We start from the raw sequence: 57,671 nt of genomic DNA, 5'->3' as shown, positions 1-57,671 counted from the left end.
CGTCGGCGGCGACGCAGGCCAGCAGGCCGGTCACGACGGCGCCGATGCAGGCTTCCTCGTTGCGCGCCGGCACGATGGCGCTGACGCGGCAGGGCGGGGCGGGACGGGCGGCGTGGGTCTTCATGGGCTCGACTGGCGGAGATCGCGGGGCCGGCCTTCGGCCGGGACGCGCTGGCCGACGGGTTTTGGAGCGATCGTTCAGCGCGGCGCCAGTAGAGCGGCTTCGTCGGGCCGAATCCTCACGAAAGATTCACGGCGCGGCGGCGCGAGGCCCGGGGCGAAATTTCTTTTGCCGGCGCTGTAAGAACCGTGCCGGCCGGCGCGACCAAGCCTCATGCGACCCGCCCAATCCCTGTCCCGGCCGATTTGCCGGCCCGCCTGCGCCAGTGCCAGCGCCTGCGCGCCCGGGCCGGCCCGCGTCCCTGCCGCCACCGCCGATCCCGGCGAGCCGGCGCTTTCCATCGTGGTGCCGGTGCTCGACGAAGCCACGGCGCTGCCCGGCCTGCTGGCGCAGTTGCGCGACTTCGCCGCGCGCGGCTGCGAGCTGGTGGTGGTGGACGGCGGCAGCCGCGACGGCTCGGTGGCGATCGCGCGCGCGGCCGGCGTGACCGTCGTCGAGGCGGCTTCGGGCCGGGCTGCGCAGATGAATGCCGGCGTCCGGGTCGCCCGTGGCCGGACGCTGCTGTTCCTGCATGCCGACACCCGGCTGCCGGCCGATGCCGATGCGCTGGTACTGGCGGCGCTGGCCGACGGGCGCCATGAGTGGGGACGCTTCGATGTGCGCATCGAGGGCCGGCCGGCGCTGCTGCCCGTGGTGGCGGCGCTGATGAACCGGCGCTCGCGGCTGACCGGCATCGCGACCGGCGATCAGGCCATGTTCATGCGGCGCTCGGTCTTCATGGCGCTCGGCGGTTTTCCGGACCAGCCGCTGATGGAGGACGTGGAGCTGTCGCGCCGGTTGCGGCGCCGGTCGGCGCCGGCCTGCCTGCGCGCGCGCGTGATCACGTCGGGCCGGCGCTGGGAGGCGCGCGGTCCGTGGCGCACCGTTTTCCTCATGTGGCGGCTGCGCCTGGCCTACTGGCTTGGCGTGTCGCCCGAACGACTGGCAAGGGCCTACCGATGACACTGCCGCATTCCGGAGGCCGGCCATGAAGCCGGCCCGCATCCTGCTGTTCGCCAAGGCGCCGCTGCCCGGCCTGGCCAAGACCCGACTGATTCCGGCGCTCGGCGCCGACGGTGCCGCCATGCTGGCGCGGCGCCTGCTGGACCATGCCCTGCGCGAGGCGGTCGAGGCCGACATCGGGCCGGTCGAACTGTGCGCCACGCCGCCCGACGACGCGGTCTGGGCCGGCATCGCGCTGCCGCCGGGCGTGACGCGCAGCGACCAGGGCGCGGGCGATCTGGGCCAGCGTCTCGCGCGCGCCGCCGCGCGTTCCGTCGCCGCCGGCGAGACGCCCATCCTCATCGGCGCCGACTGTCCGGCGCTCGACGCGCGCCGGCTCATGCTGGTGGCCGCCAGCTGCCTGGACGCCGACGCGACGATGGTGCCGGCGCGCGACGGCGGCTATGTGGCGCTCGGTCTGGCGCGCTTCCACCCCAGTCTGTTCGACGGCATCGCCTGGAGCACCGACGGCGTGGCCGCGGCCACCCGCGCGCGCGTGGCCGCGCTCGGCTGGCGGCTGCGCTGCCTGCCCGCGCTGACCGACATCGACGAGCCGGCCGACCTGGCGGCGCTGCCGCCGCACTGGCCCGAGGCGCAGCGCGCGGAGCTGGCGCCATGACCGCCGCCCGCCGCATCCTCGTGGTCGAGGACGACGCCCACATCGCCGAACTGCTGCGCCTGCATCTGGGCGATGCCGGCTATGCCGTGACCCATGCCGCCGACGGCGACAGCGGCGCCCGCCTGCTCGCCGAGGCGAGCTGGGACGCGCTCATCCTCGACCTGATGCTGCCCGGCATCGACGGGCTGGAGCTGTGCCGGCGGGCCCGCGCCCAGCCGCGCTACACGCCGATCGTCATCACCAGCGCCAGGTCGAGCGAGGTGCACCGCATCCTCGGCCTGGAGCTGGGCGCCGACGACTATCTGGCCAAGCCGTTCTCGGTGCTGGAGCTGGTGGCGCGGCTGCGCGCGCTGCTGCGCCGGGGCGATGCGCTGGCCCAGCCGGCGCGCGCCGCCGACGGCCCGATCCGGCTTGGCGGCCTGAGCGTGGACGCGGTCGCGCGCGAAGCCAGCGCCGACGGCCGCGCGCTCGAACTCACGCCGCGCGAATTCGACCTGCTGCTGTTCTTCGCGCGCCATCCGGGCGAGGTGTTCTCGCGCAACGACCTGCTCGACGAGGTCTGGGGCAACCGCTACGACGGCTACGAGCACACGGTCAACACCCACATCAACCGGCTGCGCAGCAAGATCGAGCCCGACCCGGCCATGCCGCGCCGCATCCTCACTGTGTGGGGGCGCGGCTACAAGCTGGCGCCGGCCGCCGGCGCCGACGCATGAGGCCGCGCGCCTGGCTCGGCCGGCTCACGCTCGGGCAGCGGCTGTGCGCGGTGTTCACGCTGCTGCTGCTGGCCGGCGTCGGCGGCACGCTGGCGGTGCAGCTGCGGCTCGGCGAGCAGCGCGAGCAGGAGCTGGTGCAAAGGCTGTCGGCCGGGCTGGCGGCGCACATCGCCGGCAACGGCGCGCTGATGGCGCACGGCGATCTCGATCCGCGCGCGGTGCAGGCGCTGTTCGGCAAGCTCATGGACGTGAACCCGAGCGTCGAGGTCTATCTGCTGGCGCCCGACGGCCGCATCGTCGGCGATGCCGCGCCGCCCGGCCATCTGCGCCGCGCGCGCGTGGACCTGGCGCCGGTGCGGGCCTTTCTGGCCGGCCGGCCGCTGCCCATCGTCGGCGACGATCCGCGCAGCGCCGAGGCGCGCAAGGTGTTCAGCGCCGCGCCGCTGCGCATCGACGGTCACGACGCCGGCTATGTGTATGTGGTGCTGATCGGCGAGGACCACGATGCGCTCGCGGCGCGCGGCCGGCCCGACCATCTGCTGGCGCTGACGCTGCTGGCGGTCGGCCTGGTGCTGGCGCTGGTGCTGACGGTCGGGCTGGTGGCGGTGCGCAGCGTCACCCGGCCGCTCGACCGGCTGACGGCGGCGGTGCGCGGCTTTGCCGCCGACGGCCGGGCCGACGCGGCCAGTTTCGACGGTGCCTTGCCGGCCGGCAGCGGCGACGAGATCGCGCTGCTGCGCCAGGCCTTCGCCCAGATGGCCGGCCGCATCGGCGAGCAATGGCGCGCCCTCGCGGCCCAGGACGAGCAGCGGCGCGAACTCGTGGCCAACATCTCGCACGACCTGCGCACGCCGCTGACCTCGCTGCACGGCTTTCTGGAAACCCTGCTCATCAAGTCCGACTCGCTCGGCGAGGCCGAGCGCCGGCGCTATCTGGAGGTGGCGCTGGCGCAGAGCCGCAAGGTCGGCCGGCTGGCGCAGGAGCTGTTCGAGCTGGCGCGGCTGGAGTACGGCGTGGTCAAGCCCGAGACCGAGGACTTCTCGCTCGCCGAGCTGGTGCATGACGTGCTGCAGAAGTTCGAGCTGGCGGCGCAGGCGCGGCGCCAGCGGCTGCGCGCCGACATCGCGCCCGGCCTGCCGGTGGTCACGGCCGATCTCGGGCTGATCGAGCGGGTGCTGACCAATCTGCTCGACAACGCGATTCGCCACACGCCCGAGGGCGGCGACATCGAGGTGCAGCTGTGGCTGGCCGGCGGTCAGGTGATGGTGCAGATCAGCGACAGCGGGCCGGGCATTCCGGCGGCGCTGCGGCCGGGCCTGTTCACGCGCGCGGCGTTTGCCGGCCAGCCGCGCCCGGCATCGAGCAATGCGAGCGGCGGGCTCGGGCTCATCATCGTGCGGCGCATCCTGGAGCTGCACGGCAGCGAGATCCGGCTGGTGAGCGGCGGCGGTGGCGGCGCGGTGTTCCGGTTTCCGCTTGCGGCGCGCGGCTGCTAGCGGCCGGGTTCAGGCGCGGTAGCCCAGCTCGGCCCGCAGCGCCGGCACCAGAAAATCGACCAGCCCGCGCGTCTTGGCGGTGGCCAGCCGGGTGCGCGTGAACACCACATGCACCGGCAGCGGCGCCGGCTCCCAGTCGGTCAGCACGCGTTGCAGCCGGCCATCGGCCAGCATGGCCTCGGCCTGATACGACAGCACGCAGGTCAGCCCCTTGCCCTCCAGCGCCGAGGCCAGTGCCGCATCGGCGCTGTTGACCGTCAGCCGCGGCTGCACCCGCACCTGCCGCAGCCGCTCGGCGCGCCCGTCGGCGCTGCCAGGGCCAAAGCTCCACACCTCGCTCGGCGTGATCTGCGTGAACGCGATGCAGGCCAGCGCCGCCAGATCGGCCGGCTCGCGCGGCGGCCGCACCCGCGCCAGATACGCCGGGCTGGCGCAGACGATGCGGCTCACCTCGCCGACCTTGAGCGCGACCAGACTCGAATCGGGCAGATGGCCGATGCGCACCGCCAGATCGATGCCTTCGTCGATCACATTCACCACGCGGTCGAGCAGCAGCAGCCGCACCTGCACCGCCGCATGCCGGTCGAGAAAGGCATCGACCTGCGGCCGCACCTTGAGCCGGCCGAACATGCGCGGCGCGGTCACGGTAAGCAGGCCGCGCGGCGCGGCGCGGTCGCCGGCGGCGCCAAGCTCGGCCTCCTCGATCTGCTCCAGCACCGCGCGACAGGTGCCCAGATAGGCCTCGCCACGCTCGGTGAGCCGGAGCGAGCGCGTGGTGCGCACCAGCAGCGGCGCGCCCAGCCGCGCCTCCAGAAAACCGAGCGCCCGGCTCACCGCCGCCGGCGACTTGCCGAGCCGGCGCCCGCCGCGCGCCAGGCTGCCTTCATCGACCACCGCCACGAACAGCGCCATTGCATCGAGTCGGTCCATGATTCATTACATCCATTTTGCGCAAGAACAGCTTGCAGGATGAATGGATTCTCTCGATTGGCGCAAGGCTTCAAGGTTCGCTCCACCCGCAGAACGCCGGGTTTCAACCAAGGAGCAAGACCATGAGCCGCATCGTCCCCCTCGATCCCGCCACCGCCACCGGTACCACCGCCGACCTGCTCGACGCCGTCAACAACGCCTTCGGCACCGTGCCCAACCTGTTCCGCGTCGCGGCCCAGGCGCCGGGCGCGCTGCAAGGGTTGCTGCAATTCAACGCCGCGCTCGGCCACGGTGCGCTCAAGCTGCGCGAGCGCGAAGCCATCGCGCTGGCGGTGGCCGAAGCCAACGGCTGCGACTACTGCCTGTCGGCGCACAGCTACCTCGGCAACAAGGCCGGGCTGGTCGATGCCGAGATCGCGCTGGCGCGCGAAGGCAAGTCGGCCGACGGCCGGCTCGATGCGCTGCTGCGCCTGGCCACCACGCTGGTCCATGCGCGCGGCCATGCGAGCGACGAGCAGATCGCCGCCGCGCGCGCCGCCGGCCTTGGCGATGCCGAGCTGGTGGAAGTGGTCGGCGCGGTCGCGCTGAACCTGTTCACCAACTACCTGAACCTGCTCGCGCAGACGCCGATCGACTTCCCGTTGGTGCGCGCCGGCGCGGCCCGGGGCTGATGACAAGCGGTCGTCCGGCCGGCGCAAAAAAATCTTTTGCACGCTGTGTAAGAAGCGCGCCGGCCGGACGACCAAGCCACATGTGCAACACGTTCGGAGCCTGTCGATGAATGCCGTTTCCCTTCTGCACCGCAGTGCCGCGCTGGCCATTGCCGGCCTTGCGACGATTGCCGCGCCCTTTGCCGCCAACGCTGCCTGCGTGGCAAACAGCGGCGCGACCACGACCGCGCTGGTCGAGCTGTACACGTCGGAAGGCTGCTCAAGCTGCCCGCCGGCCGACCGCGCGCTCGGCAAGCTCGACGCGGCACTCGCGCCCGGCGCCGCCGCCATCCCGATCGCGCTGCATGTGGACTACTGGGATTCGATCGGCTGGAAGGACCCGTTCGCGCAGGCCGCCTTTGGCGCGCGGCAAAGCTGGCGCGTCGGCGTGCTGCATCAGCGCACGGTCTGGACGCCGCATTTCTTTGTCAGTGGCGGCGAGCTGCGCGACTGGCGCGAGAAGCTGCGCGATCAGGTGCGGCAGATCAACGCCACGCCGGCGCGCGCCAGCGTCAGGCTCGATGCGCGGCTTGCGGCCGACGGCGCGCTGAACGTCGATGCAAGCGCTGCCACGACGGCGGGCACGCATCCGGCGCTGTACGTTGCCGTGACCGAAAGCGGCCTCACTTCCAAGGTGGCGCGCGGCGAGAACGGCGGCGCGACGCTGCATCACGACCATGTGGTGCGCAGCCTGATCGGCCCGATCGACTTTGCCGACGGCAAGGCCGCGCTCAGCCAGCGCATCAAGCTGCCGGCGGAGTGGAACCGCGACGGTCTGGCACTGGTGGGTTTCGTCGAGGACGCCGCCAACGGCCAGGTGCTCCAGGCCGCCACCACTGGCCAGTGCCTGCGCTCGTGAAGGACGCTGCCATGAACGCCAGCGCCACCGAGGCCATTCGGCCCGCGCGCCGCACGCTGCAACCGGCCTGGGTGCGCGCGACCCACTGGCTCAATGTCGTCGCGGTCGTGCCGCTCGCCATGAGCGGCTGGCGCATCTACGACGCCTCGCCCTTCTTCGACTTCGAGATTCCGCGCGCCATCACGCTCGGCGGCTGGCTCGGCGGCGCGATCCAGTGGCACTTCGCCGCGATGTGGCTGCTGGTGCTCAACGGCCTGCTGTGGATCGCGGGCAATGCGGTCACCGGGCGCTGGCGCGAACGCTTCTGGCCGCTGTCGCCGCGCGCGGTGCTCGGCGATCTGTTCGCCTTCGTGCGCGGCAAGCTGAGTCATGACGACCTCGCGCACTACAACGGCGTGCAGCGCGCGGCCTATGTGGCGGTGGCGCTCGACCTGCTGCTGCTGGTGCTCTCGGGCCTGGTGCTGTGGAAGTCGGTGCAGTTCCCGCTGCTGCGCGAACTGCTCGGCGGCTACGAGCTGGCGCGGCGCATCCACTTTCTTGCAATGGCCGGGCTGGTGGGTTTCGTCGCCATCCACCTGGTGATGGTCGCCCTCGTGCCGCGCAGCCTGCGCGCCATGACGCTCGGCCGCTGATCCCTGACTTCATCGAGCCCCGACCATGTCCAGCCGCCCCGAACCCCGAATGCCGCGCAGCCTGCGCGCCGCCCTCACAGACGTGCTCGCCGATGGCCTGCGCAGCCTGCGCCGCAATGAATCGGCACTGCCCGACAACGCCCGCCGCAATCTGCTGCGCGGCAGCCTTTCGCTCGGCGGCCTGTCGCTGCTCAGCGGCTGCCAGCTGGTCGACGAGGCCAGCGTCGAATCGGCGCTGATGAAAGTGTCGCGCTTCAACGACCGCGCCCAGGCCGCGCTGTTCGGCCCCGACCGGCTCGCGCCGACCTATCCCGACTCGATGATCGTGCGGCCGTTTCCGTTCAACGCCTTCTACGGCGAGGAAGCCGCGCCCGATGTGGCCGCCGACGACTGGCGGCTGGAAGTGGGCGGCAAGGTCGGCGACCGGGGCCGCTGGAACCTGGCCGCGCTGCGCCAGCTGCCGCAGACCGCCCACACCACGCGCCACATCTGCGTGGAAGGCTGGAGCGCGATCGGCAACTGGGGCGGCGTGCCGCTCGGCACTTTCCTGCGCCGCGTGGGCGCCGACCTGGGCGCGAAGTATGTCGATTTCCGCTGCGCCGACGGCTATCACACCAGCCTCGACATGCCGACGGCGCTGCATCCGCAGACGCTGCTGGTGCTCGACCAGGACGGCGCGCCGCTGCCGCGCCGCAATGGCGCGCCGCTCAAGCTGCGCGTGCCGACCAAGCTTGGCTACAAGAATCCGAAGCACATCGTGGCCCTGACCGTGACCGACGCCTATCCCGGCGGTTACTGGGAAGACCAGGGCTACAACTGGTTTGGCGGGAGCTGAGCGGGCAGCGCCCGCCAGTACCGCCATCACACCGGCCGATCCCGGCCAGCCGATTCCGGCAATTTCACTGCATCTTCAAGGAGCTTTACATGAACCGCATCGCCATCGCCCTGATCGCCGCCGCCTGCTCGTTCTCGTTCGGTGTTGCCCATGCCGACGACATGAAGAAGGACGCCATGAGCCACGACGCCATGAGCAAGGACGGCATGAAGAAGGATGAAATGAAGAAGGACGAGATGAAGAAGGACGGCATGGCCAAGGACGGCATGTCGAAGGACGCGATGGGCAAGGACGGCATGGCCAAGGACGGCATGAAGAAGGACGCCATGGGCAAGGACGGCATGGCCAAGGACGAAATGAAGAAGTGATCGCGGCGGCTCCGTCGGCTCCGGCGGCAGCGGGCCTGTGCGTGGCCCGGGCTGCCGCCGGCTCAGCCGACGAAGCGGTAGCCGACGCCGGCTTCCGTCAGCAGATGACGCGGCTGCGAGGCGTCGTCCTCCACCTTCTTGCGCAGATTGGCCATGTGGACGCGCACGTAATGCGTGTCCTCGGCATGGCCCGGCCCCCAGACGGCGCGCAGCAGTTGCCGGTGCGTGATGACGCGATCCGGCTGCGTGGCGAGCTGGGTGAGCAGGCGATATTCGATCGGCGTGAGATGCAATGGCACGCCGTCACGCTCGACGCTGCGGCGCGCAAGGTCGATGCGCACGCTGCCGAAGGCGATGCTCGCGGCGCCGTCCTCGGGCCGGCGCGCGTGGCGCCGCAACTGGGCCCGCACGCGGGCCATCAGTTCGCCGGCGCCAAAGGGCTTGACCAGGTAATCGTCGGCGCCCGCGTCGAGTGCGCCGATCTTGTCGGCCTCGGCGCTGCGGGCCGACAGCACCACCACCGGCGCCTGCGACCAGCCGCGCAGGTCGCGGATGAAATCGCCGCCGTCGCCATCGGGCAGGCCGAGGTCGAGCACGATGAGATCGGGCCGGCGCGTGCCGGCGTCGATCAGGCCGCGCGCGAGCGTGTCGGCCTCGAAGACTTCATGGCCCTCGGCTTCGAGCGCCAGCCGCACGAAGCGGCGGATGGCGGCGTCGTCCTCGACGACGAGAATTCGGTTGCGGTCGTTCATGCCGGATCGGTGAGTGGGCTGGCGCTGCCGTCGTCGCATGGCGGTTCGCCGCGCGGCAGCTCGACGGTGAAGCGCGCGCCGCCAGTGGCGCGGGTCTCGCCCCGGATGCTGCCACCGTGCGCCTGCACGATGGCGCGGCAGATGGCCAGGCCCAGACCCACGCCGGGCAGGGCGCTTTCGCGCTGGCCGCGCTCGAACTTGTCGAACACGGCGGCTTCGCGGCCGGGCGGCAGGCCGGGGCCGTGGTCGTCGACGGTGACGACGACGGTCGCCGCGTCGGCGCGCGCGGAAATCTCGATGGGCGTGCCGGCCGGCGTGTACTTGGCGGCGTTTTCCAGCAGGTTCACCAGCACGCGTTCGAACAGCACGGCGTCGAGATGCAGCAGCGGCAGGTCGTCGGGCAGACGCGTGGTCACGCGGCGCGCGCCGAGCGTGCCGGCGCAGGCGGCGAGTGCGCTGCCGACCACTTCTTCGAGCGGCTGCCATTCGCGCTTGAGCCGCACCGCGCCCGATTCGAGCCGCGCCATGTCGAGCAGGTTGCCGACCAGCGCATTCATGCGCAGCGCCGACTGGCGGATGGCGACGGCGGTATCGCGGCGCTGCTCGGCGTCGTCGACCCAGGCCAGCGTGTCGGCCAGGCCGATGAGGCCGGCGAGCGGCGTGCGCAGGTCGTGCGAGATGGCCGACAGCAGCGAGTTGCGCAGCCGTTCCGATTCCATCTGCACCGTGCTCTGCTGCGCCACCTCGATGTAGTGGATGCGCTCCAGCGAGATCGCGAGCAGCGCGGCGCAGGTATCGAGCAGGCGGCGCTGCTCGGGGTCGAGCGCGGCGCTGTCGGCGACCTCGACCGCGAGCACGCCGCGCACGCGCATCGGCGCCTTGAGCGGCAGCACCAGGCAGGCGCTGGCGGGCAGCGTGTCGGTGCCGCGCCCGGCCGGTGCGGCATGGTCGAAGGCCCATTGCGCGACGCCCGCATCGAGCGGCGCGTTGCCGCCGGCGAGCGTCGCAAGCCGGTTGTCGGCATCGGCCGCGAGCAGGCTGCTGCGCGCATCGAACTCGGCCGCGAGGAAGCGCGCGCCGATGTCGGCGACCTGCTCGGGCAGCAGCGCCGTGCCCAGTTCGCGCGCCATGTCGTAGAGCCGGCGCATGCGGCGCTCGCCCTCGCGCGCGGCCTCGGCCTGGGCCTTGAGGCCGGCGGTGAGCTGGCCGATCACCAGCGCTACCAGCAGCATCACGCCGAAGGTGACCAGGTACTGCGCATCGCTGACCGCGAAGGTGAAGCGCGGCGGCACGAAGAAGAAATCGAACAGCGCCACGCCGATGAAGGCCGCGAGCACCGCCGGCCCGCGCCCCTGCGTGAGCGCGACGCCGACCACCGCGAGCAGGAACAGCATGACGATGTTGGTCAGCTCCAGTCGGCCGCTGAGCGGCGTGGCGAGCAGCGCGACCGCGATGCCGGCGGCCAGCGCGACCGCATAGCCGCGCGCGCTGCGCGGCGGTGCGGCGGGCTCGCTGGCGGTTGCCGGCGGCGCGGTGGCGAGGGCCGCGACTTGCAGCACGTCGAGGTCGGCGGCGCGCGCCGCGAGTGCGCTGGCGGTCGATGGCCGCAGCAGCCGCAGCCACCACGGCCGCCGCGCCGGTCGGCCGACCACCAGCCGCGCGAGGTTGTGCTCGCGCGCATGGGCGACGAGCGCGCCGGCCACGTCGGTCGCGCCGATCAGCGCGGTGCTCGCGCCCAGTTCCTCGGCCAGCCGCAGCGCATCGAGGGCGGCGGCGCGGCCGCGCGCATTGGCGCCGGCGGCCACATGCACCGCGCGCCACGGCAGGCCGAGCTGGCCGGCGAGGCGCGCCGAGGCACGCACCACTTTCTCGGCGGCCGCATCGGCACCCACGCAGGCAAGCAGCGCCTCGCGGTTGGGCCACACGGGCGCCGCCGCGCCACGCCGGCGCCAGGCCTGCATCTCGCCATCCACGCGGTCGGCGGTGCGGCGCAGCGCCAGTTCGCGCAGCGCCAGCAGATTGCCCTTGCGAAAGAACCCGACTGCCGCGCGCCCGGCCTGTTCGCCGAGATAGACCTTGCCGGCCGCGAGCCGCGCGAGCAGTTCGTCGGGCGGCAGATCGACCACCACCACTTCGTCGGCGCTGTCGAACACGCGGTCGGGCAGGGTCTCGCGCACGCGCACGCCGGTGATGCCGCCGACGATGTCGTTGAGGCTGTCGAGATGCTGGACGTTGAGCGTGGTCCACACGTCGATGCCGGCGGCGAGCAGTTCCTCGGCGTCCTGCCAGCGCTTGGGATGGCGCGCGCCGGGCGCATTGCTGTGCGCGAATTCGTCGAGCAGCACCAGCGCGCCGGGGTGGGCGGCGCCAAAGGCGAGCGCGGCGTCGAGGTCGAATTCATCGAGCGCATGGCCGCGATGCTCGACCGCGCGCCGGGGCAGCAGCGGCAGGTCGCGCGCGAGTGCGGCGGTCTCGGCGCGGCCGTGGGTCTCGACGATGCCGACGACGAGCGGCCGGCCGGCGTCGAGCGCCGCGCGGCCGGCGCCGAGCATCGCGAAGGTCTTGCCCACGCCGGCCGACGCGCCGAAGAAGATGCGCAGCCGGCCGCGCGCGGCGCGCGCCGTTTCGGCATGCAGGTCGGCGAGCAGGCGGTCGGGATCGGGGCGGGCGTCGGTCATGCGTCAGGGCTTGAGCGCGTCGAGCGCGAGGTTGAGTTCGAGCACGTTCACACGTTCCTCGCCGAGCCAGCCGGCGAGCCGATGTTCGGTGTGCGCTTCCACCAGCGCGCGCACTTGCGCCTCGGGCAGGCCGCGTGCGCGGGCGACGCGCGCCGCCTGCCAGTCGGCCGCCGCGCGGCTGATGTGCGGATCGAGCCCGCTCGCCGACGCCGTGACCAGATCGACCGAGATCGGCGCGGTGTTGCCCGGATCGGCGGCACGCAGCGCGTCGGCGCGCGCCTTCACCGCCTCGCCGAGCGCCGGATTGCTCGGCCCCAGATTGGAGCCGCCCGAGGCCGATGCGTTGTAGGCATCGGGCGCCGTGGCCGACGGCCGGCTGAAAAAATGCCCGGCATCGGCAAAGCCCTGGCCGATGAGCCGCGAGCCGACGACCCGCCCGTCGCGCTCGACGAGGCTGCCGTTGGCCTCGGCCGGAAACGCCACTTGCGCGATGCCGGTGACGAGCAGCGGATAGGCCAACCCGGTCACCAGCGTGAGCACTAGGAACAGCAGGAGCGCCGGCCGCAGCAGCGCGAGCGCTTCGGAAACGCCGGCGTGCGGCGCGGCGCTTGCAAGGGATTGCGTGTTCATGGATGCATGCCTCAAGTGGGTTCAGGCCAGGCCGAGCGCGGCCACCGCGATGTCGATGAGCTTGATGCCCGCGAACGGCACGATCACGCCGCCGAGGCCGTAGACGAGCAGGTTGCGCCGCAGCAGCCGCGCCGCGCCGACCGCGCGATAGGCCACGCCCTTCAGCGCCAGCGGAATCAGGAACACGATGACCAGCGCATTGAAGATCACCGCGCTCAGCACCGCCGACGCGGGGCTCGCCAGCTGCATCAGGTTGAGCGCGCCAAGCTGGGGAGTGCTGCTCACGAAGGCCGCCGGCACGATGGCGAAGTATTTCGCCACGTCGTTGGCGATGCTGAAGGTGGTGAGCGCGCCGCGTGTCATGAGCATCTGCTTGCCGGTCTCGACGATCTCGATGAGCTTGGTCGGGTTGCTGTCCAGATCGACCATGTTGCCGGCCTCCTTGGCGGCTTGCGTGCCGGTGTTCATCGCGACCGCCACGTCGGCCTGGGCGAGGGCCGGCGCGTCGTTGCTGCCGTCGCCGGTCATCGCCACGAGCTGGCCGGCGGCCTGGTGCTGGCGGATGAGCGCGAGCTTGGCTTCGGGCGTGGCTTCGGCCAGGAAGTCGTCCACGCCGGCCTCGGCGGCGATGGCGGCGGCCGTCAGGCGGTTGTCGCCGGTGACCATCACCGTCTTGATGCCCATGCGGCGCAGCTCGGCAAAGCGCTCGCGGATGCCGCCCTTGACCACGTCCTTCAGCTCGACCGCGCCGAGCACGCGCGCGCCGTCGGCCACGGCCAGCGGCGTGCTGCCGCGCCGCGAAATGTCGTCGATGGCGGTCTGCACTGCTGCCGGCCAGTCGCCGCCGAGCGCCTGCACATGACGCCTGACGGCGTCGGCCGCGCCCTTGCGCAGCGCGCGCCCGGCAGGCAGGTCGGCGCCGCTCATGCGGGTCTGCGCGGTGAAGTGGACGAAGTGCGCGCCAAGCGCCGCGAGGTCGCGTTCGCGCAGATCGAAGCGCGTCTTGGCCAGCACGACGATGCTGCGGCCCTCGGGCGTTTCGTCGGCCAGCGAGGCGAGCTGGGCCGCATCGGCCAGATCGCGCTCGGCCACGCCGGGCGCCGGCACGAAGGCCGCCGCCTGCCGGTTGCCGAGGGTGATGGTGCCGGTCTTGTCGAGCAGCAGCACATCCACGTCGCCGGCCGCCTCGACCGCGCGGCCCGAGGTGGCGATCACGTTCGCCTGCATCAGCCGGCTCATGCCCGCCACGCCGATGGCCGACAGCAGCCCGGCGATGGTCGTGGGGATGAGGCAGACCAGCAGCGCGACCAGCACGGTCAGGCTCACCGGCTCGCCGGTGCCGGCGCTGCTCACGGCAAATTGCGAGAACGGCAGCAGCGTGACCACCACGCCGAGGAAGACGACGGTCAGTGCCACGAGCAGGATCGTCAGCGCGATCTCGTTGGGCGTGCGGCGGCGCTGGGCGGTCTCGACCATCGCGATCATCCGGTCGACGAAGGTCTCGCCCGGATCGGCCGTGACGCGCGCCACGATCCAGTCGGACAGCACGCGCGTGCCGCCGGTGATGGCCGAGAAGTCGCCGCCCGATTCGCGGATGACCGGCGCGGATTCGCCGGTGATGGCGCTCTCGTCGACCGAGGCCACGCCCTCGACCACCTCGCCGTCGGCGGGGATGGTGTCGCCGGCCTCGATCAGCACGAGGTCGCCGCGGCGCAGGGTGTCGGCATCGACGTCGGTCCAGTGCCGGCGTGCGACCGGATGGCCGGGCGTCCAGCCTTCGAGCTTGCGGGCGCGGGTCTGCTGGCGCAGGCCGCGCAGGCTGGCCGCCTGCGCCTTGCCGCGCCCTTCGGCCAGCGCCTCGGCAAAGTTGGCGAACAGCACGGTGAACCAGAGCCACAGCGCGATGGAAACGGTGAAGCCATCGGGCCGGGCCAGCGCCAGCAGCGTGGTGAAACCGCTGCCGACCCAGACCACGAACATCACCGGGTTGCGCCACTGCGTGCGCGGATCGAGCTTGCGCAGGGCATCGAAGGCGGCCGGGCGGATCAGCGCCGGGTCGAACAGGGCAAGGGCTTGGCGGCTCATCGGGCGCCTCCGTGGCGAAGGGTGATGGCGTCGCGAATGGCGGCGTCGAGGCGGACGGGCAGGCAGCGGCTCATTGCGCGCTCCCGAGAAAATGTTCGGCCACCGGCCCGAGCGCAAGTGCCGGCACGTAGTTGAGCAGGCCGACCAGCAGCACCACGCCGATCAGCAGCGCGACGAACAACGGGCCGTGCGTCGGCAGGCTGCCGGCCGTGACCGCAAGCCGCTTCTTGCCCGCGAGCGAGCCGGCCATCGCCAGCACCGGCACGATCACGCCAAAGCGCCCGACCGCCATCGCGACCGCCAGCAGCCCGTTGTAGAACGGCGTGTTGGCCGACAGCCCGGCAAACGCGCTGCCGTTGTTGTTGGCGGCCGAGGTCAGCGCGTAAAGCACCTCGGAGAATCCATGCGCGCCCGGGTTGAGGATGCCGGCACGCCCGGCCTCGGCCAGCAGCGCCACTGCCGTGCCGCCCAGCGCCAGCAGCGGCGTGACCAGGATGGCGAGCGACACCATCTTCATCTCCTGCGCCTCGATCTTCTTGCCCAGGTATTCGGGCGTGCGGCCGATCATCAGTCCGGCGACGAACACCGCCAGCAGCGCGAACACCAGCATTCCGTACAGCCCCGCGCCGGCGCCGCCGAACACCACCTCGCCAAGCTGCATCAGCACCATCGGCACGGCGCCGCCGAGCGCGGTGAAGGAGTCGTGCATGGCATTGACCGCACCGCACGAAGCCGCCGTGGTGATCGCCGCGAACAGCCCCGACGCGGCGATGCCGAAGCGCACTTCCTTGCCTTCCAGGTTGCCGCCCGATTGATCGATGCCGAGCGCCGCGAACTGCGCATTCGGCGCCTGCTCCCAGCCCATGACCGCGACCGCCGCGACCACGAACATCAGCGCCATCGCCGCGAACAGCGCCCAGCCCTGGCGCGCATCGCCAACGCGCCTGCCGAACACGAAGCACAGCGCCGCCGGGATCGCGAAGATGCAAAGCATTTGCAGGAAATTGGCGAGCGCGGTCGGGTTCTCGAACGGATGCGCCGAGTTGGCATTGAAGAAGCCGCCGCCGTTGGTGCCGATCATCTTGATGGCGAGCTGGGACGCGACCGGCCCCATCGCGATGGACTGCCGGCTGCCTTCGAGCGTGGCGATGTCGAGCGGCGCGGCCAGGTTCTGCACCACGCCGGTCGCGACGAACGCCAGCGCGGCCAGCACGCTCAGCGGCAGCAGCAGCCAGAGCGTCGCGCGCGCGAGATCGATCCACACATTGCCGATGGCCGGCGCCGAGCGCTGCGTGAAGCCCCGGATCAGCGCGATCGCCACGACGATGCCGCTCGCCGCTGACAGGAAGTTCTGCACCGCGAGGCCGAGCATCTGGGTCAGATGGCTCATGGTCGACTCGCCGGCATAGCCCTGCCAGTCGGTGTTGGTCACGAAGCTCACGGCGGTGTTCAGCGCCGAGTCGGGCGACACCGCGCCCAGGCCCGCCGGATTGAGCGGCAGCCCGCCTTGCAGCCGTTGCAGCGCATACAGCGCGAGCATGCCGATGGCGTTGAACAGCAGCAGCCCGAGCGCATAGCCGCGCCAGTTCATGGCCACCTCGGCGCGGGTGCCGAGCAGGCGCCAGAGCGGCGCCTCGATAGCGCGGGCGAGGGCGAAGCGCCCGTCCAGCGCCGCATCGATGTAGCGCGCGAGCGGCAGCGCGATGGCGAGCAGAGCGCCCAGGTAGACGACAAGCAGCAGCCAGCCGGCGGAGGTCATGAGAAATCCTCCGGGCGCAGCAGCGCCACCAGCAGATAGACGAACAGCCCGCCGGCCAGCAGGCCGGCCAGCGACAGCCAGAAGACTTCCACGGCATTTCCTTCGGTGAAGAACACGAAGGCGATGCTAGGAAGGCGGCCGTCAGGCCGTTGGCAAGATCGGCGCGGCCGGCATCAAGAAAGCATCAAGAGCCGGCCGGGTCGCGGCGCACGCGGGGCAGGGCGACAGTGCCTGCGCCGCGCGCTCAGCTGTGCAGCAGCATCAGCAAGGTCGACAGCGTGAAGAAGGACAGCGTGGTCGCCACCACCAGCGTGGCGGCGCTGAAGCTTTCGCGGCCGTACTGCTGGGCCATCGCCGGATAGATGCTGAGCATGGGCATGGCGGCATAGGCGATGCCGGCCATGCGCATCTCGGGCGCGACGGCCGGCAGCAGCGCAAAGCCCAGCGCCACGCCGAGCGGATGCAGCAGCAGCTTGCCGGTCGCCACGCCGGTCATCGCGCCGATTTCGCCGCGCAGCTTCACGCCGACCAGCGAGGCGCCGATCACGAACACCGCAATCGCCGCCGACGCAAGCGCCAGCAGCTCGATGCTGCGGCCCAGCACCGCCGGCATTTCCAGCCCGCTGAACGAAAACGCGAAGCCGGCGGCAATCGCCTGCACCAGCCGGTTGCGCGGCAGCTGCCTGAGCGTGGCCAGCGCCGCCGCGCGCCAGCCGTTGGCGCCACTGCGGCCGGCTTCGGCCAGGCCCAGCACCAGCGGCAGCATCACCGCATTCTCGATGACCATGTTCAGCGCCAGCGCCGTGCCGGCCGTGGACCCAAGCAGCTGCGACAGGATCGGATAGCCGATGAAGCCGCTGTTGGACAGCGCCATGCCCATGCCGTTGACCGCGCCTTCCGTAAGTCCGCGCCGCGCCGCGAACATCGACACGCCGACGCCGATGGCCAGCGCCAGCAGCGAACCGAAGGCGTAGGCGGCCAGATAGCGTGCCTCCAGCACCTCGGCCAGCGGCCGCTGCGTGAGCGCGCGGAAGATCAGCGCCGGCAGCGCAAAGCCCACGACGAAGCGGCCGAGCACCCGCGCATCGGCCTTGGTGAAGGTACCGGCGCGACCGGCGCCATAGCCGAGCGCGATCAGCAGATAAATCGGCGCGGTCGCCACCAGAATCTGATGCATGCCGGCGCCTTACTGCGCCGGATAGAGCCGCGTCAGCGCCTCGATGGCCACGCCATAGCCCTTGGTGCCCAGCCCCACGACAATGCCGCGCGCCGCCGGCGAGATGAACGAGTGATGGCGAAAGCTTTCGCGTGCATGCACGTTGGAGATGTGCAGCTCGATCACGATGGCCTCGGCGCCCTTGATCGCGTCATGCAGCGCGATCGAGGTGTGCGTGTAGGCGCCCGGGTTGAACACCACGCCGATCATGTTGCCGGCCTTGATCTCGCGGCCCGCCTCGTGAATCCAGTCGATGAGCTGGCCTTCCCAGTTGCTCTGGCGGCAGTCGATCTCGATGCCGTGCTTCGCGCCTTCCTCGCGGCACATGCGTTCCACGTCGGCCAGGGTTTCGCGGCCGTACTGCTCGGGTTCGCGCTGGCCCAGCAGATTGAGATTGGGGCCGTTGAGAACGAGGATCTTCTTCATGCGCTTGCTTTCGGATGGGAGTTGAAACGGGAATTCGGGCGCCGCTGCCGGTCGCAGGCGGATTCTGCCGCTCGCCTGCGGCGCGACAGGGTACTGAACACGATCCGGCGAATAAACTGGCCGAATTCGAATTCAGAATTTCCATGGCATGAACAAACGCCCCGAACTCTCCGACCTGGAAATCTTCTGCGTGGTGGCGCGGCTGTGCAGCTTCAATGCGGCGGCGGCGGAACTGGGCAGCTCGCCGGCCCATGTCAGCAAGCGCATCGCCGCGCTCGAAGAGGCATTGGGAACGCGGCTTTTGCACCGCACGACGCGGCGCGTGGCGATCAGCGACGACGGCGAGATCGTCTATGCCCGTGCGCGCCGGCTGCTCGACGACATTGACGGCATGGCCGGTGCGCTGTCCTCGGGCCGCGATGAGCCGGCGGGGCTGCTGCGCGTGGCCTGCGGCCTGCGGCTCGGACGCAATCATGTGTCGCACATCCTGTCGGCGATGCGCGCGCGCCATCCGCGGCTGGAGCTGTGGCTGGAGCTGGTGAATGGTCCGCTCGACATGATTGCCGAGGGCTTCGACATCGACATCCGCATGGGCGAGGTGAGCGAGCCGCATCTGATCGCGCGTCGCGTGGTCGAGAGCCGCCGCATCCTCTGCGCGACGCCCGGCTATCTGGCGCGGCGCGGCCGGCCGCAGACGCTGGCCGAGTTGCAGCAGCACGACTGCCTGCTGTTCCGCGACCGCGGCCATTCCTTTGGCGTGTGGCGGCTGCATGGCGAGGCCGGGCCGGTCGAGCCGGTGAAGGTGACCGGCCCGCTCGGCTCGAACCACAGCGACATCGTGCAGAACTGGCTGCACGACGGGCAGGGCATCGCGATGCTGTCGGTCTGGGACGTGGCCGATGCGCTGGCCGACGGCACCGTGGTGCGCGTGCTGCCGCAGTTCTGGCAGCCGGCCGATGTGTGGGCCGTGACCGCGACGCGCGCCTCGGCGTCGATCAGCATCCGGCTCGGGCTGGAGTTCTTGTGCGAGCAGTTGCGGGCGGGGCCGTTTGCGTTGCGGACGGAGGTCGATTCGTGCAGCCAATCTCGATGAAGATTCATGGAGAATCGGCGGTGGTTTTTTCGGCAGGGAAAAGCGCTTTAAAAATCAAAGAGTTGTTCTTGGTGTGTTCCCCACGGGCGTGGGGATGAACCTCGAACAGATGCGCCTGGCCGAAATGCAAAGCCGTGTTCCCCACGGGCGTGGGGATGAACCGCGTTGTCGCGTTGCCCAGAAACGCCTTGTCGCGTGTTCCCCACGGGCGTGGGGATGAACCGGATGCGAACGCCATTCAGGGCCTGATGCTCGAGTGTTCCCCACGGGCGTGGGGATGAACCGCCTTCGGTTTGCTCGTAATCCTCGCGCGACAGGTGTTCCCCACGGGCGTGGGGATGAACCGTGGTCGATGTCGTCGCGCGCCACGCGATGAAGGTGTTCCCCAAGGGCGTGGGGATGAACCGTCAAATGCGCCTGTCGTTGTATTCCATCGCCGGTGTTCCCCACGGGCGTGGGGATGAACCGGCAGCTGCCGTCACGCCCACGGCCCGCGCCAGGCGTTCCCCACGGGCGTGGGGATGAACCGGTGGAACTGCTGCTTGCTGCGCTCATGGCGCAGCGTTCCCCACGGGCGTGGGGATGAACCGGACATGGTGATCTCCGGTAGGAGCCCGGCGAGCGTGTTCCCCACGGGCGTGGGGATGAACCGGTGGCGGCTACGCGGCGGCGACGGTTGCTGTGGTGTTCCCCACGGGCGTGGGGATGAACCGGCGGCCGCGAGTCGCGGGCCGGCGTCCCGGTCGTGTTCCCCACGGGCGTGGGGATGAACCGACGCCCATCGCGTACATGGTCGGTGCGACTGCGCGTTCCCCACGGGCGTGGGGATGAACCGACACATGGCGCCCAGCACGCGCAGCAGCAGCAGCGTTCCCCACGGGCGTGGGGATGAACCGCCGCGCCTGGACGCACTGGATGCTCACGTTCATTGCATCCATCACAGCGTTTCTCCCGCGGGCAGCGTGCGACTCGGCTTGATGGCCACCCCTGGCAACGGCTGTGCTGCAGCGAGTTTGAATACCCCCTGCGCCGCCCGCTCGCGGCCACCGGGCTTGCCCTCTCATTCCGGCAAGCCCGCGCATGGATCGGCAATCGGAGACAGCTTTCAGGAACCCATGCTTGTCATCGTCCAGCCAAGACAGGGCCGGCACCGCATCCGCCAACCAAGGGCCGACTGATCAGTTGCGGCACCAATCCGAACTGGAGATCAAGCAAGGTGCTGTTGCCGTCGAATTGGGGCATCCCGGCCAAGGTATTGCACGCATAGCGATAAGCGAGATCGCCGCCGAGTGCCAGGACATCACTGCCACTCCCACTGAATTGGGAAGCCAACAGCAAATTCATCAGTCCCGTCCACTGCCTGCCCCCTGGCGGCTGGCAATCGTTGCCGGTCACTCTATCGAACTCCGCAATCATCTTGCCGCCATCGAAGCGTTCGATCTTGTTGTCTCTTAAGGAATCCGTGCTGCCCCGAACATAAGCACCTGCTGGTTCCAGCATGAATTGCAGCGTCAATGGCGGCTTGCGTGATAGCAGGTAGTAGTCGGCAATGCAGATGCTGTCCTGCGGTGCGCCTGCCATATCAACGTAGAGATTGCCGGCCACACGCCGAAAGCTGACGTCGGCATAACGGATGCCACCACCAAGCGATAGCGTGATTGGCGACGACGCATTTTGCAGATGAAGAATGTCGCGGCCGTCGCCGCGATTGAACGCCAGGACCGTCGCCGCCGTTCCTGCATACAACTCGTCATTGCCTGCACCTCCGACCAAGAGGGCGGCCCCGCTGCCTGCGCTGAGAACATCGTTGCCGCTGCCTCCGAACAGTGCGTCATTTCCCGCACCTCCCAGCAATCGATCGTTGCCCGTTTCCCCTTCCAGCACGTCCGCACCGTTTCCGCCCGCCAGGAAATCGTTGCCGCAGCCTGCGCTGATCAGGTCATTGCCATCCGCGCCGTCGAGCGTGTTGCAGCCATCGTTGCCAACAAGCCAGTTGTCCAGCGCGTTGCCCGTACCGTTCACATTGGCCGAACCTTCGAGGTTCAAGGCCTCGACATTCGAAGCCAGCGTATACGTAACGCTGGTTCTGACGGTGTCATAGCCTTGTCCGGCGCTTTCGATGACCTGATCGCCTTGCCTCAGAAGCGTCTGCGCCTCCGAGACGACATAAACGTCATCGCCGTCGCCGCCCATCATCTTGTCCGACCCGGCGCAACCATCGATGTAGTCGTCCCGCTCACTCCCGATCAGGTAGTCATTGAAGCGGGTACCCATCAATTGAATCCCCTTGGTGGAATCCACGCGCAGATTGAAGGTGTCGATGACATTGGCACCATGCTCATCCCTAGCCCTGATGCTGACCACGAACACCTGGCCGTTGGCGCACTGCGTCGGAGTTCCGCTGAAAACCAGTCCATTCGGGTCAAAGGTCAACCAGCTCGGCAAGGCGCTGCCGTCATCAAGCGTGGCGGAGTAGGTCAGGACAGCTCCATGGTCCCGATCGGCAAACATGCCGTCCGGCAAATCCAGTCGGAAGGCACGTCTCGCCCGAACCACCTGATCGCAGATCGGCTCCTTCAGGACAGGTGCGTCGTTGGTCCCGAAGATGTTGAGCGACAGGGTGGACACTGACCTTGAACCGTCTGCGTCCTGAACCGAGTAGGCGAAGCTGTCTGTCACCTTCTCTCCGGTTGCCAGGGCCTGGACCGCAGCGCTGGTGTTGTTCAGCGTGTAGACATAGGCACCGTTACTGCCCAGGACCAGTGTTCCGTACAGACCTTCATAGGTACCCGCTGTCGCGAGCGACAGTTGATCGTCCTTGTCGGTATCAGAATCATTGAGCAGTACATTGCCACTTACGGTACGTGCAAAGTCTTCCTGAAGACGCCCATAGTCAGGTTGCGTGATGGGGGCATCGTTACTTCCCGAAATGGTGATCACCAAGGTGTTGTCGACACGGGCAACACCGTCGGTCACGGCGAGCAGGAAGCGGTCGGTGAGCACCTGATCCTGCCGCAGTTCCTGCACCGCCGGGCTCGCGCTGTCGAGTTGGTAGGCATAGCTTCCGTCGGCCTGCACCGTCAGCGTCCCGTGCTGCCCGAGGTAGGTGCCCGGACTGTCGACGGCGAGCACGTCGCCCGCATCGACATCGTGGTCGTTGCTCAGCAGGTTGCCCAGCACGGGCGTGTTCGCGTCTTCATCGACGCGCGCTGCATCGGGCGAGATCACCGGTGCGTCGTTGATCGGCTTGACGTTGAGATTCAGCGTTGCAACGTTGTCCGATTCGAGCCCATTGCTGACCCTGAACTCAAATCGGGCATATGCAGAACCGGATTCGTCGTGACCAGGACTGAAGACCAGGTGACCGGCATCCAGCCCGATCCGATCCACGCGCGTCGCGGAAGAAACGAGTTGTCCATCGAGGTAAAGGTGACCGGATCCAGCGACAGGGCTGACAAGCACTGACTGAAGCATCCCAACCCCGTCAGCGTCGGTGTAGCTGAAATCGGCAGCACCGAGCGTGCGGTCGTCGTCCTCATTCAGATCGAGCATGACGTCACGCGCGACGGGGGCGACGTCCGAACGCGGTACCTCCACCGAGACCTCGGCTTTGCTCACGCCCCCTTGGCCGTCCTCGACGCTATAGCTGAACCGGGCAGTACCCGCATAGCCGGATTCGGCCTGGAATTCGACGACACCCTGTGCGCTCAGGGAGACCGTGCCATGCACAGCGTCACTGACCGAGCTGACGCGCAGCTGCGCGTGCGGCGTGTCGATGTCCACATCGTTCTGCAGCAGCACAGCGGCCGAAACCGTCAGGCGACCGTCGCGATCGGCAGTGAATGCTTCACCGGTGACAGTCGGTGCGTCGTTCACGCCAAGGACCGTCAGCTGAAAAATGTCGCTGACCGAACCCCCATCGGGCTCGGTGGCTGTAACGCGCAGCTGGAGGACGTCTACGTCCCCGTTGGCAGGCGTTCCACGGAAGGTCCTGGTCGCCGAATCGAAGCTAAGCCATGGCGGCAAGGGTGAGCCATCGATCCGCGTGACGGAAAAGACGAGCGCGCCACTTGAATCCGGGTCGCTGAAGGTGCCGCCTGGCAGGACGAGCTCGAAGATGGAGTCTTCCTGAACGGCCACATCGGCAATCGGCTGCACAAGGATCGGTGGAAGGGTCTTCTCGTCGATTCCGAGGGAAAAGGTGTCGGTGGCAGTTGCTCCCAGACGATCCGTCACCATCACCTGTATCTCGGTGGACGCGCGCTGCGAGGCAGGCACCCGTCCGGAGAAGGTCCGGGTTGCGGCGTCAAAGCTGATCCACGATGGCAAGGCCGCGCCGCTGAGCAGGGTTGCCCGGTAGGTCAATGCATCGCCCGAATCGAAGTCGACAAAGGTGTTGCGGGGCAACTGGAAGCTGAATGTCTGGTCGCGTCGGTACACCTGATCGGGCGCGGGTAATGTCAGTCGTGGGACGTGGTTGCGATCGGAAAGGCTGACCGACAGGGAGAACGTGTCCGAGACGGTGTTGCCTCGCAAGTCGGTCGCACTGACCTGGATGCTGTAGTCACCCACGTCCTCCGGATCGGGAATGCCGGACAGCCTTCCGCTGGCCGTGTCCACGCTCAACCAGGATGGCAATGCCTGGCCGTTGGCCAGCATCGCCGAATACCTCAAGGTCTGGTCACTATCCAATTCGATGAAGCCGGTGGAGGCGTCAAGCGCAAACGCGTCGCCCTCGGAAATCGCCAGATCAGGGAGCGGGGTGAGCAGCCTTGGCGCGTCGTACTCGCCCAGCACCGTGATCTTGACCTGCCGGGTTGCGCCACCGACCCAGTCATGTCTCAGACCATCGGGCTCCCGATAGTCTTCCGCAAAATTGTCCAGCGCGGTCAATGTCAGGTAATAGGTGCCGGGTGCAAAATCCCCGGGGTTGCCGGAAATCATCGTCACATTGCCAGCCTCGGTGGTCACGCGGCCCCATAGCTCGACTTGGTGGGTCAGGCGGTTGAAGCTGCTCAGTTCTCGGTAGCTCGACATGGCCGACACAGTCACCTTGTCACCATCCGCGTCGTGAAACAGCGAGCCGGGCAGAACAACCGAAAACGCCTGATTCTCCCGCAGCACGATCTCGGGGATGGTGTCAATGGTGGGAGCCCGGTTGGCGATGACCTTCAGGCGAGTCATTGCCCGCCCGCCGTGTCCATCGTCCGCAATGATGTCGAAGGTCTGCCGCCGGGGCGGGGGCGTGGCGCCTTCGTAATGCAAGGCATGCATTGCGGCGTCGTAGACCCAGTCGCCTAGGCTGTTGCTACCCGCCAGCAGCACGGAAACGTTCAGCGTGTCGTGATCGACATCGAAGAATTTCGGAATGAGCACCGGCACGGTTTCATTCATCGTGGCGACAATGCGGGTGTCGGGTTCGCCCCAGCTGTTGATGCCGCGAAAGCGATCCCACGTTGGCGCGGGGGCGGTTTCCCACGGATTCAGCAGGTCCTGGACCACGACTGGAACGTGATTGACACCGGACGGGTCAACCTCGACCGTGAACTCGGTGGTGGCCTCCAGTCCGAGACGATCGAACGCCACGAGAGCAAACCGCCATGTGCCGACATCCCAGAAATCAAGCCTGGAGTAGGCAAATCCGTTGCCGTAGTAGTCCGGCACCAGATTGAGCAGTCCTCCGGAGGCATCCAGCCTGAATCCGCCTCTTGCGTGCTCGGGGGCAGACAGCTGTCGGAGATGGTAAGTCAGCACATCGCCGCGATCCGGGTCCGTGAACACGTCTGTCGGCAGACTGATCGCGGTCGCCGATCCTTCCCTGGTGGTTACGGTATCGATCGAATGGCCAACGATGGGGGCGTCATTGATGTTGCCGACCACCACGTCGATGTCTTCGAACGCCGTCAGACCCTGTTCATCCCGCCCGACCACGCGCACGGTCGTGACGCCGACGCTTTCGGCACCCGCCACGCCGGTCAGGCGCCGGGTGGCCGCGTCGTAGTGCAACCACGATGGCAGCGCTTCGCCCGAGGCAAGTGTCACCGCAGCGATGACGGCGGAACCCTCACGATCCACGAACAGATCGACAGGCAAGGTCAGGTCCAGCGCTTGTCCCTGCCAAAGGACCGGACCGGGCAGCATTCGCAGCACGCGCGGCGGATCATTGACATCGTCCGCGACAGCGATCACGAAGGTGTCGGATGCCGCCCGACCATGCATATCCGTTGCAGTGACCGTGACGGCGGTGATGCCCACGTCAGCACGTCCCGGTTGCCCCGAGAAGCGGCCGCTCCTGCCATCGAAGTGGAGCCAGTCCGGCAGTGGGGCACCGCTGGCCAGGGCGGCGGAGTACGTGAGGCTGTCGCCTGCATCAAAGTCGTTGAAGGCGTCTGGTGGCAGCACGAAGTCGAGCGCCGCGCCTTGATGCCCCTGCTGATCCGCCAACGGCCGCCAGATCACCGGCGAGGTGTCGTTCGGATTGCGGATCGAGAGATTGAATTCGTCCTGGAGGCCCAGGTTGCCACTGTCGGTTGCCAGCAGCCGGATGGTCAGCGAACCGACGTCGCCTTCGCTTGGCGTGCCGGACAATCGGCCGCTGGTGGAATCGAAGTGCAGCCAGCTTGGCAGCGCCTCGCCATTGCCAAGCGTGGCTCGCGCATACGGCGTGTCACCTGGGTTTGCATCAACAAAGACGCCATTCAAATCGAGCTCGAAATGCACGCCACTGTTGATCAGTTGATCTGCGGGCGCATTGGCCAGCACTGGCGCCAGGTTCGTGCCGCTGGCCACAATCGCCGCTTCGATCTGCGTTGCCGTCCACGCCGTGCCGTCGGCGAATCGGATGGTCTCGATGGCTCCGCTGCCGAGGTAGTAATTGCGAACGGTCAGGCGGTCTTGCGTGGCTCGAATCGACAGCAGCAGATCATTGGCAGCACGCCGCACGACAAGATCGCCTGCAAGAATGCCCGCCTGCAAGATCAGCACATCGTTGGACGAGATCGATGCGGCGGCGTCGTTGTCATCGATCATGTCGTGACCGTCACCCAGCGCGAACAGATACTGGTCGTCACCGGCGCCTCCGCACAACAGGTCTGCCCCACTGGCGCCGTCGAGCACGTCGGTGCCAGCGTCGCCGACAAGCGTGTTCGCACCAGCATTGCCCGTCAGAACGTTGGCCAAGGCGTTGCCAGTGCCGTTCAGGTCTGCCGATCCGGTGAGTGTCAGACGCTCGACCTGGTCTGCCAGCAGGAAGCTGACGCCTGAAAAAACCTGATCGTTGCCTTCGCCGATCAACTCGACGAGCTGATCGGCCTGGTCGTCGACCACATAGGTGTCGTCACCGGTGCCGCCATACATCACGTCGGCGCTGGTGCCGCCGTCCAGTCGGTCATTGCCACCCAGTCCCCGGAGCACGTTGCGTCCGGCGTTTCCGGTCAGCACGTTGATCTGGTCATTGCCCGTCGCGTTGACATTCGCCAGGCCCAGCAGCTCGACGTTCTCCACGCCCGAGCCGGCGGCGAGCGTCTGCGTCACAAGACTGGCAATCGTGTCGACGCCTTCACCTGCCAGTTCAATGACGGTGTCGGCCGCACTGTCCACCACATAGCGGTCGTCCCCCGTGCCCCCGATCAGGATGTCGGCGCCCGCACCGCCATCCAGCGTGTCGTTGCCCGTGCCGGCATCGATCCGGTTGCTCGCCGCATTGCCGGTCAGGCGGTTGTCGGCATCGTTGCCGGTCACGTTGATGGCGGCCGAACCGAGAATCTCCACGCCTTCGATCATGCCGGCGACAACAACGTCCTGGCTCGCTAGCAAGCGCACCGTATCGATGCCGCCCCCGGCTCGTTCGATGACCTGATCCAGGTCATCGACGACGTACAGATCGTCCCCATCGCCGCCTTCGAGCAGGTCGGCCCCCATGCCGCCTACGAGGGTATCGTTGCCCTTGCCGCCGAACAGACGGTCATCACCCGCCCCGCCGGCAAGATAGTCATCCCCCGCGCCGCCCTCGAGGAGCGCGGGATCGGCGCCGTTGACCAGCAGACGGTCGTTGTCGCTGCTGCCTGTCCTGATCGACGCGCGTCGCAGCAGATCCGCGACCGTCCAGACCGTGCCGTCGGCGAAGCGCACCTGCATGATCGGCATCAGGTTCGCCGCCGTCTCATACCAACTCGTGAAGCGCAGGCTGTCGCCCCCGCTTTGCAGCACCAGATCGGCGCTCTCGCGCCGGACCTCGACAGTATCGGGAACAATTTCCGCGCCCATTGCCAGCGTGTCGAACACCCGGCCCGCCGACACGACGACAGCCCCCTGGTTCCTGTCGAGTTCGACGACACTGTCGCGGGCGATCCAGGTCAGCGGATCCAAGACCGTGCCGTCGGCAAACCGGATGCGCTCGACCGACAGCGGGAAGCCGCCGGAGCCGAACAGGGTCACCGCATCAGCGTCGCCATCCACATGCAGGACCAGATTGCCGTTGACGATTTCGCGCGTGACATCGCTGACCTGAATGCCCGTGCCAAACATGAGCGTGTCGAGGTCGTCCGGATTCGTGCCGAAATCGGCCACGGTGTCCCGGCCATCGCCCCGATTGAAAATGTAGGTGTCGCTGCCGCTCCCGCCTTCCACGACGTCATCGCCCTTTCCACCCTCGAGCTGGTCACGTCCCGCGTTGCCAAGCAGGCGATCGTCGCCGTCGTCGCCGAGCAGGGTGTCGTTGCCGGTGCTGCCGCCGAGCGTGTCGTTCCCCGCACGGCCAACCAGCTGGTCGTTTCCTGTCGATCCGACCAGCGAATCATTGCCTGCCGTTGCTGGGGTCAGGCGCAAGGCGATGTCCGCCGTGGTCCAGATCGTGCCGTCGGCAAAGCGGATTTCCGCCAGCTGCAGGGCCTGCGCCGTGCTGCCGTTTGCCGAGGCCGTTTGCCAGCCATAATTCACGCGGACCTGCTGTCCTCCAAGGTCGAGAAGCAGTGCCGGAGCGGAATAACTGGCGTCAAGTCGGACTGCCACATCCTCGGGCCGGATGCCCGCGCCGAACTCGATGCGGTCCAACCCCTCGGGTTCGGTGATGCCCAGATCCACGGTGTCCCGCCCGAAGCCCGCCTCGAATCGCAGGACATCATGTCCCGCACCACCACTGAGCAAATCATTGCCCGCGCCGCCGTCGAGCGTGTCGTCTCCGATTCCACCGCTCAGCGTGTCGGCGCCGTTGCCGCCACGGAGCCAATCGCCGCCGGCACCTCCACTCAGCGTATCGGCGCTTTCACCGCCGGTCAGACGGTCGTCACCCGATCCGCCATAGATACGGCTGCTGCCGGCTCCCGCCACCAAATCGTCGTCCGCGTCGATACCAAATTGCAGATCCGTCCCGTCGGCCGGAGCGTCGTGCAAGATTGCCGTGAAGAGCGTTCGACCATCAATCACGCTGCCGTCGCCGAACACCAGGCTTGCCATCGTCCAGGGCCTGCCACTTGCGTCGAACTGGCCCCAGAGCGGGCCGAGCGTTGCAGTCGAGTCCCTGAGCGCCACCGAGAAGAAGAAGCCTGACGGACTGAAGACAATGTCTCGAATCCGGACGTCCTCGCGCTGCACGTTGCTGGCGAACTCGATCCAGCGCGGCGTCGGGTGGTCGTCAGGGCGTTGCCGATCAATCGTGTCGCGGCCCGAATCGAAGCCGAGCACCACCGTGTCGGTGTTGAAGTACTCGATGCGGTAGAGGTCGTCCCCTGCGCCGCCGTCGAGGCGGTTGCTTCCGGCGTTGCCGTTCAGCACATCGGCGCCCGCGTCCCCATAGATGCTGTCATCGCCATCGCCGCCGTAGAGGACGTCGTTGCCGTCGAGGCCGTGGATCACGTCCGCAAGCGGGCTCGCCGTGGTCGGATCGACATAGTCGGCGCCTGCCGTCCCGATGGTCGGATCGGACCTGGCATGCGCCAAATCGATGACGGCGCCGTCGGCAAACCGAAGCGTATGAATGCGGTCCTGGGAATAGCCCCAGCTCTGAATGCGCAGCACATCGGCCAAGGAACCCGAGAGACTCAATAGGAGGTCGATGCTTCCCGCCGGCCGACTGACCGACACGTCCTGCCAGCGGATACCCGTGCCAAACTGGATCACGTCCGCGCCGTTCGCGTAGATGACCAGGTCGGCACCGCTGCCATAGCCGAAGACGATGGTGTCCGTCTGCTGGGGCCTTTCGGTGCTCTCGTAAAGATTCAGCGTGTCGTTGCCCAGGCCGCCGTCATAGGTGTCCTGACCGTCTGCGCCCTTCAGTGAATCTGCCCCGGCCCCGCCGTTCAGCGATTCGTTCCCGCCAAAGCCTTGCAGCGTGTCGGCGCCGTCCGTGCCGTTGATCAGTCGGTCGCGGTAGTCCGGAACGCCGGATATGCCGGGGGCCAGGGCCGACGCAAACATCGAGAAGATCGTGTCATGCGACCAGACCGTGCCGTCCGCGAACCGGACCTCCATCGGGATGATCGGCTGCGATTGAAGGAACCACGCCGAGAATGTCAGTCGCTGCCCCGTGTCATTGACGATCAGGGCAAGCGAATCGGACTGGCTGCTGCCGCTGTCGATCGAGCGGACGAAGGCGACGTCGCCAGGGACAAACTCGACCCCGAGTTCGATGACGAGGCGCGCTGTGGCAGCAGCCCCGACGGGCATGGCACGCATGTCGATCCGGTCGGACCCGGAGTCGCGGCCAAAGCGGATGACGTTAATGCCGTCGATGCGGGGGATGCCGACCGTGTCGTCTCCCAAGCCGCCATCGATCGTGTTGTCGCCGCCCGACAGCGTCAGGTAATCGTTGCCGCCTTCCCCCAGCAGAAGATCGTTGCCAGCGCCGTCGTTCAGCGCGTCCGGGCCGGCTCCGCCCAGGAGGGTGTCGTTGCCGTCGCCACCGTTAAGCCAGTCCCTGCCGTCACCGCCATTCAAGCGGTCATCGCCCGCTCCCCCCGCAATCCAGTCCGCTTCCAGGCCGCCGTCGAGGCTGTCGGCCCCCGATCCGCCCAGGAGCGTGTCGGCTGCATCCGTCCCGACCGTTGGGCGATCGGCGTGCGCCGCGATTTCGGCGCCTGACCAGCGTGTGCCATCGTTGAAGACGATCCCCGTTGCCCGTTCGATGCCGACCAGCGAATCTCCGGAGCCCGAAATCCTCAGCGTCAGTGGCGCAACCACGCCGTCGACTGCGCCTCCCTCGATCTCCACCTCGGTTGCGCTCACGCCTGCAAGGATGAGGTAGCCAGCGCCATTGCTGCTGCCAATCCGGTCCGTCCCGCTGCCCCTGCCGAAAATCACCGAAGCGGAACCAACCAGATTCAAGGTGTCGTTGCCTTGCCCGCCGTCGACCAGGCTGTCGCCGTAAGCTTTGATCTGGTCATTGCCGTTGCCGCCCCTCAGGTGTCCGGTGCCTGAAATCTCGTCATCGCCGTCGCCGCCATCCAGGACATTGCTGCCCTGATCGTCAATCAGGCTGTCGTTGCCGCTGCCACCCCACAGCAGATCGTTGTCCGTGCCGCCCAGAAGGGTGTCGCGTCCCGCGCCGCCTCGCAGGACGTCCGCGCCACTTGCCCCGGTCATGCTGTCGGGGCCGATGCTGCCGGTCAGCGTGTCGTTCGCATCATTCCCGCTTGCCGTGTGGATGCGGTAGGCCTCCAGATCGGAAACCAGCACCGTGCCGTCGCTGGCCACGATGCGGCCCAGGACCGTGCCGGGCTGGAGATAGGTCACTCCCCAGCCAAAGTCGAGCTTCGTCTGGCCGTTATGACCCGTCGAGTTCCACCACTCTTCCGTGACGGTGGAGACCACGAGGTTTTCGGCATCGAGGCCCGGGCCCAGCACGATCCGGTTGCTGCCTTCCGTATCGCCGATCAGGTCACTTCCGCTGGCGGCGTCAATCGCATAACTGTCATTGCCCTTGCCCCCGAGCAGGGTGTCGTTGCCATCACGTCCGTCGAGGACATCGTCGCGATCCGAGCCGAAAATGGCTTCGGCGGCGCTCGTCCCGTCGGTCACGCGAATGCGCTGCATCACGTCGTCGTAGCCCCACTGCTGCCCGTCGGCAAAGACGAAGAACTCGATCCGGCTTTCGACACTGAAGTAGGACTCGATCCGGACGCTGTCCTGCGCCCCCTCGATGTCGATGACGAGCGCATTGCGAATCCGGCGGATCCGCAGTTGCTCGGGTGAAATGCCTGCGCCGAAGAGCAGCGTGTCGCTGCCGCCGCTGTCCCCCTGCAACGAGTTTGGATTCCCGATGGTCAGCACCCCGTAACCCGACCGGAACACATACCGGTCGTCGCCGCCCCATCCGTTGAGCAGGTCGCCGCCACCCAGGCCGTCGAGGATTTCGCCCCGCAGAGTGCCACCGAGAAAGTCTCGGCCGGTCGTCGGCATCTGCATGACGTAGCTTGCGACGGCCTGTCGCGTCCATACGGCACCGTTTTCGAACTCGACGCGCTCGATCTCGGGCAATCCGTCAGCGCCAGTGTGGAGCCGGACCTCATCCGACGTGCCGTAGTGGCGCAGCACGATGAAGCCGTCTTCGTGCAGAACCTGGACATCCTGTGGCTGGAAGCCGGAACCGAAGCGCAATACACCGTCGCCCGAAGCGTCGAAGATGCGGTCGTGTCCGTCGCCGGAATTGAACCGGTAGACATCGAAGCCGGCCCCGCCGTCGAGGTCATCCAGTCCCTGGCTGCCTGCGAGCGTGTCGTCGCCGCCGAGGCCCCGCAGAATGTCGTTCCCTTGGCCACCGTCGAGCAGATCGCCCGTGCCCGTGCCCACCAGGTAATCGTCTCCCGACGACGGCAGCGTGGCACGGCGCTCCAGTTCGCTTCGATCCCAGCGGATCCCGTCGGCAAAGCGCACGGCCTCGAGCCGGTTCGCGTCATCGGCATACCAATCCTGCACGGTCACCACCGCGCCATCCGGCAGGTCCAGATAGAGATTGGCCGCATCTCGTCTGACCACGATTGCCGTGCTGTCGACACTTTCGTCAAAAACGAGGGTGTCCAGGTCGCTGGAGCCAAGGTCGGCGATGGTGTCGTTGCCGTCCCCCAATGCATAGGCATAGCGATCGTTGCCCTGACCGCCGAGCAGCAAGTCCCTGCCTTGTCCTCCGCGCAGGGTGTCATCCCCGGCATCGGCGAGAAGCACATCGTCGTCTCCGGTGCCCTGCATCAGATCCGCCGCGACGCTGCCGATGCCGTTCACGGCCCGGTCGCTCAGTTCCTGCGCGGACCATCGCGTTCCGTCCGCGAACTCGAGCGCCTCAATGGTCGGACCCTGAGGGGCGAACCAATCCTTGATCCGGATCCAGTCGGACTGGTTGCCGACAAGCAGCAGGAGATCGGCGTCAAGACGTGCCGCACGGGTCGCGCCGGGCAGGATGCCTTCGGCCAGGCGGATGACGTCCTCGCCGGCGATGCCGTCATCGACGATAACGTCCCGACCGTCGCCGATTGCGAACAGATAAGTGTCCCCGCCGTCGCCGCCTTGCAGGAAGTCGCGGCCATGAGCGCCGTCCAGCGTGTCCGCGCCTCCCAGACCCAGCAAGGTGTCGTTGCCATCGCCGCCCCACATGGAATCGGCTGACGCGAAGCCCGAGATTGCATCGTCCGCATCGCTGCCTTGCGACACCCACCAGCGGATATCGTCGGCGGTCAGGGTGGTCCACCACCCGTTGTGCCCAAACTTGAAATACTCGACTGTCGCTTCGGGCGCCCCGAAGAATTGCCGTAGCGTCAGGCGATCGTTGGTGCCGGTCAGTCGCACGATCAGATCGTCGCCGCTGCGCTCGAACGCAACCTCGTCGAGTCCAATCCTGTCGCCGAAGACAATGCTGTCGGCGTTGCCGACGTCGTCCGACTCGACGATCAGGTCATCGCCCGAGCCCACGTCGAAGAGATAGGTGTCGTCGCCCGACCCGCCGAGCAGGGTGTCGTGATCCGCAATCTGGCCGCCGTCGAGGGTGTCGTTTCCGCCGCCACCGCTCAGCAGGTCGTCGTCGAGCGCAGCTTGGGCATTGGCACCCGGCGCCACATTGCCGTACAGAAGATCGTTTCCGTCTGCGCCAACCAGCGTGTCGCTCCCCGCGCCACCGATGATGACGTCGCTGCCATCGCCGGCGACCAGTTCGTCACCGGCATTCGAACCCACGAGATGCTGCGGCGGAGGTTCGATCAGGAGCGCCATGCCGAGCAGATCGGCTGCGGTCCATGTCGTGCCGTCCGCGAACTCGACCCGTTCCACGCCCATGCCCCGCGCATTGACCTGGGACTTGAGAATCACTGCACCACCATCCGCAAACGCGAGGGTGACGTCGTGGTGATCGCGGGTGATCGTGACCATGCCGGGATCGATGCCAGCACCCAGCCGGAGCACATCGTGCTGGCCGGGCGTGGTGTCGAGGTCGACAACCTGATCTGCCCCGCCGCCCCGTCCGTACACGTAGAGGTCGTTGCCGGCGCCACCCGTCAGGACGTTGTCCTGCAGGTTGCCCTTGAGCGTGTTGTTGCCGGCATTGCCGGTTGCCCGCAGGGCACTGCCGATCAGGGTCAGGTTTTCCACATTGCCGGCGAGCGTGAGGTCGACGGTCGACAGGACCGTGTCGTCGCCTCCCTCTGCCGCTTCCACGATCACGTCGCCGGACTCGCCGACGAAATAGACGTCGTCGCCCGCACCACCGATCAACGTGTCCGCGCCCGTGCCGCCGTCCAGCCAGTTGGCGCCATCATTACCCGCGAGCACGTTGTCCCGGTCGTTGCCGGTGATGTTCCAGTTGCCGCTGCCATGGAGCGCCCCGTCGACCATGCCGGGCGCAAGCGTCAGGTCGGCGGCATCGCTCGATGCCGGACCGAACATGGCCGCGATCGCCGTGGCGTCGTAGCTGGCGTCACCCACCACCAGCTCGGACACCCGGGCCAGATCGACGGCGATGCGATCGCCTTGCGCGCCGTAGCGCAGCACGCCCTGACTGTAGTAGACGTCGGCGGTGCCGACCCCGCCGAGTCGCAGACGTGACTGGCCCTCCGCGTCGGCAATGCTGTCCTCGCCATCCCCGAGCGCGAAGACGTAGGTGTCCTCGCCCGCGCCGCCTTGCAGCAGGTCATTGCCCCGACCACCGGCAATGCTGTCGTTGCCGTCCCCGCCCGACAGCACGTTGGCCAGCGCATTGCCTATCAGCGTGTCGTTGCCCGCGCCGGCACTGGCGTTCTCGATGCTGCTGCCATAGCCGACGAAGGACTGACCAGGCGCCAGGATGCTCGCGCTCTTGCCGCCCAGCGATGACCATCCGCCCGGGCCGAGATCGATGACGGCATCCTGCGTCGCCTGGCTCGCGTCGAAGCGGTCGACGCCGCCCGCGTCGGCGATGAACCGGTCGCCGAAGCCGTAGACATCGTCGCCGGTGCGTGTGTCGCGGGCCACGCCGTACAGGTATTGCAGGGCCGCGACGTCGAAGGGGGCCAGCGCCACGGCCGGGTCAGTCGTGCGCGTGTACGACATCACCGTATTGGCGTTGCTGTTCTCGGTATCGGGCAGCAGCGGCGCCTCGAAGGGGTGCTTGAGGCCCAGCGCATGGCCGGTCTCGTGAAGGATCACCTCGAAGCCGGTCTGGCCTTCGCTCAACGACTGCCGCGTCGTGGACTCGCCGAATTCATCCTCGATCCGCTCGGCGAACAGGCGGCTGTTGAGATGGATGTTGCCGGTGGCCGCCACGGCATAGCCGGCAAAGGCGCCGGCCTCCACGCCGGTTAGATCGTCGAGGACATAGCGCAGATCCGCCGTCCCGCCGTCGGTCTGCTCGACGAAGCTGACGTCGATGACTGCGCTGAACCGGGCCAGCGCCGTGCGCACGGCGTTCTTCTGGTCCTCGGTAAACAGATGGGGATTGCGCTCGTCGGGGTAAAAGCTCGCCGCGAAGGAAAAGGTCAGCACATGCTTGCCGGCGCTGCGAACCTCGTCGCGCGACAGCAGCGCGCTGACGAAATACGGCAGATGCGCGTCCGCGAACGGGTCGACGACGGGTATGTCGGGCGGCGGCGCGAGTTCGAGGATCTTCTCGCGATCCCATACCGTGCCGTCCTCGAACACGATCTGTGCGATGGCGCCCTGCGGGGTCGTGTCCGCGCCGTCTTCCGGCAAGGCTCCCGGCTCGTAGCCCTGGACGAAGCCGTCGGCATAAAAGGCTTCGACCGTCACGCTGTCGGTGCCGGTGGCGCCATAGGCAATGACCAGATCCGTGCCACTGCGCGCGACCGACCGGATCTGCTCCTGGCCGAATCGGAAGACGATGGTGTTGTGCGTGCCGTTCGAGCCGTCGTCCTGAATGCGGTCCTGGCCGTCCCCCAGCCCGAAGACGTACATGTCGCTGCCGCTGCCACCGTTCAGGATGTCGTTGCCGGTGCCGCCGTCGAGGATGTCCATCCCCGGCGTCCCGGCGCCGTTGTCGCCGTAGAGACGATCGACACCGGCACCGCCGCGCAGGACGTCGCTGCCGTCGCCACCGGTGAGGATGTCGTTGTCGTCGCCGCCGTCGAGGATGTCGTCCTCGATACCGCCGTCGAGATCGTCGTCGCCGGCTCCGCCCGCCAGAAGATCCTTGCCGTCATCACCAAGCAGCGTGTCCTTGTTGGCGCCACCGTCGAGATCGTCATTCCCGGCACCGCCGACCAGCACGTCGTCGCCGTCCTCGCCGGACAGGTGGTCGTCGTCAAGGCCGCCGAAGAGCGTGTCGGCCTCGGTGCCGCCATAGAGAAAGTCGTCGCCGTTGTCGCCCAAAAGCCGGTCGTTGCCGGCGCCGCCGATCAGCAGATCGCCGCCCATCTGGCTTTCGTCGAGGCCGACCGGATACCACTTCGTGCCCGTGACGTAAGGTCCGTCGCCCAGCAAAGTGTCGTTGCCGGCGCCGCCATAGAGCACATCGGCCCCCAGTCCGCCATCGAGCACATCGCCGTTGTCGCCGCCGTCGAGCACGTCGCGGCCCTTGCCACCTGACAGCTCATCCTTGCCATCGCCGCCATACAACGCGTCGGCGCCGTCATAGCCCACCAGCAGGTCGTCGTCGGCCTCGCCGTAAAGCTCGTCGCCGTCGTTGCCACCGTAGACGATGTCGTTGCCGCTGCCACCCCAGAGCCGCACGCCACGGCCGCCGGTCGCAGCCGGCAGCTCCGCCGCCACGTCGCCCAGCTGCAGCGTGTAGTTCACCGCCTGCCCGAGCTCCGGCGGCAGGTCGCTGCCGATCGCATGGGCGCCCCGGTAAATGCCCACGGTGTTGCCGAGGGTCAGCGTGATTGCGAGGTTGGGTTCGAAGCTGACTTGCGAGGTGTCCATGTTCAACCACCACATCCGCCCGAGGTAGTTGTCGCCGTGGTCGATTTGCGCCGTCACGCTGAAATCGAAGGCCGCCAACTCCGGATGCGCGATCTCGATCCGGGTGCCGTCCTGGTAATAGAAGAAGGCTGCGCCGGTGTCCTGATCGGTCCAGAGCCAGGCGTTGAACGGCTGCCCCTGAACATAGAAATAGGTGTCGCGCCTGTCGTTCAGCGCCCAGTCCATCGTGAAGCCCGCGCGCAGGACGTCGTTGCCGGCGCCGCCATGGGCCACGTCCTGGCCGGCGCCGGTCAGGATCAGGTCGTTGCCATCGCCGCCTTCGAGCCAGTCGTCGCCGGCGCGGCCGTCGAGGATGTCGTTGCCGAGGCCGCCGAGCAGCAGGCTGTCGGCCGCCCCGCCCGCGAGGATGTCGTTGCCCCGGCCGCCATCGTTGGCGTCGCCGAACAGGAAATCGACGTTGTTGTTCAGGTCGAGCGTGGCGTGACCGGGAATCGGCGTGTCGGGTCTCTGGCGGGCCGTGTCGCCGCCGTCCAGATGGAGGCCGAACTGGCCGTCCTGCCAGCCGCGCAGGTAGATCGTGTTGCGATCGTCGCCGCCGACGTTGATCGCCAGCGTGGTGCCGGTGCCCAGGTCGAGACGCCGGATCTCGATGCCACCGGAGCCGACCCAGGCATGGCGGCCGGCGTCGTAGGTCGCGGCGGCGAGCCGCGTGCCGAGCAGCGACAGCACGTCGCTGCCCTGGCCGTCCTCGATCAGATCGGTGCCGAAGTCGGCGGCGTCAAAGACATAGGTGTCGTTGCCGGCGCCGCCGCGCAGCAGGTCGGCGCCGGTGCCGCCGGTCAGCTCATCGTCGTCGGCGCCGCCGTCGAGGCGGTCGGCTCCGCTGCCGCCCTTCAGCACGTCCTTGCCGCTGGCGCCGGACATCAGGTCGTTGTCCGCGCCACCGTCGAGCGTGTCGACGCCGGCGCCGCCCTGGAGGATGTCGTTGCCCGCGCCGCCTTCCAGCGTGGTTCGACCGGTGCCGTCGACCGCGAGCACGTCGTTGCCGGCGTCGCCGCGCAGCAGGCTCTCGTCGTCGCCGGCCGAGGCGCCCAGGTCGTACAGATAGTCGTTGTCGGCGCCGCCCGACAAGGTGTCGCTGCCCGCGTTGCCGTTCAGGAAGTCGAGGCCCGTGTCGCCGTGAAGCTCGTCGTTGCCCGCGCCGCCGTAGAGCACATCGTTGTTCGCGCCGCCCATCAGCGTGTCGTTGCCGTCGCCGCCAAGCAGCCGGTCGCTGCCCGTGTCGCCATCAAGGAGGTCGTTGCCGTCGTTGCCTTCCAGGTGGTCGTCGCCGCCCAGGCCCAACACGGTGTCCTTGCCGCCGCCGCCATAGAGGCGATCGTCCATGCGCTCGCCGGCGAGACTGGACTCGTCGGCATCGCTGCCGAACAGCACATGGCGAGTCGTCATGGTCAGGCCGCCGCGCTGAATGGTCAGTCCGCTTTGGCGGTCTTCCCAGACGGTGTGTTCGCCGTCGTAGGGCGTCGAGGCCGGATGTCCATCGCTTCCCCATCGAGGTGGTTTGCTGCTGTCGTAGTCCGCGTTGATGGCGTTGAAGTAATCCTTGCGGATCAGCAGTTCGGCGCGGTCTTTCAGCCACTGGTCGCTGATGTGCAAGGCGGTCGTCGAGGCGGCGCCACCCGATTCGGCCGCCATCAGTGCGTCCTTGTCGGATCGCCATTGCCGATACACCTCGCCCCATTGCAGTTTCAGCAGTGCATCCAGCGCTGCCGATTCGCCGAATTTCAATACAAAGGGACTGAGCGAATAGAGTGCTGCGAAGGTACCGAAATCCTTCCGGGCAGTATTTGCCAATTCTGGGGATGTGGAAAGCGTCAACTCGATAGACACCTGCCCCCTTGCCAGCTCCTTGTAGATGTCACTTTCCTGAATCCGCTGTAATACCTCATAAAACTTTGTTCGCCCGGTAAATCCACGAGTATCAGCAGGATCCGTTTCCCACCAGGTATTGCCGTCCGGCGAGCCGATCAAATGATTGAGGGAGTTTCGGGCCAATTCGGGGCCGAGCACCAATTCAGCGAGTACATTCAGCATATTCTCCAGCACGTCGCCTTCAGCTTGGCCCTGATCGCCCCCAACGGCTACGGCGCCCTTGGATGCCATCCAATTTGACGCTTCCTTTAGAATGAGCTCGAGCGTTGCTTGACTGGGAGATCGCTGCGCCTCAGGCAACAAATTCAGGAAGGTATTTTGTACGTTCAGTGAATCGATCAGTAGCACCAGACTATGAGTGTCGCCAAAATCCTTTGTGGGAAATCCGGATTCCAGCAGTTTCACCTCCAGATACCATAGCGACGTCAAGGCTGTGTCAAGCGCGATGCCGCCCCGTAGCAGCGGCTGATCCTCGATGAATATCTTGATATCGTTGGCGGTGAGGTGCCATTGTGAATTGGCGACTGCCGATGGCGCGGGTGCCGCGACAACATCGAACTGGGGTGTTGTGTTGGCAATCATCCAGGCAGGAAGCCCTTCCTTGCCATCGAATGCTCTGAACAAGCCGTCCACCAGACCAAGCGCGCGGGTATTGGCGCTGACCTCCAGTACTGCCATCTGGTAATTGAGGTCCGCTTGGGAAATTTCGTTGAGGGCGACTTGGCGCGGCGAGGCAATTGAGTCACTTCCGCTTTTAACGTCTTTTAGGCGATTTACCTCTTTAATAATATCCTTGATTCTAAGATATGCGTCACGCACCTTTCCAGCTTGCTGGATGGTCGAGAAATCGACCGCATTTACCGTGTCATCCAGCGATGGATTCGCCAGGCGATTCAATTCCGCTTCGTCGATTCCGTTCATTGGCTGCCCGCTGCGCAGAGCAGCCTGGGCACGGAGGTAGATGGCCCGCAGTCCTTCATTCGTGATCTGGTTGCTGTAGTCCTGTCTCGACAGTTGATCGAAATTGCTGATCAAGGCCTTGAGCGTGATTCCATTGTCGGGATTGATTGCGCCCACGCCGGCACCGTTGAAGGTCACGGTTTCGGTTGCTGCGCCATTGATCAGATTGAAGGCGGTGGCGAGGTGTCCACCGAGGCTGTAGCCCGTGACGCTGAACGCTTTTCCATTCAAGGGACCGCCGGCCGCAATCAGTTCGTTCTCGTACCAGTCCTGCATGTCGCGGATCTGGCCCCAGGCGAAGCCTGTCTTGCTGATTTCCAGAACGTTGGTTGCCTCGTTGTCGCGCGCCGCGTCGTCGAGGAATTCGGTGCTGCGGAAACTCAGGACGAGTTCGCCTTTCTTTGCGCCGGTGACGGGGTCATCTTCTACACATTTGAATAGCGTTCCACTGAAGCCGGTGTTGGTAGTGTGTTGAGCCTCAACGATCCAGTGTTCTACGAATTTAGTTGCTTGGGTTACGGTGAAGCGACTAGCGCGGTTATTGCCATTTATCAGCGCACGCTCTAAATTTTCGCCTACCTTAATGGTGCGATTGTCATTAGTGAGAAATGCCTCGGCGGCCATTTGCAAGTCGGCATACTTCAACAATTCGGCGATGGTTGGTGAGTTCATTTCCATGATCCTTGTAATTATTTGGCGGGCTTGAGGGCTTTTTCGACGAAATCAAGGGTTTGCCAAGACTGTGCAGAGGAACCAGGCACTCGATATTTTGGATTTGGGGTGCGATGAAAATCTGGGCAGGCATGATCCGCCGCAAACAGCCAAGGGGACCGTCCTCCTGCGCGATTGCCTTGGCCTAGGTCTACCATATATCCAATTCGTTCAGCGATGACTTCATTGGTTTGCAGGTCGATTATCCTGAGCAAACTGCCAGCGATCCAATATTCACGTTCTTCTCGAGTTGAGATATCTTCATAGGTCAGTCCATAGCGTGCAGTGCGGTTGGAGGCAGGGGTCGCAGTCAACGCGAATCGCGTATACCCCTCTAGGGCGGCACTATTAGTCTTCCAAGGTTCATCAATGCGGCCAGTGTAACGGTATAGTTTTCCGTTATTTTGCTCTTCGGCTTCGATGTAATGATAGCCAAGGCGCGGAAAGCTTTCTTTTGACTCAGGAGCCTCTTTCCCTTCTCGATAGCTATTGCGGAGAAATGACTTTATATATCCAGCGCCGCCCATATCATCACCATAGGGATCACTTAGTTTAAATTGATCGCCAAAGTTTGTTTTTTGGGGGCGTACCTTCAACAAATACACCCCTTCTACGTTATCAACGGTCCGGTAGATAAACTCCCCCGACTTCTTGCACCGCTCCTGCCACATCGCATAAGCGGTCTCCGACCGAATACGCGCTTCCCGTCGCTCCAGCATGCCGCCGATGCATCCAGTCAGTGCAGCCGATGCCGTCAATCCGACGAGGCAACGTGCCAGTACCGTCAATATTCTTTTGTTCACTGCTGATCTCTTTGCCAAAAGCAGTTGGTGAGTTGTTGCAAGGATGGCCGCGCGACGATCTTTATCGGCGATGGAATTCGGGCTGTTCGTTTCAATGACTGCCGATCCTCGTGCAACGGCTCTCGATTCGCCTTGCCGAAAGTCTTCGGGTTGGAATCAGGAGAATCTTCGCGCGATGCAATTCTTCTTCCGCCCCTTCGGTATTCGCTGCTCGATCCATGCCGTATTGACCGGATTGCCAAGGGCTTCAACGTCAGGCGCCGTCTCCCGGTGGCGTCGATCCACGACCGGGCGGCAGCGCGGGTGAAAACCTCCGCCAGAGCACCTCGGGCCGGTACGGCGTTCGTTCACGGTTCACCTCGCCCACTTGCGCGGAGCGCGCCAGCCTCGGTTGCCGCTGCGCCCATCACCACCAACCGCAACCGCGCCGACTGCCACTCGCTCCAGCATTTGATGAGTTCCGCCCGCGCGAGCGCGAGCGCCGCGAGCGACTGGTTCATCTGGATCAGATCCGCCGCGCCGCGCTCGTACTTGCGCTGCAACGACTCCATCGCGAGGCGCGCCGCGGTCGCCAGTTGCCGCGCGGCCTTCAGGTTCGCGAGCGCGGCGCGCGCATCGGCATGCAGGAACCGCGCATCGCGCAGCACCTGCGCCTCGGCGGCGGCCAGCTCGGCCTGCTTCTGCGCCAGCTGCGCCTGCGCGCCGCTCACCTTGTAGGTCTGCGCAAAGCCGTCGAACAGCGGGATGCGCAGCGTCAGCGCCGTGGTGCGCTCGATGCTCCACAGCGCCGACAGGCTCTGGTTGGGGCGCCCGTTCTCGTAGCGGTTCCAGCTCAGTTCCACGCTCGGGAGTCCCTCGCGCCGGGTCGCGCGCAGGCTGTGCTCGGCCGATTCCACCTGCGCCCGCGCGGCGGCAATGGCCGGATGGCGGCGGGTGACGGCGTCGAGCCAGGCGTCGAGCGGCGCCCAGCGGTCGGCGCGCTCGACCGGCGCGTCGTCGGGCAGGGCGTCGAGGTCCGAGGGCGGCAGCCGGTAGCGCGCCGTGCCGCGCAGGCCCACGGTATGGCCGAGGGTGGTGGCGGCCTTCCCCGCGTCGCCCCGGCTCAGGCTCAGGTCGTACTCCGCGCGTGCGAGCGCCGAGCGGGCCTGCAGCACCTCGGACTGGTCGGCCAGTCCCTTGTCCTGCCGGTTCAGCGTCGAGCGCAGCTGCTGCCCGGTCAGCTCGACATTGCGTTCGCGCGCCACGCTCAGCGCCTCCGCGTGCTGGGCGGCGAAGTACTGCTGCGCCACGTCGTTGACGAGCCGGCGCAACGCCGCGTCCTGACCGGCGGCGCTCGCCTCGACGAGCTTGGCCTGCGCCTGCTCGCGGCTCTCGCGCAGCCCGAAGTCGTAGACGCGCCAGCTGATCGCGAGGTTGTTGCCGGTGGCGTAGGTGCGGTCGTTGTCGGGGCGCGTGAATGCGTCGGTGCGGGCCTGGCGGGTGCGCGAGACGCTGGCGCTCAGCACCGGCCACCAGGCCGCGCGCGCCTGACCGAGCGCGGCAGCCGCGTTCTGCACCGCCGCGCGGCTCTGGCGCAGCTCGGGGTTGCGGCAGACGGCGTGGTCGATGGCGTCCTGCAGGCTCAGTTCCGGGCCGTCGGCCGGGGGCGCGGACCAGGCGGCCTCGACCTGCTCGCAGTCGTCGGGCATCGCGATGCCGGCCTCGGTGGGCAAGGGCAGATCGGCCAGCACGGGCGGCGGCAGCACGCGCAGCGGGTCGTGCAACGGATAAAGCCAGCGCGTCGGCGGGTCGATCGGGTCCTGTGCGTGCGCCGGAAGGGAGCCGGCGGCGAGCAGCGCGAGCGGCAGCAGCGCGGCCAGGGCCGGCCAGGTCCTGGCGCGCGCCGGGCGTCGCGTCGACATGGCCGGTTCAGCGTTCATTGGCGGCCTCGTGCGCATGGCGCAGCAGCGGGTCGAGCACGTAGTCGATGACGCGCCGGTCGCCGGTGCGGATCTCGACGCTCACCGCCATGCCGGGCGTGATCGGCGTGGGGCGGCCGTCGACCTCGAGCACGGCGCGGTCGAGCGCGACCTTGACCGAGTAGACGAGGCCGCGCTTCTCGTCCTGGATCGCGTCCTCCGACAGCTGCGACACCCGGCCGCTCACGGTGCCGTACTTCGTGTACTGGAAGGTTTCGACCTTCACGGCCACCGGCTGGCCGGCGCGCACGAAGCCCATGTCCTTGTTCTCGATGAAGGCCTCGATCTCGACCGGCCCGCCGGCCGGCACGATCTGCATCAGCGGCGCGGCGGCCTGCACCGCGCTGCCGAGCGTGTGCACCGCCAGCTGCTGCACGGTGCCGTCGACCGGCGAGCGCAGCGTGAGCAGCTGGCCCGACGCGCTGGCGCGCCGCGCGTCCTGCGTGGCGGCGGCGGTCTGGCGCCGCGCCTCGGCCAGCTGGTCGGCGGCGGTCTTGCGTGTCTCGGCCACGAGCGTGGCGAGCTGGTTGCGGGCCTCGGCAAGCTGGGCCTGCAATTGCAGCCGCGCCTGCTCCTTGTCCTGCCAGGCGACGAGGGCCACGTCGTGCGTGGCGAGCAGTTGCCGGTAGCTCTCGGCCTGCTGCTCGGCCAGCGGCAGCGCGGCGCCGAAGTGGGCCACGTCGTCGGCCAGCTTGCGCTGGCGGGCCAGGAAGTCCTGGTACTGGAGCTCGGTCTGGCGGGCCGCCGCCTGCCAGGTGTCGGGCGCGATCGCGCTGGCGTGGCGCCGGTTGAGCGCGTCGCGCGTGGGCAGCGCGGGCGGGCGGTTGCGCGCCAGCGCATCGAGGAAGGCCTCGTTGCGCGCAGCGACGAGCACGGCGTCGTCGCCGTCGCCCCGCGCCTTGTCGCGCTCGGCGTCGTGGACGCGGGTGTCGAGCTGGAGCAGCACCTGGCCGGCCGTGACCGTCTGGCCCTCGTTCACATCGAGCCGCACGACGCTGCCGGTTTCGACCGCCGCGATGGTCTTGACGCGCTGGCTCGGGATGACCTTGCCCTGCGCGTTCACGACGATGTCGAGGTGGCCGAGGAACGACCACAGCAGCGCCGTGAGCACCAGCGCGACGAGCACGCCGCCGAGCAGCCGGACCGTGCGCGATGGCGGCGTCTCCTGGAGCGCGAGCGCGGCGGGCAGGAACTGCGCCTCGTCCTCGCGGAACAAGCCGGTCGGCGTCTGGTGGCGGATCGACCAGAAGTGACCGAAGGTGCGCGCGTAGTGGCCGGCAAGCACGCCGACGGCCTGCAACCGGTGCCGCAGGCTCATCGCGCGTCTCCGGGCAGGATCGACGAGGTGATCGTCACGCCGCGCGCTGCCACGGCCCCGGCGCGACCGGGCGCGGCGGCCTCGGGCGCGCGCTGCCCGCCCTGTTGCAGGCGATGCAGCAGCGCGTAGATGCCGTCGGGCCGGCGCAGCAGTTCGTCGTGGCTGCCGATTTCGGCGATCTGCCCGCGCTCCATGACCACGATGCGGCTGGCATCGCGCACCGCCGACAGCCGGTGCGCGATGACGAGCACGGTGCGCCCGCGGCAGATCGCGCGCATGTTGTCCTGGATGATCTTCTCGGACTCGTAGTCGAGCGCGCTGGTCGCCTCGTCGAGGATGAGGATGCGCGGATTGCCGATCAGGGCACGCGCGATCGCGATGCGCTGACGCTGGCCGCCCGACAGGCCGGTGCCGTGCTCGCCGACCATCGTGTCGTAGCCCTCGGGCAGCTCGCAGATGAAGTCGTGCGCGCCGGCGAGGCGGGCCGCGTCGATGATGGCCTCGATCGGCAGGCCCGGATCGGACAGCGCGATGTTGTCGCGCACCGAGCGGTTGAACAGCATGTTCTCCTGCAGCACCACGCCGATCTGGTGCCGTAGCGAGGCGGTGTCGATGACGCCGATGTCCTGGCCGTCGATGAGCACCCGGCCCCGGTCGGGCACATGCAGGCGCTGCACCAGCCGGGTCAGCGTGCTCTTGCCCGAGCCCGAGCGGCCGACGATGCCGATGACCTCGCCCGGCGCGATGCGCAGCTGTACGCCGCGCAGCACGTCGGCCGCATCGGGCCGGTAGCGGAACGACACCTGGTCGAACTCGACGCGGCCGGCGAGCCGCGGGATGCGGGTCTTGCTGCCCTCGATCTCGGTGCGGGTGTTGAGGATGTCGCCGAGCCGGCTCATCGAGATGCCGACCTGCTGGAAGTCGTTCCACAGCTGGGCCAGCCGCAGGATCGGCGCCGACACCTGGCCGGCCAGCATGTTGAAGGCGATCAGCTCGCCGACCGACAGCTTGCCGTCGATGACCAGCGTGGCACCGAGCCACATGATGCCGAGCGTCACGAGCTTGCTGACGAGCGTGACGCCGCCGCTCGCGACCGTCGCGATGTTGGTCGTGGACAGGCCGGCGGCCACGTAGCCCGCGAGCTGGCCTTCCCATTTCTGCTGCCAGCGCGGCTCGACCGCCATCGCCTTCACGGTGTCGATGCCGCCGAGCGTCTCGACGAGGAAGGACTGGTTCTCGGCGCCCTTGGTGAACTTCTCGTCGAGGCGCCGGCGCAGCAGCGGCGTGAACAGCAGCGACAGCAGCCCGTAGCACGGGATCGACGCGACGACCACGAGCGTGAGCACCGGGCTGTAGCCGAGCATCACCGCGAGGAAGACGAACGAGAACAGCACGTCGAGCAGCACCGTCATCGCGTTGCCGGTGAGGAAGGACCGGATGTTCTCGAGCTCGCGGATGCGCGCGACCGAATCGCCGACGCGCCGGCTCTGGAAGTAGCTCGTCGGCAGCGCGAGCAGATGACGGAACAGCCGCGCGCCCAACTCCACGTCGATCTTGCTGCTGGTGTGGGCGAAGACATAGGTCCGGATGCCGGTGAGCACGACCTCGAACAGCGTCGCGCACAGCAGGCCGAGCGCGATGACGTTGAGCGTCTGCAGCGCATGGTTGACCAGCACCTTGTCCATCACGACCTGGAAGAACATCGGCGTGACGAGGCCGACCAGTTGCAGCACCAGCGACACGAGCAGTACCTCGCCGAGCAGGCGGCGGTACTTGACGACGGCGGGGATGAACCAGGTGAAGTCGAAGCGCGCGAGCGCGCCCGCGTAACTGGCGCGACTGGTGAGGAAGATGAGCTCGCCGTGCCAGAACTGGAGCAAGGCAGCGACCGACAGGCTTTGCGGCGGCTCGCCGGGGCGCTGGATCAGCAGCCTGGCAGCGGCGGGATCGAGGTCGGCGCCGGGGGCGGAAGTGCCGGCGTCGACCCGCGCCAGCACGAAGAAGCGGCCTTCTGTGTCGCGGGCGAGGCAGGGCGTCGGTGCGCGGTGCAACCGGGCGGGCGGATGCGATGTCACCTGCTTCGCACTGAAGCCGAGCGAGCGGGCCGCGAGAAGCAGCCGGGTCATGTCGAAGGGTTCGGCGCCGTGCTCATGCCGCAGTCGGGCGGCATCGGCGGCCAGGCCGTGGAACTGGGCCAGCATCAGCAGGCTGATCAGGCCGGTGTCGAGCGGGGCCGTCGCCGAGGCGTCGGGTGAGGACGGTGAACCGGGAGTGGGGTTGGGTCCCGCTTGATCGGGACTCATTCACTTCTGCCGGACGGGTTGATGACGGTTGACGACATTCAGGGCGGCGCAGGGTGGATTGGGGTGCGCCGGAATGTAGGGAGCAATGAAACCGGCCCCGATGGGATGGACTTTATGCTCCCGGGATAAATTCGATCAGGCGTGAAATATTTCCGGTCTGTGTCAGCGATGGCCAGGACCTATCGAGGGGATTGGGAATGCGATTTCGGATTTGCGGCAATCGCATGGTCGCCTAGCCTCGGACCCGGAATTGCTGGGAAGTATCAATCAAAATATATATATCTATATTTATAGCTTGTGAGGGACGCTTGGGCGCAGGTGTTCTTGCTTGTATTCAAGACGGCAGCCCAGGACTGACGGGCTGATGGAAGCGTTAGATCAGCGATGCGATAGCCGTTGGCGTAGCAAACGACTTTGTAAAGCTTCTCAGCCTCGATTTTTCCGAAGGCTGTCTCGCGGTTTATCGAACCGCAAGACTGGCGTTTTGGGGGGGCTTGGATTGCATATGTCAGAGTAATCAGTCATAAAAATAATTGCACGATTCTGAATCGTGGACCGCTATTTGATGCAAGTCCAATGCCTTCAGCTGTGAAGGAGTATTGGTTGTTCGACCTGCTCAATAAGCTTTTCACCGGAACAGTCGTGTCAGCTACTCGATTGTCTTATGTGGATGCGTACGCGCAACCGTCAGGCCACCGCGCCCGGGAAGCGGTGGTACACGTCGGCCGATCTACAGGCTTGCAGGTTGACCACTGCACCTGCCGGGTGTCCTTCGACATTTGCGCACTCAAGGCACAGGCGGGGAAAGCAATGTGTCGCAGGTGGCGGGCACTGGTGTAAGGGACCAATTCGCCCGCGCCCGGCGCTGCGGCATAGTCCGCGCGCCCCGACGGAGACCCGCATGCCGACATCCCGCTATCACGCCTACTGGGGCAAGGCTCGCCCCAGCCATCGCGCCGAGGGCGCGGCGCAGATGCACCTGCTCGTGCATCACTCGCTCGATGTCGCGGCCGTCGGTCAGGCCTACCTCCGCCGTCATCCGGTCCTGCTCGACTGGCTCGCCGACCAGCTCGGCGCCGCGCCCGCCGTGCTGCTCGATTGGCTTGCGTTCTGGCTGGCGCTGCACGACCTCGGCAAGTTCTCCCTCACCTTCCAGCTCCAGCGCGCCGACCTCGTCGAGCGGCTGCAAGGCAGCAGTCCCGAAGCCCGGACCAGCGGCATCCGCCACGACAGCCTCGGCTTCGCCTTCTGGCGCGAATACGTCGCCGAGCGCGCCTTCGACGACGCCTGGTTCGGCAGCTTCGACAGCCCGGCCGACCTCACCGACGCGCTCGAACCCTGGGTGCGCATCGTCACCGGCCATCACGGCATGCCGCCGCGCGCCGACATCGGCATCGGCGTGTGCGGCCATTTCGGCGCGCGGCCCGATTCGCGCCGCGCGGTGCCGCGCAATGTCGCCGACGCGCTCGGCTTCATCGACGCCATGCGCGCGATGTTCCTGTCGCCGGCCGCCGCCGCGCTTGCGGCGCAGCCCGATTTCGGCGAGCGCAGCCGGCGCGTCTCGTGGTGGCTCGCCGGCCTCGTCGTGCTCGCCGACTGGATCGGCTCCAACGCCGACGCCTTTCCCTATCGCGACACCGCCTCGCAATCGCTTGCAAGCTACTGGGCCGATGCCCTTGCGCGTGCTGACGCCGCGCTCGATGCCACCGGCGTGTTCGCCACGCCGCTGCGTGCGCCCATCGCCTTCGGCCAGCTGTTCGACGGCATCGTCACGCCCTCGCCATTGCAAGCCTGGGCCGCCGACGTCGCCATCGCGTCGCGCCCCCAGCTGCACCTGCTCGAAGACGTGACCGGCGCCGGCAAGACCGAGGCGGCCGTCATGCTCACCCAGCGGCTCATCGCGGCCGGCGTCGCCGACGGCTTCTTCATGGGCCTGCCCACCATGGCGACCGCCAACGCCATGCATGCGCGCATCTCGCAGGTCTATCTCAAGCTGTTTGGCGACCACGCCAGCCTTGCGCTTGCGCACGGCCGCAAGAACCTCGTCGAGGCCTTTGCCGCCACCGTCCTGCGCCCCGGCCGCGACGACAGCGATGCCGAGGCGGAGGAGGGCGCCGATACCGCCACCGCGCGCTGCACCGCCTGGCTGGCCGATCACAACAAGCGCGCGCTGCTCGCGCCAGCCGGCGTCGGCACCATCGACCAGGCGCTGCTCGGCACGCTGCGCAGCAAGCACCAGTCGCTGCGGCTGCTCGGGCTGTTCCGCAAGGTGCTGGTGGTCGATGAAGTGCACGCCTGCGACGCCTACATGCTGCGCACGCTGGAGCGGCTGCTGGAGTTCCACGCCCAGGCCGGCGGCAGCGCCATCCTGCTGTCGGCCACGCTGCCCATGCGCATGAAGCGCCGTCTGCTCGACGCTTTTGCGCGCGGGGCCGGTGAGACGGCTGCACCGCCGCATGCCGGCGACTACCCGCTCGTCACATCCTGGATCGCCGAGTCGGATGACGCCCTGAGCGAGCAGCCCATCGCCACCCGCGCGGCAGTGCGTCGCCGCGTGACCGTGCAGCATGAATCCGACCCCGCCGCACTCCAGCGCCGCATCCTCGATGCGCTCGCCGCCGGCCGCTGCGTCGCCTGGATCCGCAACACCGTCGCCGACGTGCTCGATGCGCATGCCGCGCTGGCGCCGCATCTGCCGGTCGACAAGGTCACCGTGTTCCATGCCCGCTTCGCGCTCGCCGACCGGCTCGCCACCGAGCAGCGTGTGCTGGCCACCTTTGGCCGCGAGAGCGGGCCGGAGCAGCGGCGCGGTCAGCTGTTAATTGCTTCGCAGGTCGCCGAGCAATCGCTCGATGTCGATGCCGATCTGCTCATCTCCGACCTCGCGCCCATCGACCGTCTTGTGCAGCGCGCCGGCCGGCTCATGCGCCATGTGCGCGATGCCGAGGGCCGCGTGCTCGCCGGCGCCGAGGCGCAGGACGCGCGCGGCGAGCCGCAACTCATCGTCTTCGGCCCGGCCTTCGTCGACGAACCGCGCCACGACTGGTTCAAGGATTTCTTCCCGCGCGCGAGCGGCGTCTATCCGCATCACGGCCAGCTTTGGCTCACGGCGCAGGCGCTGCGCGCGGGCAGCTTCACCATGCCCGACAACGCGCGCGCGCTCATCGAAGCCGTGTACGGCAACGAGGCCGAGCTGCCCGCCGGCCTGCACGGCAGCGCCAACCGCGCCGAAGGCAAGGACTACGGCGACGCCAGCCTGGCCGACGCCAATGCCGTAAGCCGCGACCTCGGTTACGAGCGGCGCGGCACCGAATGGGACGTGGAAGTGTCGGCGCCGTCGCGGCTCGGCGAGGACACGCTCGATGTGCTGCTGTGCCGCTGGCACGGCGCCGAGCTGCATCCGCTGCATGCGCATGCCGACCCGCGCGCCGCCTGGGCCTACAGCAGCGTGCGCATCGCGCGCCGGCTCATCTGCAACGTGCCCGAGCCGCGCGATGCCGCGCGCGCCGCGGCGCTGGCCGAGTGCGCGGCGCGGCTGCCGGGGCAGGGCAAGTGGTCGGTACTGCTGCCGCTTGAAGACGATGGCGCGGGCGGGCTGGTCGGCGCTGCGCTGCGGCTGGCGCGCGACGAGAAGACCGAGCTGCCGGCGCGCTGGCACTACTCGCCCCTGACCGGGCTGGTGCTGGAAGAAGAAAGGGCGCCGGACGGCGATGCGTCGGGCGCCCTGGCCCCACTGGGGTGAGGAACGGTGCGGGACCGATGCCGCGCTGACCAAGACAATCGGTTCATCTCCATGACGATGGAGAACGCCGGCCGAGTGTCGCACGCGGGTTTTGCGGCGCTCTTCGCCTCCGATTCGTGGTGCAGTTCTCGGACAAATCTTGAACAACACTATCCAAAACAATCTTTGAAAATTTGAATGCGGAGGCGCCACTGACCTCCAGCCGGCGCCAAGTCACCCGGAGCGCCACCCGCATGTCACTTCTGTTTGAACGCTGGATTCCTGTCCGCCTCAGCGACGGCCGGCGCGATGTCGTCGCCGCGTTCGAGCTGGCGCGGCCCGACATCGTCGCCTTCGACGCGCCACGCGCCGACTTCAACGCCGCGCTGTTCCAGTTCTGGATCGCGCTGCTGCAAACCGTCACCACGGCGCAGAACCGCCGCGAATGGCGCCAGTGGCTGCTCTCGCCGCCCGACGCCGACACGTTGAAGGCGCTGTTCGCGCCGCTCGCGCCGCACTTCGTCTACGACGGCGACGGCCCGCGCTTCATGCAGGATCACGCCCTGCGCGCGAAGGATGGCGAGCCCGTCGCGATCGCCAATCTGCTCATCGATTCGCCGGGCGAGAACGCACTGCGCAACAACGGCGATCACTTCACCAAGCGCGGTCGCATCGAGCGGCTGTGCCCGCATTGCGCGGTGCTGGCGCTCTACACCTTGCAGACCAATGCGCCGTCGGGCGGTGCCGGGCATCGCACCGGGCTGCGCGGCGGCGGGCCGCTCACCACGGTGCTGCTGCCGCCGCCGGTGGCGGGCCGGCCCGCCAGCCTGTGGCAAACGCTCTGTCTCAACCTGCTGCCGGTGCCGCTGTTCAATCAGGTCGGCGGCGATGCCAACTGCGCCGAGCAAATCCTGCTGTTTCCGTGGCTGGGGCCGATCGAGCGGCTCCAGAGCAAGGACGGCGCGCTCGCCCCGGCGCAGGTGCATCCGCTGCATGTGTACTGGGCCATGCCGCGCCGCATCCGGCTCGATTTCGATGCCGTGCAGCCGGGCAATTGCGATCTCTGCGGCGAGCCGTCCGAGCGGCTCGTGGCCCAGTACGTCACGCGCAACTACGGCCTCAACTACAAGGGCGCCTGGGATCACCCGCTGTCGCCCTACTACCAGGTGAAGGACGAGTGGCTGCCGCTGCATCCCCAGCCCGGCGGCATCGGCTACCGGCACTGGCAGGGCTTCGTGCTCGGGCTCGACAACGACAAGCAGGTGCGGCGCAGCGCGCGCGTGGTGTCGGCCTTCTTCGAGGACAACATCGAGCGCGACCACCGCACCGAGCTGCGCCTGTGGGCCTTCGGCTACGACATGGACAACATGAAGCCGCGCTGCTGGTACGAGTCGGTGATGCCGCTCTACGCGCTCGGCGACTGCGGTCCGCGCGAACGCGAGGCGCTGCGCCATGACATCGGCGCCTGGGTCGGCGGCGCCGAGCTGGCCGCCAGCTATCTGCGCAATGCGGTGAAGGACGCGTGGTTCAGCGGCGATGCGCGCGGCGACTACAGCTTCGTCGACGCCAGCTTCTGGAGCCGCACCGAGCCGGGCTTCTATGCACTGCTGCGCGAGCGCATTGCCGCCGCGCGCGACAACGTCGACTGGGATCCGGTGGCACGCACCGGCGGCTGGCGCGGCCAGTTGCGGCAGGCCGCGCTGCGGCTGTTCGACAAGGAATTCGTCGGTGCCGGGCCGGTGCATGCGCAGAACCCGGCACGCATCAAGGCCGCGCACGAGCAGCTGCGCCGCAACCTCGACGGACCCAAGCTGCGCGACGCGCTCAAGCTGCCCGCGCCGCCCGACGCCCCCAAGAACAAACCCGCCCGCAAGACTGCCCGCAAGGCCACCTGAGGAGAACGCATGTCCAGACCCGCCAAGCTGCTTCGGGGCGACGGCCCCGGCAAGGTGTTGTTCGACTGGTGGACGCGCCTGGCGTCGCCCGAGGTGTCGGGCGGCCTGCGCGCCGACCGCGCCGCGCTGCGCCGCGCCGGCAGCCTTACCGCCGTGGCGCTCGCGCCGGGCTTCCAGCGCGTGCTGCATTCGATGGAAGCCGCGCGCGAGGACGGCGAGGCGTGGTTCGCGGCCGACCGCGACCGGCTCGCCGCCGCCGTCGGGCTGCTGGCGCATGTGGGCACCTCGGTCGACGACCTGACGCTGCCCAAGGCCGCCAGCCGCCGCGCCGACGGCGCCGACCGCAATCCGGTCAGCGACCTGCGCTTTGCACGCCTGCTCGAAGCGCCCGACCTCGACGCGCTGTTCGTCGGCCTGCGCCGTGCGCTGCCGCTGCTGGGCGACACCGTCGATGTCATGAGCCTCGCCAACGACATCTACAACTGGAACGAACAGACGCAGAAACGCTGGGCCTACCAGTACGACTGGAAGCCGTCCGGCGAATGAATCTTTTGCTCCGCAGCCAGCAGCCCAACCACCGCATTCAGGAACCCCGCGCCATGTCCCGCTTCGTCCAGCTCCATCTGCTCACCAGCTATCCGCCGTCCAACCTCAACCGTGACGACACCGGTCGGCCCAAGACCGCACAGCTCGGCGATGCCACGCGCCTGCGCATCTCGTCGCAGAGCCAGAAGCGCGCCTGGCGCACCTCGGACGTGTTCGAGGTGGAGCTGGCCGGCAGCCTCGGCACGCGCACCAAGCGCAAGGGCCGCGACGTGTACGCCGCGCTGGTCGCGGGCGGCGTGAGCGACAAGCTGGCGCGCGAATGGGCCAAGGACATCGCCAAGCAGTTCGGCAAGCTCAAGCCCGAGAAAAAGGACAAGGACGCGGACCCGCTCGGCGATCTCGACATCGAGCAGCTCGCGCATTTCAGCCCCGAGGAAATCGCAGCCATCGACGCGCTGGTCGCCACGCTCGTCGCGCGCAAGGAAGCGCCGAGCGCCGATGAACTCAAGCTGCTCGGCCGGCCGCGCCGCGCGGTCGACATCGCCATGTTCGGCCGCATGCTGGCCGACTCGCCCGAGTTCAACGTGGATGCCGCCGTGCAGGTCGCGCACGCCATCACCGTGCATCGCGCGGCGGTGGAGGACGACTATTTCAGCGCGGTCGACGACCTCAACAAGACCGACTCGGGCGCCGGCCACATCGGCGAGCGCGGCTATGGCGCGGGCCTGTTCTACCTCTACATCGCCATCGACCGCGAGTTGCTGGCGCAGAACCTCGGCGGCGACGCAGCGCTGGTCAAGCGCGCGCTCGAAGCCTTGGTGAGCGCCGTGACCAAGGTGTCGCCGACCGGCATGCAGGCCAGCTTCGCCTCGCGCGCCTATGCCGGCTTTGTGCTGGCCGAGAAGGGCGACCAGCAGCCGCGCTCGCTGGTGCAGGCCTTTCTCAAGCCGGTCAAGCCGCAGGCCGACGAAGACATCTTCGACAAGGCCGTCACGGCCATCGAGACGCGCAAGCGCAACTTCGACGCGGTGTACGGCGCCTGCGCGGATGACAGCTACACGCTGAACGTCGAGACGCCCGCAGGCACGCTCGCCGACCTCGCCGCCTTCGTCGCGGGCTGAGCGCGATGGACTTTCTCGTGTTTCAGCTCCGGGCGCCGCTGGCGTCCTGGGGCGAGCCGGCGGTGGGCGAGTTTCGCGGCACGGCCGAGCATCCGTCGCAGTCGGCGCTGGTCGGGCTGCTCGGCGCGGCGCTCGGCATCGTGCGCGAGGACGAGGCCGCGCATGCGGCGCTGCGCGACGGCTATGTCTTCACCGTCGCAGTGCTGGCCGAGGCCAGGGCCGACGACGGCTTCGGCCGCCACGGTGCGCCGGCCGGCGGCAGCCTGCTGCGCGACTACCACACGGCCCAGGTGCCGCCGCGTGCCGCGCTCAAGGGCCGGCCGCACCGCAGCCGGCGCGATGAACTGGCGCTGCCGTCGCGCGACCTCACGACCATCCTGTCCACGCGCGACTACCGCCAGAACGCGAGCTATCTGGTCGCGCTGCAAGCGCGTGCAGAAGTGCACTGGCCGCTGGCGGTGCTGGCTGCCGTGCTGAGACGGCCGCGCTTCGTGCTCTACCTCGGCCGCAAGAGCTGCCCACCGGCCGCGCCGCTGTGGCCCCAGGTCATCGAGGCCGAATCGGCGCGCGCTGCCTTCGAGGACTACCGGGCGCGCCATGCCGCCGTTGTCGCACGCGTTACCGAGGCGACGCGCGCCGAGCGTGGCCAGCGCTTTGCGCCCGCCGCCGACGAGACGCTCGGCAGCATCGCGCGGCTGGCCTGGGCCGACGGCGCCAACGCCGGCATCGACGCGGCCGACGCCTCGGTCATGACCACCGTGCGCAAGGACCGTGTGATCCGCCGCACCGGCTGGCTGTTCGGCGACCGCGCCGAGCATGTCGCCATCCTCGATCCGGAGGCTTGACCATGTTCTTCAGCCTGATCGTGCCGGCCGAGGGCCGCGAGCGCGAAGCCGCGCGCCAGCGTCTCGACGGCCCCTATGCCGAGCACCAGTGGCTGTGGCGCCTGTTCGCTGCGCCCGAAGGCACGCCGCGCGACTTTCTCTACCGCCGGCGCGACGTGGGCGGCCTGCCGCGCTACTACGTGGTGTCGCAGCGCGCGCCCGGCGCCGCCGACCCGGGCTGGGAGGTGCGCGTGCGCGACTACGCGCCGCAACTGCGCGCCGGCGACCGCCTCGCCTTCGAGCTGCGCGCCAATCCCACCGTGCGCCACGGCCGCGACGGCAAGTCGAGCCGACACGACGTGGTGATGGAAGCCAAGAAGAAGCTGCTCGCCGAGCGCGGCCTTGCGCGTTGGGACGATCTGCCCGAGGACGAGCGCCCGCCGCTCTACGAGTTGGTGAGCGATGCCGCCGGCCACTGGCTCGACCGGCGCGCCGAGCGCTGCGGCTTCGCGCTCGACCGCGCGGCGCTGGTCGTCGATGCCTACACCCAGCACGGCCGCCACGAGCGCCGCACCGCCGAGCGCGAGCTGAGCTTCTCGTCGGTGGATTTCAGTGGCGAGCTGGTCGTGACCGAGCCGGCCGCCTTCGCGCGCACGCTGGCCGAGGGCATCGGCACGGCGCGCGCGTTTGGCTGCGGGCTGCTGCTGGTGCGGCCTGCCGCCTGACGCGCGACCGTGGCCGCGCCGCTGCCGCCGCTCAAGCCCATCCCGATCAAGGAGCGGCTGTCAGTCGTCTTCATCGAGAAGGGCGAGCTCGATGTGCTCGACGGCGCCTTGGTTGTCGTGGATGTGACCGGCATCCGCACGCAGATTCCGGTCGGCGGCATCGCCTGCGTGATGCTGGAGCCGGGCACGCGCGTGTCGCATCGGGCGGCGGCGCTGGCGGCGCGCGTGGGCACGCTGCTGGTGTGGGTCGGCGAGGCCGGCGTGCGGCTGTACTCGTCGGGCCAGCCGGGCGGGGCGCGCGCTGACCGGCTGCTGTATCAGGCCCGGCTCGCGCTCGACGACAACCTGCGGCTCAAGGTGGTGCGCAAGATGTACGCGATCCGCTTCGGTGAGGAGCCGCCGGCGCGCCGCAGCGTGGAGCAGCTGCGCGGCATCGAGGGCGCGCGGGTGCGGCGCAGCTACCAGCTGCTCGCGCAGAAGTACGGCGTGAAATGGTCGGGCCGCGACTACGACCAGCACGACTGGGACGCCAGCGACATCGCCAACCGCTGCCTGTCGGCGGCCACCTCCTGCCTGTACGGCGTGACCGAGGCGGCGGTACTCGCGGCCGGCTATGCGCCGGCGGTGGGCTTCATCCACACCGGCAAGCCGCTGTCCTTCGTGTACGACGTGGCCGACGTCTACAAGTTCGAGACCGTGGTGCCGGTGGCCTTCAAGGTGGCGTCGGCACCGGTGGGCAATGTGGAGCGCGCGGTGCGGCTGGCCTGCCGCGACGTGTTCCGCCAGACGCGGCTGCTCGAACGCATCATTCCCGACATCGAGACGATGCTCGCCGCCGGCGAGATCAGCCCGCCCGCCGCGCCCGACGATGCCGTCGGCCCGGCCATCCCCAATCCCGAAAGCGTCGGCGATGCTGGTCATCGTTCTTGAGAACGCGCCGCCGCGCCTGCGTGGCCGGCTGGCGGTGTGGCTGCTGGAGATCCGCGCCGGCGTCTACGTGGGCAACTACTCGAAGCGCGTGCGCGAGCACATCTGGGCGCAGGTGGAAGAGGGCATCGAGGACGGCAATGCCGTGATCGCCTGGCGCAGCGGCAACGAGGCGGGGTTCGAGTTCATGACGCTGGGGGCGAACCGGCGCGTGGGGGTGGATTTCGATGGGGTGCAGCTGGTGAGTTTTCATCCGGAAGTCGGTGGTTCGGATGGGTGAATTTTCATCGGAATTTTTCGGTGGAAATTTCGGAGGTGGAAAGCGCTTTAAAAATCAGTGAGTTAGGGTTAGTGCGTTCCCCACGGGCGTGGGGATGAACCGGTGCGCCAGTAGTCGCGGTCATCACGCATGACGCGTTCCCCACGGGCGTGGGGATGAACCGCCCACGACGCCGCGAAGAAGATCAACGACACCGCGTTCCCCACGGGCGTGGGGATGAACCGGCCATCTCGTTGCTGTCGAAATAGAGGTGCATGCGTTCCCCACGGGCGTGGGGATGAACCGTCCTGCTCGGAAAAATCGATGAAGAAGCTGTTGCGTTCCCCACGGGCGTGGGGATGAACCGCGCCACGACTGGCACATCGCCGAGCCTGGGCGGCGTTCCCCACGGGCGTGGGGATGAACCGTCGCCCTGCGATTCGAGTGCCGCCCGCGCCAGGCGTTCCCCACGGGCGTGGGGATGAACCCTGGCCGCGAGTGGCGGCACGATGCGCACGGTCGCGTTCCCCACGTGCGTGGGGATGAACCGCCAAACATGTCGGTCGCGTCGCTTTCGCGCTGGCGTTCCCCACGTGCGTGGGGATGAACCGACCCCGTTCGAGCAGCCTATGGCCTGCCATTGGCGTTCCCCACGTGCGTGGGGATGAACCGAACATGTCGCCCGGGTGCGCCGCTTGCTGGGTGCGTTCCCCACGTGCGTGGGGATGAACCGTCGGATCTGGAGTTGCTGAACGTCCAAGTGCCGCGTTCCCCACGTGCGTGGGGATGAACCGCCTGCGAGCGTCTTGCTTTCCTTGGGCACGCGGCGTTCCCCACGTGCGTGGGGATGAACCGCGCCTGTATCTGCGCCTGACCGACATCGAGCAGCGTTCCCCACGTGCGTGGGGATGAACCGCGGGCCTCATCCTCGATCTCGTCGACCTTGCGGCGTTCCCCACGTGCGTGGGGATGAACCGCTGCGCTGGCCGGGCTGCAAACGATTGCAGGAGCGTTCCCCACGTGCGTGGGGATGAACCGGCCCCGCCGGGCGAGCGCGGCCAGACCCTCATGCGTTCCCCACGTGCGTGGGGATGAACCGTGACGCTCGTCACGCATGCCGGGCGCGGCCGGGCGTTCCCCACGTGCGTGGGGATGAACCGTGAACATGAATCGCGCGCTGCCGTTCGTCGCCGCGTTCCCCACGTGCGTGGGGATGAACCGCGCGGCTGGTCGATGGTCGACGGCGCATCGCCGCGTTCCCCACGTGCGTGGGGATGAACCGGCAGTGAAGCGATCCAAATTGCGATTGAAATAGCGTTCCCCACGTGCGTGGGGATGAACCGTAGTCAACGCGCGGCATGAGCCACCCGG

Annotated in this window: 33 protein-coding genes and 2 CRISPR repeat arrays (2 of these 35 cut by a window edge); of the genes, 18 read left to right on the top strand and 15 right to left on the bottom strand. The window is 67.9% G+C overall.

The genetic code is table 11. The features are described 5' to 3' along the window. A protein-coding gene (locus tag B9P64_RS29955; protein WP_085315344.1) for a glycosyltransferase family 2 protein crosses the window boundary here: on the bottom strand, nt 1-124 show its 5' end (the start). It extends 686 nt beyond the left edge of the window; 124 of the gene's 810 nt are visible here — the first part of the coding sequence; the start codon lies at nt 122-124; its stop codon lies beyond the left edge, outside the window. Nucleotides 125-334: 210 nt separating this feature from the next. Here B9P64_RS29955 and B9P64_RS29960 point away from each other — a divergent pair, with 210 nt between their 5' ends. Genes B9P64_RS29960 through B9P64_RS29975 form a run of 4 tightly spaced genes read left to right on the top strand, consistent with a single transcriptional unit; the run spans nt 335 to nt 3,993 of the window. Continuing rightward, on the top strand, nt 335-1,123 hold the full coding sequence (locus B9P64_RS29960; RefSeq protein ID WP_085315345.1) for a TIGR04283 family arsenosugar biosynthesis glycosyltransferase: 789 nt from the start codon (nt 335-337) through the stop codon (nt 1,121-1,123). A gap of 25 nt (nt 1,124-1,148) precedes the next feature. Then, nucleotides 1,149-1,781, top strand: a complete 633-nt coding sequence (locus B9P64_RS29965; protein ID WP_085315346.1) for a TIGR04282 family arsenosugar biosynthesis glycosyltransferase — start codon at nt 1,149-1,151, stop codon at nt 1,779-1,781. Further along, nucleotides 1,778-2,497 (top strand): response regulator transcription factor, encoded by a 720-nt coding sequence (locus B9P64_RS29970; RefSeq protein ID WP_085315347.1) that lies wholly within the window; start codon nt 1,778-1,780, stop codon nt 2,495-2,497. Before B9P64_RS29965 ends, B9P64_RS29970 begins: the two co-directional genes overlap by 4 nt. Then, a complete protein-coding gene (locus B9P64_RS29975; RefSeq protein WP_085315348.1) occupies nt 2,494-3,993 on the top strand; it encodes a sensor histidine kinase in 1,500 nt (499 codons plus the stop codon). Before B9P64_RS29970 ends, B9P64_RS29975 begins: the two co-directional genes overlap by 4 nt. A gap of 9 nt (nt 3,994-4,002) precedes the next feature. Here B9P64_RS29975 and B9P64_RS29980 read toward each other — a convergent pair whose 3' ends face one another. Then, nucleotides 4,003-4,923, bottom strand: coding sequence for a LysR family transcriptional regulator (locus tag B9P64_RS29980; RefSeq protein ID WP_085315349.1), 921 nt, complete (start codon nt 4,921-4,923; stop codon nt 4,003-4,005). A gap of 122 nt (nt 4,924-5,045) precedes the next feature. Here B9P64_RS29980 and B9P64_RS29985 point away from each other — a divergent pair, with 122 nt between their 5' ends. From B9P64_RS29985 to B9P64_RS30005, 5 genes are all read left to right on the top strand, one after another. Further along, the gene (locus B9P64_RS29985; RefSeq protein ID WP_085315350.1) at nt 5,046-5,594 is read left to right on the top strand and encodes a carboxymuconolactone decarboxylase family protein; all 549 of its coding nucleotides are present in this window, start codon (nt 5,046-5,048) and stop codon (nt 5,592-5,594) included. Between the two features lie 106 nt (nt 5,595-5,700). Further along, nucleotides 5,701-6,492 (top strand): DUF1223 domain-containing protein, encoded by a 792-nt coding sequence (locus B9P64_RS29990; RefSeq protein ID WP_085315351.1) that lies wholly within the window; start codon nt 5,701-5,703, stop codon nt 6,490-6,492. Nucleotides 6,493-6,503: 11 nt separating this feature from the next. Further along, nucleotides 6,504-7,124 (top strand): cytochrome b/b6 domain-containing protein, encoded by a 621-nt coding sequence (locus tag B9P64_RS29995; protein ID WP_085315352.1) that lies wholly within the window; start codon nt 6,504-6,506, stop codon nt 7,122-7,124. Between the two features lie 25 nt (nt 7,125-7,149). Further along, entirely contained in the window at nt 7,150-7,959 is an 810-nt protein-coding gene (locus B9P64_RS30000; protein WP_139826170.1) for a molybdopterin-dependent oxidoreductase, read from the top strand. Between the two features lie 89 nt (nt 7,960-8,048). Next, nucleotides 8,049-8,327 (top strand): pentapeptide MXKDX repeat protein, encoded by a 279-nt coding sequence (locus B9P64_RS30005; RefSeq protein ID WP_085315354.1) that lies wholly within the window; start codon nt 8,049-8,051, stop codon nt 8,325-8,327. A 62-nt stretch (nt 8,328-8,389) separates the two neighbouring features. Here B9P64_RS30005 and B9P64_RS30010 read toward each other — a convergent pair whose 3' ends face one another. The 8 genes from B9P64_RS30010 to aroQ form a co-directional block, all read right to left on the bottom strand. Beyond that, nucleotides 8,390-9,079 (bottom strand): response regulator, encoded by a 690-nt coding sequence (locus B9P64_RS30010; RefSeq protein WP_085315355.1) that lies wholly within the window; start codon nt 9,077-9,079, stop codon nt 8,390-8,392. After that, the gene (locus tag B9P64_RS30015; protein WP_085315356.1) at nt 9,076-11,757 is read right to left on the bottom strand and encodes a DUF4118 domain-containing protein; all 2,682 of its coding nucleotides are present in this window, start codon (nt 11,755-11,757) and stop codon (nt 9,076-9,078) included. The genes B9P64_RS30010 and B9P64_RS30015 overlap by 4 nt, the downstream gene beginning before the upstream one ends. A gap of 3 nt (nt 11,758-11,760) precedes the next feature. Further along, a complete protein-coding gene (kdpC, locus tag B9P64_RS30020) occupies nt 11,761-12,387 on the bottom strand; it encodes a potassium-transporting ATPase subunit KdpC (RefSeq protein ID WP_085315357.1) in 627 nt (208 codons plus the stop codon). Between the two features lie 21 nt (nt 12,388-12,408). Continuing rightward, nucleotides 12,409-14,472 (bottom strand): potassium-transporting ATPase subunit KdpB, encoded by a 2,064-nt coding sequence (gene kdpB / locus B9P64_RS30025; protein WP_085315358.1) that lies wholly within the window; start codon nt 14,470-14,472, stop codon nt 12,409-12,411. A gap of 70 nt (nt 14,473-14,542) precedes the next feature. Next, nucleotides 14,543-16,231, bottom strand: a complete 1,689-nt coding sequence (gene kdpA / locus B9P64_RS30030; RefSeq protein WP_085315359.1) for a potassium-transporting ATPase subunit KdpA — start codon at nt 16,229-16,231, stop codon at nt 14,543-14,545. Then, nucleotides 16,228-16,323 (bottom strand): K(+)-transporting ATPase subunit F, encoded by a 96-nt coding sequence (kdpF, locus tag B9P64_RS30035; protein ID WP_139826171.1) that lies wholly within the window; start codon nt 16,321-16,323, stop codon nt 16,228-16,230. The genes kdpA and kdpF overlap by 4 nt, the downstream gene beginning before the upstream one ends. Before the next feature lie 152 nt (nt 16,324-16,475). Further along, nucleotides 16,476-17,408, bottom strand: a complete 933-nt coding sequence (locus tag B9P64_RS30040) for an AEC family transporter (RefSeq protein ID WP_085315361.1) — start codon at nt 17,406-17,408, stop codon at nt 16,476-16,478. A gap of 9 nt (nt 17,409-17,417) precedes the next feature. Then, nucleotides 17,418-17,873, bottom strand: coding sequence for a type II 3-dehydroquinate dehydratase (gene aroQ, locus B9P64_RS30045; protein WP_085315362.1), 456 nt, complete (start codon nt 17,871-17,873; stop codon nt 17,418-17,420). A 148-nt stretch (nt 17,874-18,021) separates the two neighbouring features. Here aroQ and B9P64_RS30050 point away from each other — a divergent pair, with 148 nt between their 5' ends. After that, the gene (locus tag B9P64_RS30050; RefSeq protein WP_139826172.1) at nt 18,022-18,966 is read left to right on the top strand and encodes a LysR family transcriptional regulator; all 945 of its coding nucleotides are present in this window, start codon (nt 18,022-18,024) and stop codon (nt 18,964-18,966) included. 73 nt (nt 18,967-19,039) lie between these two features. Then, a CRISPR array of direct repeats spans nt 19,040-19,862; the repeat unit is 29 nt; unit sequence GCGTTCCCCACGGGCGTGGGGATGAACCG. 226 nt (nt 19,863-20,088) lie between these two features. On the opposite strand, the gene B9P64_RS30055 is transcribed toward B9P64_RS30050, so the two are convergent. From B9P64_RS30055 to B9P64_RS30075, 5 genes are all read right to left on the bottom strand, one after another. After that, a complete protein-coding gene (locus B9P64_RS30055) occupies nt 20,089-39,861 on the bottom strand; it encodes a putative Ig domain-containing protein (RefSeq protein ID WP_176256744.1) in 19,773 nt (6,590 codons plus the stop codon). A gap of 17 nt (nt 39,862-39,878) precedes the next feature. Beyond that, entirely contained in the window at nt 39,879-40,703 is an 825-nt protein-coding gene (locus tag B9P64_RS30060) for a hypothetical protein (protein ID WP_139826174.1), read from the bottom strand. A 347-nt stretch (nt 40,704-41,050) separates the two neighbouring features. Next, entirely contained in the window at nt 41,051-42,622 is a 1,572-nt protein-coding gene (locus B9P64_RS30065; RefSeq protein ID WP_176256745.1) for a TolC family protein, read from the bottom strand. Then, complete coding sequence (locus B9P64_RS30070) at nt 42,612-43,979, bottom strand: HlyD family type I secretion periplasmic adaptor subunit (RefSeq protein WP_085315366.1); 1,368 nt, start codon at nt 43,977-43,979, stop codon at nt 42,612-42,614. Before B9P64_RS30070 ends, B9P64_RS30065 begins: the two co-directional genes overlap by 11 nt. Then, complete coding sequence (locus tag B9P64_RS30075; protein WP_085315367.1) at nt 43,976-46,282, bottom strand: type I secretion system permease/ATPase; 2,307 nt, start codon at nt 46,280-46,282, stop codon at nt 43,976-43,978. The genes B9P64_RS30070 and B9P64_RS30075 overlap by 4 nt, the downstream gene beginning before the upstream one ends. Before the next feature lie 901 nt (nt 46,283-47,183). Between B9P64_RS30075 and cas3 the strand changes: the two genes are divergently transcribed. The 8 genes from cas3 (at nt 47,184) to cas2e (ending at nt 56,321) form a co-directional block, all read left to right on the top strand. Further along, on the top strand, nt 47,184-50,024 hold the full coding sequence (gene cas3, locus B9P64_RS30080; protein WP_176256746.1) for a CRISPR-associated helicase Cas3': 2,841 nt from the start codon (nt 47,184-47,186) through the stop codon (nt 50,022-50,024). 233 nt (nt 50,025-50,257) lie between these two features. Next, a complete protein-coding gene (gene casA, locus B9P64_RS30085; protein ID WP_085315369.1) occupies nt 50,258-51,898 on the top strand; it encodes a type I-E CRISPR-associated protein Cse1/CasA in 1,641 nt (546 codons plus the stop codon). Nucleotides 51,899-51,907: 9 nt separating this feature from the next. Continuing rightward, a complete protein-coding gene (casB, locus tag B9P64_RS30090; protein WP_085315370.1) occupies nt 51,908-52,444 on the top strand; it encodes a type I-E CRISPR-associated protein Cse2/CasB in 537 nt (178 codons plus the stop codon). Between the two features lie 53 nt (nt 52,445-52,497). After that, nucleotides 52,498-53,565, top strand: coding sequence for a type I-E CRISPR-associated protein Cas7/Cse4/CasC (gene cas7e, locus B9P64_RS30095; protein ID WP_085315371.1), 1,068 nt, complete (start codon nt 52,498-52,500; stop codon nt 53,563-53,565). 5 nt (nt 53,566-53,570) lie between these two features. Next, a complete protein-coding gene (cas5e, locus tag B9P64_RS30100; protein WP_085315372.1) occupies nt 53,571-54,410 on the top strand; it encodes a type I-E CRISPR-associated protein Cas5/CasD in 840 nt (279 codons plus the stop codon). 2 nt (nt 54,411-54,412) lie between these two features. Further along, on the top strand, nt 54,413-55,114 hold the full coding sequence (gene cas6e, locus B9P64_RS30105; protein WP_085315373.1) for a type I-E CRISPR-associated protein Cas6/Cse3/CasE: 702 nt from the start codon (nt 54,413-54,415) through the stop codon (nt 55,112-55,114). A gap of 45 nt (nt 55,115-55,159) precedes the next feature. Continuing rightward, a complete protein-coding gene (gene cas1e / locus B9P64_RS30110) occupies nt 55,160-56,044 on the top strand; it encodes a type I-E CRISPR-associated endonuclease Cas1e (protein WP_217808656.1) in 885 nt (294 codons plus the stop codon). Beyond that, complete coding sequence (gene cas2e, locus B9P64_RS30115; protein WP_085315374.1) at nt 56,025-56,321, top strand: type I-E CRISPR-associated endoribonuclease Cas2e; 297 nt, start codon at nt 56,025-56,027, stop codon at nt 56,319-56,321. The genes cas1e and cas2e overlap by 20 nt, the downstream gene beginning before the upstream one ends. Before the next feature lie 73 nt (nt 56,322-56,394). After that, nucleotides 56,395-57,671: direct repeats of the CRISPR family, unit length 29 nt; unit sequence GCGTTCCCCACGTGCGTGGGGATGAACCG (it continues 706 nt past the right edge of the window).

The sequence above is a fragment of the Derxia lacustris genome, assembly GCF_002105195.1.
GTDB lineage: Bacteria > Pseudomonadota > Gammaproteobacteria > Burkholderiales > Burkholderiaceae_E > Derxia > Derxia lacustris.
The sequence above is the reverse complement of the archived record's forward strand: the minus strand, read 5'-3'. Positions and strand labels throughout refer to the sequence as shown.

Bases quoted from the DNA above. Each gene is read 5' to 3' on its own strand.
- B9P64_RS30050 (WP_139826172.1), top strand. From the start codon at position 18,022: ATGAACAAACGCCCCGAACTCTCCGACCTGGAAATCTTCTGCGTGGTG.
- B9P64_RS30005 (WP_085315354.1), top strand. From the start codon at position 8,049: ATGAACCGCATCGCCATCGCCCTGATCGCCGCCGCCTGCTCGTTCTCG.
- B9P64_RS29995 (WP_085315352.1), top strand. From the start codon at position 6,504: ATGAACGCCAGCGCCACCGAGGCCATTCGGCCCGCGCGCCGCACGCTG.
- aroQ (WP_085315362.1), bottom strand. From the start codon at position 17,873: ATGAAGAAGATCCTCGTTCTCAACGGCCCCAATCTCAATCTGCTGGGC.
- B9P64_RS30040 (WP_085315361.1), bottom strand. From the start codon at position 17,408: ATGCATCAGATTCTGGTGGCGACCGCGCCGATTTATCTGCTGATCGCG.
- kdpB (WP_085315358.1), bottom strand. From the start codon at position 14,472: ATGAGCCGCCAAGCCCTTGCCCTGTTCGACCCGGCGCTGATCCGCCCG.
- kdpA (WP_085315359.1), bottom strand. From the start codon at position 16,231: ATGACCTCCGCCGGCTGGCTGCTGCTTGTCGTCTACCTGGGCGCTCTG.
- B9P64_RS30070 (WP_085315366.1), bottom strand. From the start codon at position 43,979: ATGAGCCTGCGGCACCGGTTGCAGGCCGTCGGCGTGCTTGCCGGCCAC.
- cas6e (WP_085315373.1), top strand. From the start codon at position 54,413: ATGTTCTTCAGCCTGATCGTGCCGGCCGAGGGCCGCGAGCGCGAAGCC.
- B9P64_RS29970 (WP_085315347.1), top strand. From the start codon at position 1,778: ATGACCGCCGCCCGCCGCATCCTCGTGGTCGAGGACGACGCCCACATC.
- cas7e (WP_085315371.1), top strand. From the start codon at position 52,498: ATGTCCCGCTTCGTCCAGCTCCATCTGCTCACCAGCTATCCGCCGTCC.
- B9P64_RS29975 (WP_085315348.1), top strand. From the start codon at position 2,494: ATGAGGCCGCGCGCCTGGCTCGGCCGGCTCACGCTCGGGCAGCGGCTG.
- B9P64_RS30075 (WP_085315367.1), bottom strand. From the start codon at position 46,282: ATGAGTCCCGATCAAGCGGGACCCAACCCCACTCCCGGTTCACCGTCC.
- B9P64_RS30010 (WP_085315355.1), bottom strand. From the start codon at position 9,079: ATGAACGACCGCAACCGAATTCTCGTCGTCGAGGACGACGCCGCCATC.
- B9P64_RS30015 (WP_085315356.1), bottom strand. From the start codon at position 11,757: ATGACCGACGCCCGCCCCGATCCCGACCGCCTGCTCGCCGACCTGCAT.
- B9P64_RS29965 (WP_085315346.1), top strand. From the start codon at position 1,149: ATGAAGCCGGCCCGCATCCTGCTGTTCGCCAAGGCGCCGCTGCCCGGC.
- cas5e (WP_085315372.1), top strand. From the start codon at position 53,571: ATGGACTTTCTCGTGTTTCAGCTCCGGGCGCCGCTGGCGTCCTGGGGC.
- B9P64_RS29990 (WP_085315351.1), top strand. From the start codon at position 5,701: ATGAATGCCGTTTCCCTTCTGCACCGCAGTGCCGCGCTGGCCATTGCC.
- B9P64_RS29980 (WP_085315349.1), bottom strand. From the start codon at position 4,923: ATGGACCGACTCGATGCAATGGCGCTGTTCGTGGCGGTGGTCGATGAA.
- B9P64_RS30000 (WP_139826170.1), top strand. From the start codon at position 7,150: ATGTCCAGCCGCCCCGAACCCCGAATGCCGCGCAGCCTGCGCGCCGCC.
- casA (WP_085315369.1), top strand. From the start codon at position 50,258: ATGTCACTTCTGTTTGAACGCTGGATTCCTGTCCGCCTCAGCGACGGC.
- kdpC (WP_085315357.1), bottom strand. From the start codon at position 12,387: ATGAACACGCAATCCCTTGCAAGCGCCGCGCCGCACGCCGGCGTTTCC.
- cas3 (WP_176256746.1), top strand. From the start codon at position 47,184: ATGCCGACATCCCGCTATCACGCCTACTGGGGCAAGGCTCGCCCCAGC.
- B9P64_RS30065 (WP_176256745.1), bottom strand. From the start codon at position 42,622: ATGAACGCTGAACCGGCCATGTCGACGCGACGCCCGGCGCGCGCCAGG.
- casB (WP_085315370.1), top strand. From the start codon at position 51,908: ATGTCCAGACCCGCCAAGCTGCTTCGGGGCGACGGCCCCGGCAAGGTG.
- cas2e (WP_085315374.1), top strand. From the start codon at position 56,025: ATGCTGGTCATCGTTCTTGAGAACGCGCCGCCGCGCCTGCGTGGCCGG.
- B9P64_RS29960 (WP_085315345.1), top strand. From the start codon at position 335: ATGCGACCCGCCCAATCCCTGTCCCGGCCGATTTGCCGGCCCGCCTGC.
- B9P64_RS30055 (WP_176256744.1), bottom strand. From the start codon at position 39,861: ATGAACTCACCAACCATCGCCGAATTGTTGAAGTATGCCGACTTGCAA.
- B9P64_RS29985 (WP_085315350.1), top strand. From the start codon at position 5,046: ATGAGCCGCATCGTCCCCCTCGATCCCGCCACCGCCACCGGTACCACC.